This is a genomic window from Nonomuraea sp. NPDC050022 (assembly GCF_044460705.1).
In the GTDB taxonomy this organism is placed as follows: Bacteria; Actinomycetota; Actinomycetes; order Streptosporangiales; family Streptosporangiaceae; genus Nonomuraea.
In genome coordinates, this window is the sequence record NZ_JBITKE010000002.1 from 734,567 (window position 1) to 792,237 (window position 57,671).

Annotated in this window: 47 protein-coding genes (2 of these 47 running past the window's edge); 25 read left to right on the plus strand and 22 right to left on the minus strand. The window is 69.8% G+C overall.

Translation table 11 applies throughout. From position 1 onward, the window contains the following. On the plus strand, window positions 1-192 hold the final stretch of the coding sequence (locus ACIBO2_RS09955; protein WP_358552491.1) for a hypothetical protein. The gene continues 216 nt to the left of window position 1, outside the view; the window shows 192 of its 408 coding nt (coding positions 217-408); the start codon falls outside the window, past its left edge; it ends in the stop codon at window positions 190-192. Here the strand turns inward: ACIBO2_RS09955 and ACIBO2_RS09960 are convergent. Beyond that, complete coding sequence (locus tag ACIBO2_RS09960; protein ID WP_397296309.1) at window positions 125-784, minus strand: glycosyltransferase family 2 protein; 660 nt, start codon at window positions 782-784, stop codon at window positions 125-127. The genes ACIBO2_RS09955 and ACIBO2_RS09960 overlap by 68 nt on opposite strands. 17 nt (window positions 785-801) lie before the next feature. Further along, complete coding sequence (locus ACIBO2_RS09965; protein WP_397296311.1) at window positions 802-1,797, minus strand: NAD-dependent epimerase/dehydratase family protein; 996 nt, start codon at window positions 1,795-1,797, stop codon at window positions 802-804. Window positions 1,798-2,134: 337 nt separating this feature from the next. Between ACIBO2_RS09965 and ACIBO2_RS09970 the strand changes: the two genes are divergently transcribed. The 4 genes from ACIBO2_RS09970 to ACIBO2_RS09985 all read left to right on the plus strand — a co-directional run bounded on the left by ACIBO2_RS09970 (window position 2,135) and on the right by ACIBO2_RS09985 (window position 7,783). After that, window positions 2,135-3,094 (plus strand): AraC family transcriptional regulator, encoded by a 960-nt coding sequence (locus tag ACIBO2_RS09970; protein WP_358552487.1) that lies wholly within the window; start codon window positions 2,135-2,137, stop codon window positions 3,092-3,094. A 243-nt stretch (window positions 3,095-3,337) separates the two neighbouring features. Further along, window positions 3,338-6,487 (plus strand): BTAD domain-containing putative transcriptional regulator, encoded by a 3,150-nt coding sequence (locus ACIBO2_RS09975; RefSeq protein WP_358552485.1) that lies wholly within the window; start codon window positions 3,338-3,340, stop codon window positions 6,485-6,487. A 131-nt stretch (window positions 6,488-6,618) separates the two neighbouring features. Beyond that, the gene (locus tag ACIBO2_RS09980) at window positions 6,619-7,308 is read left to right on the plus strand and encodes a type 1 glutamine amidotransferase domain-containing protein (protein ID WP_358552483.1); all 690 of its coding nucleotides are present in this window, start codon (window positions 6,619-6,621) and stop codon (window positions 7,306-7,308) included. Window positions 7,309-7,348: 40 nt separating this feature from the next. Then, a complete protein-coding gene (locus ACIBO2_RS09985; RefSeq protein ID WP_358552481.1) occupies window positions 7,349-7,783 on the plus strand; it encodes a VOC family protein in 435 nt (144 codons plus the stop codon). 36 nt (window positions 7,784-7,819) lie between these two features. Here the strand turns inward: ACIBO2_RS09985 and ACIBO2_RS09990 are convergent, their stop codons facing one another. Then, window positions 7,820-8,101 carry a substrate-binding domain-containing protein gene (locus ACIBO2_RS09990; protein WP_358552479.1) on the minus strand — a complete coding sequence of 94 codons (282 nt, stop codon included), beginning with the start codon at window positions 8,099-8,101 and terminating at the stop codon, window positions 7,820-7,822. 93 nt (window positions 8,102-8,194) lie between these two features. Continuing rightward, window positions 8,195-9,136, minus strand: coding sequence for a LacI family DNA-binding transcriptional regulator (locus tag ACIBO2_RS09995; protein WP_358552477.1), 942 nt, complete (start codon window positions 9,134-9,136; stop codon window positions 8,195-8,197). Between the two features lie 164 nt (window positions 9,137-9,300). On the opposite strand from ACIBO2_RS09995, the gene ACIBO2_RS10000 reads away from it, so the two are divergent. The 6 genes from ACIBO2_RS10000 (at window position 9,301) to ACIBO2_RS10025 (ending at window position 16,499) form a co-directional block, all read left to right on the plus strand. Next, a complete protein-coding gene (locus tag ACIBO2_RS10000; protein WP_357640695.1) occupies window positions 9,301-10,092 on the plus strand; it encodes an ABC transporter permease in 792 nt (263 codons plus the stop codon). Beyond that, the gene (locus ACIBO2_RS10005; protein WP_358552473.1) at window positions 10,089-10,880 is read left to right on the plus strand and encodes an ABC transporter permease; all 792 of its coding nucleotides are present in this window, start codon (window positions 10,089-10,091) and stop codon (window positions 10,878-10,880) included. The genes ACIBO2_RS10000 and ACIBO2_RS10005 overlap by 4 nt, the downstream gene beginning before the upstream one ends. Next, window positions 10,877-11,854, plus strand: coding sequence for an ABC transporter ATP-binding protein (locus ACIBO2_RS10010; protein ID WP_358552471.1), 978 nt, complete (start codon window positions 10,877-10,879; stop codon window positions 11,852-11,854). The genes ACIBO2_RS10005 and ACIBO2_RS10010 overlap by 4 nt, the downstream gene beginning before the upstream one ends. Window positions 11,855-11,867: 13 nt before the next feature. Next, window positions 11,868-12,905, plus strand: a complete 1,038-nt coding sequence (locus ACIBO2_RS10015; protein ID WP_397296316.1) for a polyamine ABC transporter substrate-binding protein — start codon at window positions 11,868-11,870, stop codon at window positions 12,903-12,905. After that, entirely contained in the window at window positions 12,902-13,975 is a 1,074-nt protein-coding gene (locus ACIBO2_RS10020; RefSeq protein ID WP_358552467.1) for a hypothetical protein, read from the plus strand. Before ACIBO2_RS10015 ends, ACIBO2_RS10020 begins: the two co-directional genes overlap by 4 nt. A 610-nt stretch (window positions 13,976-14,585) precedes the next feature. Further along, complete coding sequence (locus ACIBO2_RS10025) at window positions 14,586-16,499, plus strand: PIG-L family deacetylase (RefSeq protein ID WP_397296318.1); 1,914 nt, start codon at window positions 14,586-14,588, stop codon at window positions 16,497-16,499. 92 nt (window positions 16,500-16,591) lie between these two features. Here the strand turns inward: ACIBO2_RS10025 and ACIBO2_RS10030 are convergent, their stop codons facing one another. Beyond that, entirely contained in the window at window positions 16,592-18,142 is a 1,551-nt protein-coding gene (locus ACIBO2_RS10030; protein WP_397296320.1) for a carbohydrate-binding protein, read from the minus strand. A gap of 316 nt (window positions 18,143-18,458) precedes the next feature. Here ACIBO2_RS10030 and ACIBO2_RS10035 point away from each other — a divergent pair, with 316 nt between their 5' ends. Then, complete coding sequence (locus tag ACIBO2_RS10035; RefSeq protein ID WP_397296322.1) at window positions 18,459-18,950, plus strand: hypothetical protein; 492 nt, start codon at window positions 18,459-18,461, stop codon at window positions 18,948-18,950. Between the two features lies 1 nt (window position 18,951). On the opposite strand, the gene ACIBO2_RS10040 is transcribed toward ACIBO2_RS10035, so the two are convergent. Continuing rightward, window positions 18,952-19,638, minus strand: coding sequence for an SDR family oxidoreductase (locus tag ACIBO2_RS10040; protein ID WP_358552459.1), 687 nt, complete (start codon window positions 19,636-19,638; stop codon window positions 18,952-18,954). 98 nt (window positions 19,639-19,736) lie between these two features. Here ACIBO2_RS10040 and ACIBO2_RS10045 point away from each other — a divergent pair, with 98 nt between their 5' ends. Further along, the gene (locus tag ACIBO2_RS10045) at window positions 19,737-20,300 is read left to right on the plus strand and encodes a TetR/AcrR family transcriptional regulator (protein WP_397296324.1); all 564 of its coding nucleotides are present in this window, start codon (window positions 19,737-19,739) and stop codon (window positions 20,298-20,300) included. A gap of 666 nt (window positions 20,301-20,966) precedes the next feature. Here the strand turns inward: ACIBO2_RS10045 and ACIBO2_RS10050 are convergent. Further along, on the minus strand, window positions 20,967-21,602 hold the full coding sequence (locus tag ACIBO2_RS10050; protein ID WP_358552455.1) for a TetR/AcrR family transcriptional regulator: 636 nt from the start codon (window positions 21,600-21,602) through the stop codon (window positions 20,967-20,969). Window positions 21,603-21,698: 96 nt separating this feature from the next. On the opposite strand from ACIBO2_RS10050, the gene ACIBO2_RS10055 reads away from it, so the two are divergent. The 3 genes from ACIBO2_RS10055 to ACIBO2_RS10065 are packed head-to-tail and all read left to right on the plus strand — an operon-like array spanning window position 21,699 to window position 22,655. Then, window positions 21,699-22,100: a hypothetical protein gene (locus ACIBO2_RS10055; RefSeq protein ID WP_358552453.1), complete on the plus strand. Its 402-nt coding sequence runs from the start codon at window positions 21,699-21,701 to the stop codon at window positions 22,098-22,100. A 21-nt stretch (window positions 22,101-22,121) separates the two neighbouring features. After that, a complete protein-coding gene (locus ACIBO2_RS10060; protein WP_397296327.1) occupies window positions 22,122-22,289 on the plus strand; it encodes a hypothetical protein in 168 nt (55 codons plus the stop codon). Window positions 22,290-22,316: 27 nt separating this feature from the next. Next, entirely contained in the window at window positions 22,317-22,655 is a 339-nt protein-coding gene (locus ACIBO2_RS10065; protein ID WP_397296329.1) for a hypothetical protein, read from the plus strand. Window positions 22,656-22,667: 12 nt separating this feature from the next. Here the strand turns inward: ACIBO2_RS10065 and ACIBO2_RS10070 are convergent, their stop codons facing one another. Beyond that, window positions 22,668-23,300, minus strand: coding sequence for a TetR family transcriptional regulator (locus ACIBO2_RS10070; protein WP_358552449.1), 633 nt, complete (start codon window positions 23,298-23,300; stop codon window positions 22,668-22,670). Window positions 23,301-23,469: 169 nt separating this feature from the next. Here ACIBO2_RS10070 and ACIBO2_RS10075 point away from each other — a divergent pair, with 169 nt between their 5' ends. From ACIBO2_RS10075 to ACIBO2_RS10090, 4 genes are all read left to right on the plus strand, one after another. After that, entirely contained in the window at window positions 23,470-24,360 is an 891-nt protein-coding gene (locus ACIBO2_RS10075) for an RNA-guided endonuclease TnpB family protein (RefSeq protein ID WP_397296331.1), read from the plus strand. 181 nt (window positions 24,361-24,541) lie between these two features. Beyond that, window positions 24,542-24,727: a hypothetical protein gene (locus ACIBO2_RS10080; RefSeq protein ID WP_358543953.1), complete on the plus strand. Its 186-nt coding sequence runs from the start codon at window positions 24,542-24,544 to the stop codon at window positions 24,725-24,727. Between the two features lie 69 nt (window positions 24,728-24,796). Further along, window positions 24,797-25,117 (plus strand): plasmid stabilization protein, encoded by a 321-nt coding sequence (locus tag ACIBO2_RS10085; protein ID WP_358440160.1) that lies wholly within the window; start codon window positions 24,797-24,799, stop codon window positions 25,115-25,117. Window positions 25,118-25,202: 85 nt separating this feature from the next. After that, complete coding sequence (locus tag ACIBO2_RS10090; RefSeq protein WP_358543956.1) at window positions 25,203-26,669, plus strand: protein kinase; 1,467 nt, start codon at window positions 25,203-25,205, stop codon at window positions 26,667-26,669. A gap of 13 nt (window positions 26,670-26,682) precedes the next feature. Here ACIBO2_RS10090 and ACIBO2_RS10095 read toward each other — a convergent pair whose 3' ends face one another. The 3 genes from ACIBO2_RS10095 to ACIBO2_RS10105 all read right to left on the minus strand — a co-directional run bounded on the left by ACIBO2_RS10095 (window position 26,683) and on the right by ACIBO2_RS10105 (window position 31,287). Then, on the minus strand, window positions 26,683-27,504 hold the full coding sequence (locus ACIBO2_RS10095; RefSeq protein WP_397296334.1) for an SAM-dependent methyltransferase: 822 nt from the start codon (window positions 27,502-27,504) through the stop codon (window positions 26,683-26,685). A 109-nt stretch (window positions 27,505-27,613) separates the two neighbouring features. Continuing rightward, window positions 27,614-28,366, minus strand: a complete 753-nt coding sequence (locus ACIBO2_RS10100; protein WP_357952477.1) for a peptidylprolyl isomerase — start codon at window positions 28,364-28,366, stop codon at window positions 27,614-27,616. Window positions 28,367-28,464: 98 nt separating this feature from the next. After that, window positions 28,465-31,287, minus strand: a complete 2,823-nt coding sequence (locus ACIBO2_RS10105; RefSeq protein ID WP_397296336.1) for a LuxR C-terminal-related transcriptional regulator — start codon at window positions 31,285-31,287, stop codon at window positions 28,465-28,467. A 191-nt stretch (window positions 31,288-31,478) separates the two neighbouring features. Between ACIBO2_RS10105 and ACIBO2_RS10110 the strand changes: the two genes are divergently transcribed. Both ACIBO2_RS10110 and ACIBO2_RS10115 read left to right on the plus strand, forming a co-directional pair. Then, a complete protein-coding gene (locus tag ACIBO2_RS10110; RefSeq protein WP_397296338.1) occupies window positions 31,479-41,048 on the plus strand; it encodes a LamG-like jellyroll fold domain-containing protein in 9,570 nt (3,189 codons plus the stop codon). A gap of 41 nt (window positions 41,049-41,089) precedes the next feature. Next, window positions 41,090-41,404 (plus strand): hypothetical protein, encoded by a 315-nt coding sequence (locus ACIBO2_RS10115; RefSeq protein WP_358543965.1) that lies wholly within the window; start codon window positions 41,090-41,092, stop codon window positions 41,402-41,404. A gap of 7 nt (window positions 41,405-41,411) precedes the next feature. Here ACIBO2_RS10115 and ACIBO2_RS10120 read toward each other — a convergent pair whose 3' ends face one another. Then, window positions 41,412-41,765 carry a VOC family protein gene (locus ACIBO2_RS10120; RefSeq protein ID WP_358543968.1) on the minus strand — a complete coding sequence of 118 codons (354 nt, stop codon included), beginning with the start codon at window positions 41,763-41,765 and terminating at the stop codon, window positions 41,412-41,414. 89 nt (window positions 41,766-41,854) lie between these two features. Here ACIBO2_RS10120 and ACIBO2_RS10125 point away from each other — a divergent pair, with 89 nt between their 5' ends. Together ACIBO2_RS10125 and ACIBO2_RS10130 are read left to right on the plus strand one after the other, a co-directional pair. After that, window positions 41,855-42,274, plus strand: coding sequence for a helix-turn-helix domain-containing protein (locus ACIBO2_RS10125; RefSeq protein ID WP_358543971.1), 420 nt, complete (start codon window positions 41,855-41,857; stop codon window positions 42,272-42,274). Window positions 42,275-42,316: 42 nt separating this feature from the next. Next, complete coding sequence (locus tag ACIBO2_RS10130) at window positions 42,317-43,522, plus strand: MAB_1171c family putative transporter (protein ID WP_397296341.1); 1,206 nt, start codon at window positions 42,317-42,319, stop codon at window positions 43,520-43,522. Here the strand turns inward: ACIBO2_RS10130 and ACIBO2_RS10135 are convergent. The 4 genes from ACIBO2_RS10135 to ACIBO2_RS10150 form a co-directional block, all read right to left on the minus strand. Further along, window positions 43,473-43,826, minus strand: a complete 354-nt coding sequence (locus ACIBO2_RS10135) for a hypothetical protein (protein WP_358543977.1) — start codon at window positions 43,824-43,826, stop codon at window positions 43,473-43,475. The two genes, ACIBO2_RS10130 and ACIBO2_RS10135, sit on opposite strands and share 50 nt — an antisense overlap. A gap of 11 nt (window positions 43,827-43,837) precedes the next feature. Beyond that, a complete protein-coding gene (locus ACIBO2_RS10140; protein WP_397296343.1) occupies window positions 43,838-45,859 on the minus strand; it encodes a TOMM precursor leader peptide-binding protein in 2,022 nt (673 codons plus the stop codon). After that, entirely contained in the window at window positions 45,852-46,715 is an 864-nt protein-coding gene (locus ACIBO2_RS10145) for a YcaO-like family protein (protein WP_397296626.1), read from the minus strand. The genes ACIBO2_RS10140 and ACIBO2_RS10145 overlap by 8 nt, the downstream gene beginning before the upstream one ends. Window positions 46,716-46,900: 185 nt before the next feature. Then, a complete protein-coding gene (locus ACIBO2_RS10150; RefSeq protein ID WP_397296345.1) occupies window positions 46,901-47,143 on the minus strand; it encodes a pentapeptide repeat-containing protein in 243 nt (80 codons plus the stop codon). Window positions 47,144-47,231: 88 nt separating this feature from the next. On the opposite strand from ACIBO2_RS10150, the gene ACIBO2_RS10155 reads away from it, so the two are divergent. Then, window positions 47,232-47,834 carry a hypothetical protein gene (locus ACIBO2_RS10155; RefSeq protein ID WP_397296347.1) on the plus strand — a complete coding sequence of 201 codons (603 nt, stop codon included), beginning with the start codon at window positions 47,232-47,234 and terminating at the stop codon, window positions 47,832-47,834. A gap of 468 nt (window positions 47,835-48,302) precedes the next feature. Here ACIBO2_RS10155 and ACIBO2_RS10160 read toward each other — a convergent pair whose 3' ends face one another. The 6 genes from ACIBO2_RS10160 to ACIBO2_RS10185 form a co-directional block, all read right to left on the minus strand. Next, the gene (locus ACIBO2_RS10160; protein ID WP_358543984.1) at window positions 48,303-49,754 is read right to left on the minus strand and encodes a SagB family peptide dehydrogenase; all 1,452 of its coding nucleotides are present in this window, start codon (window positions 49,752-49,754) and stop codon (window positions 48,303-48,305) included. Then, on the minus strand, window positions 49,751-50,779 hold the full coding sequence (locus tag ACIBO2_RS10165; RefSeq protein ID WP_397296349.1) for a thiopeptide maturation pyridine synthase: 1,029 nt from the start codon (window positions 50,777-50,779) through the stop codon (window positions 49,751-49,753). The genes ACIBO2_RS10160 and ACIBO2_RS10165 overlap by 4 nt, the downstream gene beginning before the upstream one ends. Before the next feature lie 3 nt (window positions 50,780-50,782). Continuing rightward, window positions 50,783-51,790 carry a lantibiotic dehydratase C-terminal domain-containing protein gene (locus ACIBO2_RS10170; RefSeq protein ID WP_397296351.1) on the minus strand — a complete coding sequence of 336 codons (1,008 nt, stop codon included), beginning with the start codon at window positions 51,788-51,790 and terminating at the stop codon, window positions 50,783-50,785. Beyond that, entirely contained in the window at window positions 51,783-54,452 is a 2,670-nt protein-coding gene (locus tag ACIBO2_RS10175; RefSeq protein WP_397296352.1) for a lantibiotic dehydratase, read from the minus strand. The genes ACIBO2_RS10170 and ACIBO2_RS10175 overlap by 8 nt, the downstream gene beginning before the upstream one ends. A gap of 58 nt (window positions 54,453-54,510) precedes the next feature. Next, window positions 54,511-54,699 carry a thiomuracin/GE37468 family thiazolyl RiPP peptide gene (locus ACIBO2_RS10180; protein WP_355448036.1) on the minus strand — a complete coding sequence of 63 codons (189 nt, stop codon included), beginning with the start codon at window positions 54,697-54,699 and terminating at the stop codon, window positions 54,511-54,513. 180 nt (window positions 54,700-54,879) lie between these two features. After that, a protein-coding gene (locus ACIBO2_RS10185; RefSeq protein WP_397296353.1) for a BTAD domain-containing putative transcriptional regulator crosses the window boundary here: on the minus strand, window positions 54,880-57,671 show its 3' portion. 43 nt of this gene lie beyond the right edge of the window; 2,792 of the gene's 2,835 nt are visible here — the last part of the coding sequence; its start codon lies off the right edge, out of view; its stop codon occupies window positions 54,880-54,882.

Below are 57,671 nucleotides of genomic sequence, written 5' to 3' on the forward strand. Positions count from 1 at the left end.
ACGCTCGCGACGCTGCCGACGGTCTTGGCGCTGGGCAGGCGGGCGGACAACCCGTCGATCCTGCCGCACGACTACGCGCTCAACCTGCTGATCGTCCTGGCCGGGACCGGGCTCGTCGCCGCCGTCATCCGTCTCGCAGGACGGCTCGCATATCGGAGATCGCCCGAACGGTCCCGCGAACGGTCCCAGTGACCTTCGACCGCCCGCGACGGGCCAGGTAGCCGATGTCGACCTCGGCGATCCGCCACCCGGCGCCCGCTCCCCGCAGCACCATCTCCAGCGGGTAGCCGAACCTGCGGTCCCGCAGCCCGAGCGCGAGGAGTTCGGCCCGGCGGCAGGCCCGCATCGGCCCCAGGTCGTGCAGGGCCGCACCGGTACGGCGGCGCAGCTTCGCGGCCAGCACCGCGTTGCCCAGCCTGGCGTGCAAGGGCCACGACGCGCCAGGCCGGCGCACCCTCCTGCCGAGCACCAGATCGCTCTGCCCGCCCAGGACCGGGGCGACGACCTCGGGCAGCTGCCGCGGATCGAGAGAAGCGTCGGCGTCCATGAAGCAGACCAGCTCGGACGTGGCGGCCAGCAGCCCCGCGTGGCAGGCCGCCCCGAACCCGCGCCGCGGCTCGCTCACCACCAGCGCGCCCAGCTCCGCGGCGATCTTCGCCGAGGAGTCGGTGGAGCCGTTGTCGGCCACGATCGGGCGGTAGCCCGGCGGCATCCGTTCGAGCACCCAGGCGAGGGCGGCTTCCTCGTTCAGGCAGGGCAGCACTACATCGATGGTCGTTGTCATGGCGTCCCCAGAGCGGGTCATGGCGTCCCCAGAGCGGCGGTGGCGAACTCCTTCATGCCGGTCTCGAAGCCGATCTCGGCCTCGAACCCGAGCTCGGCGCGGGCCCGGCCGGGCGCGGCGACGATGTGCCGGACGTCGCCCAGCCGGTACTCGCCGGTGACGACGGGCTCGGGCCCACCGCGCTCCGCCGCCAGGGCGGCGGCCATCTGCCCGACGGAGTGCGGGACGCCGCTGGCGATGTTGTACGCGACCAGGCCACCCGCGACCGGCTCGGCCTCGGCGGCCGCCAGGTTCGCCCGCGCCACGTCGCGCACGTGCACGAAGTCGCGCATCTGACAGCCGTCCTCGAACACCCGGGGCGCCCGTCCGGCTTCCAGCGCCGACCTGAAGATGGCGGCGACACCCGCGTAGGGCGTGTCGCGCGGCATCCGCGGCCCGTACACGTTGTGGTATCTCAGCGCCACCGCGCTCCCGCCGGTCTCCCTCGCCCAGTTCGCGGCCAGGTGTTCCTGGGCCAGCTTGGTCGTGGCGTAGGCGTTGCGCGGGTCCATCGGCGCGTCCTCCCCGATCACGGCCGAGCGCACCGCCTCGCCGCAGACAGGGCAGGACGGGTCGAACCGCCCCCGCTCCAGGTCGGCCGCCGAGCGCGGGCCAGGCCTGACCCGGCCGTGTTCGGCGCAGTCGTAGGCGCCTTCGCCGTAGACCACCATCGAGGAGGCCATCACCAGCCGCCCGACGTGATGTGTGGCCATCGCGGCCAGCAGCACGGCGGTGCCGTACACGTTGACCGAGGCGTAGTCCGGCAGGTCGGCCACGTTCACGCCGAGCCCGACCTTCGCCGCCTGATGCACCACCAGATCCACCTCGGGCAGCAGTCGGTCCAGGGTGTCCCGGTCGCGAAGATCGGCCCCGTCGCGCAGATCGAGTCCCGACACCTCATGCCCCGCGGCCTCGAACGACTCGACGACATGACTTCCAATGAAACCGGCCGAACCGGTGACCATCACCTTCACCTCACCGACAGTAATGATCGGACCCGGCCGGCCGAAGGAGGCGAGGGCTGACGTTCGCAACCTGTAAGAACCTTGAGGAGAAAGCCGATCGTGGCGTTACCGAGGAGAAGGAGCGCACGGACGGGCGTCGGCGATGAAACCCAGGTTCCTTGGGATGTGGAAAATTACCTGGTCATCCCCACCGGGACTCCGGCAAGCTCCACGCGGGCTCCACGCGGGCACCGCCATCCGCGTCTCCCGCTTTCGCCATGCGTTGCGCTGACCTGACAACACGTGCTGGAGTCGGGATCGGGACGCAAGATGTGCTTTCCACATTCGTGCCGCAGGAAGGTTCACCATGACGACCTCGGAGATCGAGCACCGCGAGAGTTCGGCGGACCTCATCTCGGTGCTGGACGCGCGCACGCCCAAGACCGGCGGCAACGACGGCGGCTGGCCCGGTCTGACTCTTTACCGCTTCACCGAGCCGGTGGCTCCCGCCTGGGAGGAGATCCAGTCACTGTCGCTCGGGATCGTTTCGCAGGGCAGCAAGGCGGTGATCGTGGATGGCAGTCGCTACGTCTATGACCCGCTCCATTACCTTGTGCTCGGCGGCAACCTGCACTTCCAGGCCGAGATCCTGCAGGCCAGCCCCCGCGAGCCGTTCCTGTCCTTCGTGCTGGAGATCGACCCGGCGCTGGTGCGAAAGGTCTCCACCGGCATGCTCGGCCGACGTTCCAGCGCGTTCGGCGCGGCTTCGGAACAGGGCGAGGCCGACCGGTGCGTCGTCTCCCCCCTCGATCCGGAGCTCATGGCGGCGGTCCTGCGGTTTCTGCGCTCGCTCGACAGCGGCGCCGATCGACGGGTGCTGGCGCCGATGTGCGTGGAGGAGATGGTCTATCGCGTGTTACGCCGCGAGCAGTTCTCCCGGATGCTGCACCTCGCGGCCAGGCAAGCCTCGCGCACCCCGATCTCCGCCGCGCTCACGTTCGCCCGAGCGCACTACGCGGAGCCGTTGACGGTCAATGACCTGGCCAAGCAGGTGGCCTTGAGCCCGTCCGCGTTCTCGGCCTTGTTCCGCGAGGCCACCGGCCGCACGCCGTATCGGTTTCTCAAGGACTATCGGCTCGACCGGGCGCGCGAGCTGCTTGTCGACCGCCGGATGACGGTCTCCGAAGTGTCCCGCCACGTGGGCTACGCGAGCGTTTCGCACTTCATCAAGGAATTCCGCAACCGCTTCGGCGATACACCGGCGGCCTACGTCGACGCGCACAACCTGGAGGCAGAGCTGCGCAGGATGCGCTCAGACGTTGAGTAGCGCCGGATCCCCGCCCGCGGCGGCGCGGACCGGCCGCACTGACTGCCTAGAGTCACGGATTTCCTATACGGGTTCAGCGTCATAAACTCATCCCGCGCAGGGTGGGTACGTGCGACCGTGGCCCGCACAGTCGGCGATCCGTCATATCAATCCAGGGGGTTGGCAGGCGTGGCTGTGCCAGTTCGTCCGGGGGGCGGCGAGGCCGGGCCGGCCTCCGGGGTGCGTCTGCAGATTCTCGGTCCGTTGCGACTTTGGCGTGATGGTGTCGAGCTGGATTCCGGCCCCCGGCAGCAGGCCTACCTGCTCGCGCTGCTCCTGGCCCGTGAGGGCCGGCTGATCAGCACGAGCGAGCTGGTCGAGCTGATCTGGGACGGCGGCGATCCCGCCAGTGCCGTCAACGTCATCCACAAGTATGTCGGCGCGCTGCGGCGATTACTCGAGCCCGCGCTCCCGATCCGCGGGACCGGCTCGTACCTGCGGCGGAAGGGTAACGGGTATCTGTTCGTCGCCGGGACCGGCATGCTGGACCTGGTCGTCTTCCGGCAGCGCGTCCAGGCCGCCGGCGCGGCACTCGCGGAGCAGCGGCACGAGGCGGCGCTGGACTCATACGTGGCGGCGTTGGAGCTCTGGCAGGGCTCCGCGGGCGAGGGGCTGGCCTACGGACCGGCCGCCATGTCGATCTTCGCGGGGCTGGATGACGAGTTCTTCGCCGCGTGCTGGGCGGCCGCCGAGCTCGCGATGTCGCTGGGCCGCCCGGAGCGCGTGCTGCCCCACGTGCAACTGGCCGCCTCGATGGCGCCGCTGCACGAGCCCGTGCAGGCGAGCCTCATCTCCACCCTGGGCGCCGCCGGACAACAGGCTCAGGCGCTGGCGGTATACCGGACGGTCCGTACGCGTCTGGTCGAGGAGCTCGGCATCGATCCCGGCCCGGCGTTGCGGGCCGCGCACCGGCGGGTGCTGAGCGAGACTTCGACGATGGCCGATGGGCAGCTGCCGTTGACAACGGGGCACACGGCCGCGGCAGCCGAGACACAGCCCGCTGGTGGCCTGGTCGGCCGGGCCGAGGAACTCGCGGTGCTCCGGCAGGCGGCGGAGTCGGCGATGGCCGGAGGCAGGGGGCTCGTCGTCGTCGATGGCGAGCCGGGGGTGGGCAAGACCCGCCTGCTGGAGGAGATCGCCGCCGAGGCGGATCGGCGTGGCGCGCTCGTCGTCTGGGGCCGGTGCCTGGAGGGCGAGGGAACGCCGTCGATGTGGCCGTGGGTGCAGGTGGTCGGCACGGTCCTGGAGGCGCTGCCCACGGCGGCGCGGGCGAAGTGGCTCTCCGGCGCGCTCGGCCGGCTCGTCGACCCGCGCGAGCACGGCATCGACGCGCCGACGTTGTCGGAAGGCGGTGCCCAGTTCCGCCTGTTCGAACGGGTCGTGGCCGCCATCGGCGAGCTCTCGGCGCGGCGGCCGGTGCTGCTCGTCATCGACGACCTGCAGTGGGCCGACGTCGCCTCGCTGCATCTGTTCAGCCATCTGGCGGCCCGGCTGCCGGGTGGCGCCGTGATCATCGGGGCGCTCCGCGACCGCGCGCCCGTGCCCGGCACGGAGCTGTCGCGGATGCTCGCCGCGGCGAGCCGGGTGTCCGGCCAGCGCCGCGTCCACCTCGGCCCGCTCAACCTGGCCGAGGTGACCGAGATCGTCCGTGGCGAGATCGGCCACCTTCCCGGCCCGGACGCCGCCAGCGGCATCCACGCCCGTACCGCCGGCAACCCGTTCTTCGTCCGGGAACTGTCCCGGCTGCTCGCCGACGGCGGCGTGCTGACCGCGGACGCTGTGGCCCGGGCAGGAGTGCCGTCCACCGTGCGTGACGTCGTACGCGACCGGATGGCCGATCTCGACGACGATGCCCGGGGCCTGCTCCAGGTCGCCGCGCTCATCGGCCGGGACGTCGACCTCCGCCTGCTCACCCGCACCGCCGGCCTCGACATCCCGACCTGCCTGGACCGCCTCGAACCGCTGGAGGCGCTCGGCCTGCTCGGGCCGGCCCTCGATGACCCGTACTCGTTGCGTTTCGCGCACGACCTGGTCCGCGAGTCGGTCGCCGGGACCACGCCGCGGCGGCGCACGCCCCGGCTGCACCTGAGCGTCGCGGACGCGCTGGAGGGCATCGGCTCCGAGGGCGAGGCCGTCGCCGAGCGCCTGGCCTACCACCTGTGGGCGGCCGGCCCGCTGGCGGACCCGGCCCGGACCGCGGGGGCCCTGGTGCGCGCGGGCCGCCGCGCGGCGGCCAAGTCCGCGTTCGAGGCCGCCGAGCGGCAGCTGCGGATGGCCGCGCAGGTCGCGCGGACGGCGGGCCTGGCCGAACTGGAGTTGTCCGCGCTGTCGCAGCTCACCGCGGTCGTCGGGATGCGTTCGATGTACGGAGCCGCGGCACTCGAACTGCTGGAACGCGCCGAGCACCTGGCCCGTGACCTCGGCCGGGAACTGGAGGCCACCGACTTCCTCTTCTCCCGCTGGGTCGTGCACGCTCAGGGCATCCAGCTCGACCGCAGCGGCACGCTGGCGCGCCAGTTGCTCGATCACGGCCAGGCGTCCAGCGACCCGATCGTGTACGCGTACGGCCTGGAAGCCTGGGGCCTTCACCAGTGGGACGTGGGCAACATCGGGGAGGCTTTCCACTTCCTCAACAAATCCCACCAGATCATGCTGAACGGCCTCGCCAGGCGCGAGGAGAACCCGGTCCGGCACGACCTGCAGCTGTTGATGGCCGGAATGCTCGCGGAGATTACCGCGCTCCACGGTGACGTCGAAACAGGGCGGGCGCTGCTCGACACGCTGGAGACCGAGACGGGCGAGGCCACTTACGCGGTCACGATCTGGTCCGCCATCGCCGTGCGGATGGCCGCGATCATCGGCGACCCGGCCGAGGCGTCGCGCGCGGCGGAGCGGGGGATCGCCGTGGACCCCGAGTTCTCCTTCGTCTTCCTCGGCACCTACCAGCGGCTGGCCCGGTGCTGGGCGCAGGCCATGACCGGCGAGGACCCGGCCGGCGCCGCGGCGGCGGCCGAGCGGATCATCGACGCGCACCTCGTCGACCCGCCGCTCTCGTGCGTCGCCACGTGGTACGGGCTGCTCGGCGAGATGCGGCTCGCCGCCGGGATGCCGGCCGAGGCCGCCGCGGCGCTGGACCGGGCCGACTACTACCTCGACGCCTACGGCCAGCGCTACTCGGAAGGGCTGATCCTGCTGCTGCGAGCGCGGCTGCTGCGGGCACTCGGCGAGCCCGTCGCGGTCGTCCGGGCCGCCGCCGAGAAGGCCCGGGCGTTGTCCGCCGAACGTGGGGCCCACCTGTTCGCCCGCCGCGCCGAGAAGTTCCTGGCGGACCTCGGCGCTGATCGCGCCCAGTGATGAGTCCAGTGCGTCTTCACTTGTCATCAACAAGGGTGCGCGCGCGGGTTCCACTTGCCGTCCAGTAGCCGTCAAGCACGTACCTCGTATGTTTCGGGCGTAGCCGACGAACAACACGAGGAGCGGGAACCGTGAAGGTTTTGATCGTGCTGACCTCGCATGACCAGCTGGGTGACACCGGGCGCAAGACCGGGTTCTGGCTGGAGGAGCTTGCCGCGCCGTACTACCACTTCAAGGACGCCGGATGGGAGATCACGCTGGCCTCACCGAAGGGCGGGCGAGCGCCTTTGGACCCGAAGAGCAACGAGGAACAGTTCAAGACCGACCAGACCCGCCGGTTCGAGGCCGACGCCGACGCCGAGGCCCAGCTGGACCAGACGGTGCGGCTGGAGTCGGTGTCAGCCGACGACTTCGACACGGTCTTCTACCCGGGCGGGCATGGCCCGCTATGGGACCTGGCCGAGGACGAGGCGTCGATCAGGCTGATCGAACGGATCGTCGACACCGGCAAGCCTCTGTCGATGGTGTGCCACGCGCCGGGCGCGCTGCGTCACGCCAAGAAGCCGGACGGCACCCCGCTGGTGGCCGGCCGCAGGCTGACCGGCTTCACCGACAGCGAGGAAGAAGCCATGGGCCTGACCAAGGTCGTGCCCTTCCTGGTGGAGGACGAGCTCATCGCCAAGGGCGCCGACTTCTCCAAGGCCGGCGACTTCGAGTCGTACGTGGTGACCGACGGACTGCTCATCACCGGACAGAACCCCGCCTCCTCCGGACCCGCCGCACTCGAGCTGATCGCACTGGTCGGCAAGAGCGCGGCCTAGCCCTCCTTTCAACTCATGACTCACGGATGAGGAACCACAGATGAGCGATGCCACCGCACCCCCCTTCGCCGGCCTGGCCCATTTCGCCTTCACCGTCAGGGATCTCGAGGCCAGCGTGGCGTGGTACCAGAAGGTCTTCCAGGCCGAACTCGTGAACGGCAAGCTTCCCCACTACGGCCGCGAGTGGACCGGATACGCGGAGCTCGTCATCGAGCCCCGCACCGGTCTGGCCATCGGCCTGCACCACAACGTGGCCAACCAGGGCGAGGAGTTCGACGAGGTCCGCACCGGCCTCGACCACATCTCCCTGAAAGTGGACGGCCGCGAAGGACTGCTCGCCTGGTCGGACTGGCTCGACAGGCTCGGCGTCGCGCACTCCGGCATCCAGAGCGTGAAGGAGCCCTTCGTCTACTCGGTAGTCATCTTCCGGGACATCGACAACATTCAGCTCGAGGTCATGGCCGTCGACGTCTGACGCGGTCCTCCCCCAGGCGGCTCGGCTGAGACCCGGTCAGCCGCCTGCCGGTGGAGCGGTGCTCTGCCGGATCGTGAGGGTGGTGGCCAGTTCGAGGCCGACCCGCGGTGTCTCCTCTCCGCGGCCCAAGGCGAGGGCGAGTTCGGTGGCGGCCGCGGCCATCTCGGTCAGTGGCTGGTGAACGGTGGTCAGCGGAGGATCGACCAGGGCGGCGACGGGCAGGTCATCGAAGCCCACCACGCTCAGGTCCGCCGGGATCCGCAGCCCCAGCGCCCGCACGGCCTGGTAGACGCCGAGCGCCAGCACCGCGAACCGCATCCGCCGTATCCCCCTCTGTCGCCGCTGACGTTCGGGAGTATTTTGGACCGGCGATGCAATTGGATTGCAGCGGACTGGATATCGGGCAACGCCCTAGCTGATCGGGACCGTGAGGCGGCGTCTGGTGGGCGGTGGCTCCTTGCGCTCGCCGAGAAGGGTCATGAGCTGGTCCATGGCCACCTCGCCGAGTTTCTCGCCGTCCACGTCGATCGCGGGGACGTCGTCCAGGCCGAGGCTCTCGACGATCATGCGCTCCGAGCTGACCACGACATCACGGATTCCCCGGCTGATCAGGGCGAACATAAGACCGAGGCCGATCGAGGTGGCGTAGGGGACCACGGCGGTGGCGCGGGCGGCCACCACGGCCTCCGCCGTCCCCACTCCGGCGGCGAACGTCGAGGGGTACGGGCCGAGCATGGTCAGCGTCGCGCCGCTCGACTCGGTCGCGGCGCGGACGGCGGCCTGGCGCTGGCGATCCTGCCAGGAGCCCGACGGGCCGCCGATGTAGACGATGCGCTCGTGACCCTTCTCGACGAACCAGGAGACGAGCGCGCCAAAGGCGCTGGCCGTGTCGGCGACCGCCGAGGTCATGCCCTCGATCTCGCGGTCGATGAGCACGGTCGGCTTGAACGACGCGGCGGCGCGGACGATCTCGTCCGAACCTCGGGGCGCGGTGAGCAGGAAGCCGTCGACCTGGTGCGCGAGCTGCTCGATCGCGGCGATCTGGGCCTTGTGCTCCAGAGAGTGCACCGAGATGGTCAGCTGCATCCCCGAGTCGGCCGCGCGCGCCTGGGCCCCGCCGATGATCGGGGTGAAGAAGGTATTGTCGAGCGTGGGCACCACTACGGCGACCACCCCGGTCCGCCCGCGGGCCAGCTGGGTGGCCGCCCGGTTGGGGACGAAGCCGAGCTGCTCGGCGGCCGCGCGGACGCGGGCCACCGTCTCCGGGGCGGCCTGGTCCGGCCGGCCCAGCGCGCGGGAGGCCGTCGCCTTCGAAACCCCGGCCAGCGCGGCGACGTCCGCGAGTGTCGGCACTCATCCTCCTAGATTCGTTACCTGAATTTCACACAGGGGTTTGTGCGCGAGGCCGCTCATAACTTATGGTCAGGCTCCTGGAACCGGTTCCGCAACCGGTTCCAAGCAAGCGTACGCCACTGAGAAAGGACGCCGACATCTCCCGCACATCGGCCTTTCTACTGGTGCCTGGTCTCGTCCTTCTCGTCGCAGGCTTCCTCATCCCCTCCGCCGCGATGCTCTTCGCGCCGCCGGACGTGGCGACCAGCGAGATCTTCGCGCGCCTGGGCGAGATGCTCACGGATCCCTACGACCTTGAGGTGATCGGGCGCACGGTCGGGTTGGCGCTGGCTGTCACGATCATCTGCGTCGTCCTCGGCTTCCCCATCGCTTACTGGCTCGCCCGCTCGCCGTCACGCTGGAGCGGAGTCTTCCTGGCTGTGGCGATCTTCCCATTGATGCTGAGCAATGTGGTGCGGACCTTCGGCTGGCTGGTGATCCTCGGCTCCAAGGGGGCACTCGGCCAGCTGCTCGTCCAGCTCGGCATCGTCGAGGTGGCGCCGCAGCTGCTCTACACCAAGCTGGCGATCATCCTCGGCCTCACGCAGCTGTTCCTGCCGCTGGCGATCATCTCCTGCTACTCGGCCGTCGCCCAGGTCGATCCCGGCCTGGACGACGCCTCGCGCGGGCTCGGCGGGAGCAGGATCCGTACGATGTGGAGCGTCGTCATCCCGCTGACCATGCCGGGCATCGTGGTGGCCGCCACCCTGGTGTTCGCGGGGTCCGTCACGGCCTACACCACGCCCTATCTGCTCGGCGGGTCCAGCCAGCGGATGCTCTCGACGCAGCTGTTCAACTACGCGAGCACCACGGTCGACTGGGCCTCCGCCTCGGCGACGGCGCTCATCATGACGGTGCTGGTCTTCCTGGTCTCCGGGCTGTCCTCGCTGATCGGGCGGAAGGGGGCCACCTCATGAAGCGGCCCATCACCGCGGCGCTCGCGGTCATCGGCTACGTCATCATGATCGTGCCGATCATCTTCGTGGTCGCCACCGCCTTCACGGCGGGCAGCACCCTGAGGTTCCCGCCCGACGGGATCTCGCTGCGCTGGTTCGACGAGGCACTCGGCTACGAGCCGTTCATCGGGGCCGCGATCTCCAGCCTGGAGCTCGCCGTACTCGCCACCGCGCTCGCGCTGCTGGTCGGCGTGCCTGTCACGCTCGCCGTCCACCGGGGGAAGCTTCCTGGCAAGGGGCTGGTCGAGGGGTTGTTCCTGTCGCCGCTCATCGTCCCCGAGCTGGTCGTCGGGCTCGCGCTGTTCCAGCAGCTGATGGTCGGCCTGGACCTGGACAACTTCAGCACCCTGCTGGTCGGGCACACGGCGCTGATGCTGCCTTATGCCGTACGCGTGACCGGCGCCTCCCTCGCGCTGGCCGACCCGGGGCTGGAGGAGGCCGCCCGCGGGCTCGGCGCCTCGCCGCTGCGCGCGTTCTTCAACGTGACGCTGCCCATCCTGCGGCCGGGAATCTTCTCCGCCGGGTTGCTCAGCGTGGTCACCTCCTTCAACAACGTGCCGCTGTCGCTCCTGCTGCAGGGACGCGACTTCCGTACGTTGCCGGTGACGATGCTCGACTACGTCCAGCAGTCCTACGACCCGATGGTCGCCGCCGCTTCCACCCTCGTCCTGGCCGCCACCGTCGTCATCGCGGTGATCGCCGAGCGCACGGTCGGATTCGCCAAGATCTTCGGAGGGATCAACCAATGACCGCCGCCGCCGAGTTGATCGCAGTCACCCAGAGGTTCGGCTCCTTCACCGCCGTCGATGCCATCGACCTCACCGTGCCGTCAGGGCAGCTGACGACGCTGCTGGGCCCGAGCGGCTGCGGCAAGACCACCACGCTGAGGATGATCGCGGGCTACTCGGCGCCGACGTCGGGGACGATCCGCATCGACGGGGTCGACAGCACGCGGACGCCGCCGGAGAAGCGGAATCTGGGGATGGTCTTCCAGTCGTACGCGCTGTTCCCGCACATGACGGTGGCCGACAACGTCGGCTACGGGCTCAAGCTGCGCAAGGTGCCCGCCACCGAAAGGCGGTCACGGGTCATGGAGACGCTCGAGCTCGTCGGGCTCGCGCACCTGGCCGACCGCAAGCCGAAGAAGCTCTCCGGCGGTCAGCAGCAGCGCGTGGCACTGGCCAGAGCGATCGCGATCAGGCCCAAGCTCCTGCTGCTCGACGAGCCGCTGTCCAACCTCGACGCCCGCCTGCGCGTCCAGATGCGGGCCGAGATCCGGCGCATCCAGGCGGAGACCAAGCTGACCGTCATCCTCGTCACCCATGACCAGGACGAGGCGCTGGAGATGTCCGACGAGATGGTCATCATGAACGAGGGCCGGATCGTGCAGCAGGGCTCTCCGCAACAGATCTTCCCCCGTCCGGCCGACCGCTTCGTCGCCGAGTTCCTCGGCTACGAGAACTTCCTCACCTCGGCCGACGGCACCCCGCTGACCATCCGGCCCGAGCATCTGCGCCTCGCCGAGCAAGGTCAGGGCCTTGACGCCAAGGTGGTCGACGTGGCCTTCCGCGGCGTCGACCTGCTGGTCTCGCTCGACGTGGTCGACCCGTCGGGCGCGAGCGTCAGGTTGCTCGCCGACGTACGCAGCGGCACGCCCCTGACTCCCGGATCGAGCGTCTCGGTCATCGCGCCGGACGACCATCTGGTCTCCCTCCCCCGCTGAAAGAAGGAACTCCATGCCAACGCGCCGTGCCGTACTGGCCGCTGCCCTGACGCTGCTCGCCGCGGCCGGATGCTCCGGCTCCGCCGAAAAGCAGAACACCATCGTCGTCAGCACCTTCCCCTTCGGGGTGAAGGAGTTCGAGCAGGCGGTCGTCGCCCCATTCACCAAGCAGACGGGGATCAAGGTCGAGCTGGACACCGGGTCCAACTCCGACCGGCTGTCGAAGCTGCGGCTGGCCAAGGGCAAGCCGGAGGCGGACGTGGTGCTGATCTCCGACTACTTCGCCGCGCTCGGGCAGAAGGACGGCCTCTTCCAGAAGGTGGACGTGCCCAACATCAAGGAGCTCGCGCCGTTCGCGACCGAGGGCACCTTCGAGGGACCGGCCTACACCCACCAGCTCAACGGGATCATCTACAACACCGGAAAGCTGAGCCAGAAGCAGGCCGCCGACTGGGCGCTGTTCGCGGACGCGGCCAACAAGGGCAAGGTCGCTCTACCCGATATTTCGGTGACCGCCGGACAACTCATGATTTCGGGGGTGGGTGAGTCGTACGGCAAGGGCCCCTACGACATCGACACCTCGTTGAAGACCCTGGCCGGCTGGGCGCCGAACGTCCTGCAGTTCTACACCTCCTCGACCGAGGTCACGAACCTGCTGACCCAAGGCGAGATCGTCGCCGCCGACGCGCTGAGCGGCTTCGCCACCAAGCTGGTCACCTCGGGCGAGCCGATCGCCTGGACCGCTCCCGCCAAGGGCCGCTACATGGCCACCAACCGGGCGATGATCCCCAAGGGCGCGCAGAACCAGCAGGGCGCGGCGAAGTTCATCGACTACATGCTGTCGGCCGAGGCGCAGAGCGCCATGGCGAAGGCCGCCGGTGACCTGCCCACGAACCCGAAGGCCGAGATCCCGGCCGACGTCGCCAAGGTGACGGGCGAGGCGGCGAAGGACCCCGTGGCCGCCGGGTTCAAGACCCTCGACCCCGCCCAGCTCGTCGACACCCGCACCACCTGGGTCGACCGCTTCACCCGCGAGGTGGCCGGCAAGTGAACCTCGACCTGATGCCCAAGGTCGATCTGCACTGCCACCTCATCGGCACCGTGCGCGCCTCGACCTTCGCCGAACTGGCCAGGCGCGAGGGGCTCGACCTGCCCGACACGCCCGAGCGAATCTACGCGGACGTGAACTCGCTCCCGCCGGACCCGGCGCTCTACCTGAACACCCGGATCCCGGTTCCGCAGGACAGGAGCGCGGACGAGCCCGCGGTCTCCTACTCGCTGTTCCAGGTCTCCTCGTGGGTTCTCCAGCTCCTGCGCGACCCCGACGATCTCACCAGGATCACCTATGAGGCGTTCGAGGACGCCCACCGGACCAGCGCGACCAGGCATCTCGAAGTCTCCTTCGACGCCCTGACCGAACACCAGGAGAAGCTCGGCTACGCCACGGTCGTCGAGGCGTACGCCGAGGGCATCAGGATGGCCGAACGCGACTTCGGCATGTCGGGCCGGCTCATCGCGGCCGTAGACCGGAGCACGTCGGGCGAGGAGGCGCTCTCCTGGATCCGTACGGTGGTGGACAACCCCCACGACTACGTGGCCGGGATCGGGCTGGACAACCTGGAGACCGTCGGCCCGCCCGAGCGGTTCGAGGCCGCCTTCCGGCTCGCCGGTGCGGCCGGGCTCCGCCGTACCGCTCACTCCTCCGAGCACGCGCCCGTCGCCGTCAACACGGTCACCTGCCTCGACCTGCTCGGGTGCGACCGGATCGACCACGGCTATTTCGTCCTCGAGGACGACGAGGTCGTCGCCAGGGTCAGGGACGAGCAGGTCCCGTTCACGGTCATCTCGACCACCTCGCGGCGCTCGTGGCGGCCGTGGCGGCGGGCGTCGATCGCGGCGATGCTGGAGGCCGGGCTCAACGTCATTCCGGCTTCCGACGACCCGGGGATGTTCCCGACGTCGCTGGCTCAGGAGTATCGGATCCTGTCCGATCAGCTTGGCGTACCGGATGAGCGGTTGCGGGCGATGGCGCTGGCCGGGGTGGAGGCGTGCTGGCTGCCGGAGCCGGAGAAGGACGCGCTGCGCAGGCGCTTCGAGAGCGAGCTCGCGAACCTGGAGTGATCGGACCGTTCATTGGCGACATACGCCTTTCCTTTGGTGGAGGTCGTGGGAGCGATCTCCACTCTGGCGGCGTCGGCAGTCGCCCTTGTCCGCATTCGTGATGATCTCTGCCTGCGGACCGTAGCGGCACCGGGTAATACTCCAAGCTGACCGAGATCAGCGCCGAAGGCGGAATCCGGGAACTCGGCCTGAGAACCGGCACGACCTCGCACGACACCGCGGCACCGATCCGACTCCTCCATTGAGCCCGGCAGGGCATTTCGTCGAATTCTGACCGGCCGTCAAATTTAAATGAACAGCGACAAGGCTTGAAATCCTTCGCCAAATTCCTTTCCTCATGGATTTTATAATGAATTTATATCGGCGGCTCGGTCGATCGCAAAAGTGAGCGCCAGGCGCGCCCATTCGTTCACATCGAAGGCGGTCGGAGCGCCAGGTCCGCAACCACCCCAGCGCGTCCTTCCAGGCCAGAGCCACTTTCCCGAGAAATTCGCAGCGCGTTACGCAGTTGTTATCAAGCTTCCCCTTGCCCTCGGCTCGATAACTATTCACTATTCGACCCTGGACCCTAGAACCTTTTGTTCGGTACGGCCTGCGTGGGGGGAACAACATGCGCGGAGGCAGAACCACCTCGTTCTGGGTGCGGCTGTTAGCCGTGCTCGCGACGCTCGTCGTGTTGGTGCCGATGGGCGGGGTGGCCGTCGCCACGCCCACCATCGCACCCGGCGCGTTCATGCAGATCGTGGCGCATGAGGACGACGACATCCTGTTCATGAACCCCGACATCGACGACTCGATCCAGTCGGGGGCGGCGAACGTGACGGTCTTCATCACCGCGGGGCAGGTCACCGGAGACGGTGATACCGACGAGCAGCGGGCCCGCAATCGGCAGCGCGGCATGCTGGACGCCTACGCCCGGATGGCGGAAGCGCCGGATGTGGATCCGGCCGCCCAGGAGGAGTGGACCGGGGTGGCCTGGACGATCGCGGATCGGCAGGTCGAGCGATACACGCTCACGAGCCATCCGCAGATCCAGCTGGTGTTCATGAACATGCGGGACAACGAGATCGGCTGGTTCAACGTCGTGGACGACTTCGTCGATCACACGATCATCCCTGAGAACGGCCTGGTGAGCGAGTCGTACACGTACGAGCGCGCTGACGTGATCGCCGTACTCGCGGGGTTGATGAACCACTACCAGCCCAACGTGCTCCGCGCCCAGGACCCCATCGTCGACAGCCGCTACGACCCGGGCCACGGCGACCACGTGGCCGCGGGACGGCTGGCCGGGGACGCCGCCGAGGCGTCGGGCTTACCGATTCTGCTGGTGAACTACCGCGACTACAACATCGCCGACGCCCCCATGAACCTGACGACCGCGATCAGCGCCCGCAAGAGCTCGATCATCGATCACTACATCCAGTACGACCACGCGTTCGACCCGAACGTGTGGCCGACGCGGATGTACTACCGCTGGGCCAGGGGAACCCATTGGGCGGGCCGGAACGCTGACGGCAGACCCCAGATCTTCGTGGTCCGAAACGGTGTGGTGACCACCTACGGGCAGACCCCGGCCGGAGCGTGGGACGGCCCGTACACGCTGGCCGGCGCGGGCGGCGCTTTGGCGCCCGCGATCAGCGTGGGCAAGCAGGCCGACGGCCGCTTGGCGATTTTCGCCAGGCGCATGACCGACCACCACATCGTCACCATGTCCCAGACCGCGGCCAACGGCGCCTGGACAGGGAGCTGGACCGACCTTGGCAATCCCCACACGAACTGGGAAGTCCAGGAACAGATCGGCCTGCCCGTTGTCGCCTCCAACGCCAACGGCCGCATGCAGATGTTCGTCAAGAACGGCAATGGCGGGGTCAGCAGCCGCGTCCAGACCGCGGCCAACGGCGGCTGGGGCACGTGGCAGAACCAGGGCGGCACCGACGTGCAGGACGGCCTCAGCGCCATCACCACGCCACTGGGCCGCATCGAACTGTTCGCCAGTTCCAGGACTCGGCTGCTGCGCTGGTATCAGTCCACCCCCAACGGCACTTTCACCCGCGACACCACCGTCCCGTCGATGACCCCGGCCAGCCCACCCTCGGTCGCTCTGTCCCAGGACGGGCGCCTCCACGTGGCCTACCGCCGCGCCGGCACCGCCGCGATGGTCGTCAGCTACCAGCTCGTGGCCGGCCTCGCCTGGAGCACCACGCCTGCCGTGATCGGGGGACACGCGGGGGTCGGTGAGCCCGCACTCGTCACCACGCCGGCCGGCCTGGACTCGCGGATCCTGATGTTCGAGCGCAACGCCACGACCGGGGTCAGCATGACCAAGCAGTTGATCGCGAACGGCAGCGGTTACGACACGTGGGCCGACCTCAGCGGGACCATCGTCGATTACCCGGCGGCCACCCTTGACGCGAACGGGGCCGCCGTGATGTTCGCCGTGGGGACCGACGGCGTCGTCCATGCCCGCAGGCAATCGGCTCCGGGAGCCGACAGTCCGTTCGGGGGCTGGGAAGCTCTGCCCTGAGCAGGTGCTTACCACCGCACGATCCGCTGACGTCGCGTGGGTCGCAGCCCATGGATCATGGGCTGCGACCGGATGGGTCATGGCGTCACCGGCTAGCCGAAGGTGACCACGAGACGGCCGTCCGCGGCGAAGGACCAGTGCAGGGCACCCGAGTAGGAGGAGCATCGGGACCCGTTCGAACCGGACCAGAACTGGTTGGAGCTGTCGGCGTTACCCACGATCCTGTCGTTGGTCCCGCTGCCGCTGCGGCACGAGACATTGTTGCGGAACACCGAGGTGCCGGCGTCGAAGGAGTAGTTGCGCTCGGTGTTGTCGATGCTGACGTTGTCCGAGATCGACATCGTGCCGGGGTTGCGGTTGTAGGTGAACCCGTGCTTGCCGTTGCGGTAGGCGATGCTGCGCCGGATCACGTGATTGACCGCGATGTCCTCGCCACCGAGCTTGTAGCCGTTGCGGTCACCGTTGCCGGCCTGGCTGCCGTCGCTGAGAGTGCCGTTGTTGTAGGAGAGGGAGTCCTCGATGGTGACCGGGCCGATGGCTCCGGTGTCCGTCTTGGTGTAGAGGTCCCAGCCGTCGTCGATGTTGTTGTGAGACACCGCGTAGCGGAAGACGTTGCCGGGACCGGAGGTGAGCTTCGCGGCGAAGCCGTCGGCGTCCTCGCCGTCGGAGTCGGCGTTGTCGTGCGACTCCGAGCTCAGGACGAGGTTGTTGGCCGGCCACTGACTCTGGGGGGTGTCAGAGGCGATCCGCGAGATCTGCAGCCCCGAGTCACGGTTGAAGCGCGTCACCGTACGCTCGATGATGTTGTTGCTGCCGCCGACGAAGATCCCGTTGTCACCGGCCCGCTCGACGACGAGGCCGTAGAGGTGCCAGTACGACCCGTTCAGGGCAAGCCCGCGGTTGGCCGAGTCCTCGCTCATGGCCGAGAAGTTCAGCACCGGGGTCTCCCCTGGATAGGCGGACAGTTTCTTGCGGGCGCTCGAGGTGCCGTTGTTACCCGCCGCGATGGTCAGCGTCTGCGAGAGGCTGTACGTCCCGCCGCGCGCGTAGATCACCCCGCCCGCCGTGACGCGGGTGATCGCCGAGGCGAGCGTCGTCGGGGCCGACTCCGTTCCGGGCGCGCTCGCGCTGCCGTTCGGCGAGGCGTACAGCGTGCCGGTGGGTGGCGGCGTGCTTCCCGTCGTGACCTCGAGGTAGTCGATGTTCGCCAGGCCGGTGCTGCCCGTGGGGTTGAGCCGGATGGTGTTGCTGCCCGAGGCCAGGTTGACGGTCAGCGTCTTGGTGGTCCAGGCGTCCCATGTACCCGTGCCCTCGAACGACACCGACTGCACGGTCGTACCGTTGATGATCAGGCTGGTGGGGCGGCTGGTGGTGGTGCCGTTGGCGAACCGCACCCCGAGCGTCGCCGTACCCGCCGCCGAGGCGTTCACCGTGAACTGGGCGTAGGCGTTCGCGGCGTTGGTGCCGTTGCAGAAGCCGCTGCCGGAGTAGCCCGCCCAGTTGGAGTCGATCGTCCCGGTGCAGACCGCCGGCGAGGTCTCGGCCTCGTACCGGGTGGTCGCGGCATTCGCGATGGCTGGTGACAGTGCGACGAGCACGCCGGCCAGCAGGCCGGCGCACGCCATGACGGCTTTTAGGCGCATCCTTCGTCTCCAAGCTTGGTAAGCGCTTTCCGGTGAATGAGCGAAGCAAAGCACGCACCGCTGAGCCTGGAAAGGTCTCACGTACGCGGACGCCCCGGCGGCCTCAACCCGGAGACGGCACGTCAACCGAGGTCACGGGCGGTGGAAAGCATGGGGAGAGCCTCATCCTCATACCGCGCGGCGGTGAAAGTTTCAGCGACGACGACAGATCGTCGGCACGGCGGAGCGACGCGCTGGGCGTGAGAGACTACGCCGACCTTGACGTCGAGTTGTGGAGTTCTGTTTCGTGCGGTCACGAGTCATTGCCTGTGTTCCGGTGCTGTTGCTCTTCCTGAGCGCCTGCGGGGAGAAAGCCGAGCCGGAGACGGCACCGTCCGCCACCCTGGCACCGTCCTCTGCCCCGGCACCGTCCTCCGCCCTGGCGACGCCCACCACACCGGCACCGGAATCCCCCAAGACGAAAGCACCGGAGACGGCGCCGCCGACGGCTCGGCCCTCGCCCTCGCCCTCACCCTCGCCCTCGCGGAAGCTCGCCGGGCCCGGGACCGTGTGCGGTGAGCTTCAGCCGCCCGGCGGCGGGCCCATGGCCGCGGTCGCCGTGTCCGCGGGGCGGGCCGATTGCCGTACGGCACTGAAGGTCTTCCGGACCTACTACCAGCCGGACACCCCCAAGCAGGGCAGCGCCGGGGTGGCGACCGTCGGTGGGTGGCGGTGCGCCAGCAACTCGGCCGCTCAGGCGAACATGAGCGGGCGGCTCTCCTCGTGCCAGAAGGCCGCCGCCAGGATCGTGGCGGACGTCATCCCGTAAGTCAGGCTGGGTTCAGCGTGGTGGACAGGCTCTGCTTGATGTTCCGGGTGACGTCGTCGGCGAGGATTTCGGGCAGGCCGTTCTCGATGCCGTACAGGACCTGGGCCGCGACGTCGGCGGGGTCGGCCTTCTGGTCGGCGGGAACGCCGGCGGCCATGTCGGTGTCCATGTACCCGACGTGCAGCGCCGAGACGGTGATGCCGCGCGGCGCCAGTTCCTCGCGGACCGCGTTGGTCTGCGCCCACGCGGCGGCCTTGGCCGCCGCGTAGGCACCGGTGCCGGCCGGGTGCCACCAGGACAGCACGGACAGGACGTTGACCACGGCGCCGCCGCCGTTGCCCTCGATGACCGGGGCGAAGGTCCGCGTCACGGCGAGCGGACCGAAGTAGTTCGTCTCCATCTCCAGCCGCACCGCTTCGAGGTCGCTGGCGATCAGCGGGGTGCCGGTGGAGATCCCGGCGTTGTTCACCAGCAGGGTCGCGTCCGAGGCGAGGCGGGCCGCGGCCCGGATGGACTCCTCGTCGGTCACGTCCAGGCGCAGCGGGATGGCGCCGGCCACGTCCACGCTCTCCGGCCGGCGCGCCGCCGCGTACACCTTCGCGCCGCGCTCCAGAAGCTGGACGGCCAGATGGCGGCCCAGTCCTCGGTTGGCGCCCGTGACCACGGCGACCGCGTTCTTCAGTTCCATGTCCGCTCCCAGCGTTGCGAGTCCATTTAGATTACGTTTGTAATCTAAGCTGGAGCATAGGATAGATGACAGCCGACATCCAAATGAGGAGGTGGCCGATGGGCCGCGTGTCACAGGCGCAGGCGCAGGAGAACCGCAGGCGGATCGTGGAAACCGCCTCTCAGCTGTTCCGCGAGCAGGGCACACACGTCAGCGTCGCCGACCTCATGAAGGCGGCCGGCCTGACTCATGGCGGCTTCTACAAGCAGTTCGCCTCCAAGGAGGCGCTCATCGACGAGGCCACCAGGCATGCTTTCGCCGAACTCGCCCAACACCACACCACCGCGCTCGAACAGCGCACCGGACAATCCGACACCGCCGCCCAGCAGGCGCTGATCGACGCCTATCTCTCCGTCGAGCACCGTGACAATCCCTCGGACGGTTGCCCCGTCGCCGCGCTGGCCGGCGACATGGCGCGCGAACCCGGCAACCACGAGGCCCACCGCGTCTACACCCAGGGAGTCAGCGACTTCGCCGACGCGCTCGCGACCCCCGACCAGGACGGCATCATCCGGCTGTGCACCATGCTCGGCGCACTCGTCCTGGCCCGCGCCACCAAGGACTCCCCCCTGTCCGAGGAGATCCTCGCCGCCGCGCGCACCGCCCTGACAGCCACACCGTGATCAGGCGCTGGGCAGTCATTCCAGTGCGAGTCGTACGGAGCCGCCTGCCGGATCGGCGTGCGCCGCGAGGGTGAAGGGTGCGCGGAAGACCCGGCCCGGGGCGGCGGGCCATGGCAGGCGGGTACAGCCGAGGAGGTGCCCGTCCTGGGTCGCGACGATCCGGGGAAACGTCCGGAAGGCCTCGGACCACAGCAGGAGCGTCTTCGGTTCCCTGTGTTTACCTAGGTAAAGCGGACATCGGCGTAGTCTCGTCGCACCCAACCGGGGCCGGGAAGCGATCCGGTGGAAGCCGAAGCCGCGTCCGTCCGGCAAGCCGGGCGGACCGTGGTTGAGAACCGCGTTGCCAGGGCCTGACTGCGCACCTCTGGAGGAAGTGCGCCTCTTGGGCCACCGCCCCGCCGGACGCTGTCCCGTTGATGCGGACACCCACGGGGGCGGGGACCGAGCGCCAGTCAGGCACCTGGCTGTGACAGAAAATTACCGCACGATTACCATCCGTCGCACCCGAGCGAGCCGAAGAAATCCAACAACTGACCCGCCGCACCTACACCGCCGATGGGCGCTGCGTCGAGTTCGCCCGCGACGTGTACCGCGCGGACCGGGCGTCGTTCAAGGTCGAGGCCCGGATCCCCATACCGGTCGAAGACGCCTGACCGCTGCTCGCCTTCAGCCCTGGCCTGAGAGCCAGGGCGGCGACGCCGCATCGGTGGCGGACGCGCGCAGGCGTCTCTGGATGGCGCTCCTGGCCCGCCGGTAGGCGACGGGATCGTCGTGCAACAGTGAGACGGCGTTGGCGGTCTCCATGAACGCGATCAGTTCGAAGGCGAGCTGATCGGGTTCGGTGTCCGCGGTGAGCTCTCCGAGCCCGCGCGCGTCGCCGACGGCGCTCGCGACCAGGAGGTTCCACTCGCGGCCCGCCGCGGCGACGGTGTCCCGTACGCGGCCGGGGCGGGCGTCGAACTCGGCGGTGACCGTGAAGAAGAAGCACCCTCCGGGGAAGACCCGCCGCTCCGAGTAGCTCAGCCAGCGCTCGCACAACTGCCACAACCGCCCCAGGCCCGGCGGCACCGTCAGGGCGGGGTGGACGACCTCGCCGAGGTAGACACCCGTCGCGGCCCGGATCGTGGCGAGCTGGAGCTCTTCCTTGGAGCCGAAGTAGCCGAAGAGCCCGCTCTTGCTCACGCCGAGGTCGGCGGCAAGTCGCCCGATCGACAGGCCCTCCAGCCCGTCCTTGGAGGCGATGTCCGCCGCTCGGCGCAGGATCGCGTTCCGTGTCCCCTCGTCTCGTGGCCGGCCCGCCATTGCCGCTCCTTTCGCGCACGAACGTTCGGTCAATTATGTCGCACCGTGATACCGTCCCATCCAAGCACGAACGTTCGTGCTGAAAAAGGAGGTGTCATGAGCATGCTGAGAAGCCGTTGGACCTCGGGGCCGGCCGTGGACATCGCCGGGCCCGTGCTGGTCGCGGTTACCGCGTACCAGGCCGACAAGGCGCGCGACCTGCCCGGTATCTACCGGTCCGGGATCGCGCTGCGCCGAGCCTGGCCCCAGCTGGAGGGCGCGGTCGGGATGTGGCTGTGGACGCGACCGCTGGAGCTCAGGTGCGGCTCGGTGTCGATCTGGCAGGACGAGCAGGCCCTGCGGCGGTTCGTGGGCTGGCCGGAGCACGTCGCGATCGTGCGGCGCTACCGCGGCCGGGGACGGCTGACGTCCACCACCTGGAACGCCGCCGGCTTCGAGCCTGCGGCGATCTGGGCCGAGGTACGGCCGCACCTGCGGCACAGAGCACCTGCCCAATAACCGTTCCGTCCGGGAGTCCCCGTGCTGAGATCTTTGCTCTATTCCGGTCCTCCGCTGGAGGTCCTGCATGAGCAGTACGCCAAGAATGACCGCATCGATGCCACCGCCCCTGTCCGGGCGGTCACCCGGGTGATCGTCGACAGGGGCCCAGAGGTCGTGTGGAGCGTGCTGGCCGACCCGGAGGGCTAGTCGCGGATCGATCCGGCCATCGGCGACGTGCGCCTGACGGCCGGGGTCGCCGTGGACGCGGCCTTCACCTGGCGCAACGGCAAGGCGGCGATCGCCTCCAGGTTCGCCGTGGCCGTCCCCGGCCGGCAGCTGACCTGGACCGGGCTGTCCTTCGGCGCCAAGGCCGTGCACCGGCACGTGTTGACCCCGCTCGAGGACGGCTCCACCGAACTGATGGTCGCCGAGTCCATGGCCGGGCCGCTGCTGGGGCTGTTCATGAACGGCCGCAAGCTCCAGGCCGCGCTGGACGAGTGGGCCGCCGGTATCAAACGGGTCGCCGAGGCGCGTAGCCGCGGCCCTCGGCTCGCCCCGGTCGACCCACAGTGAAATCCAGCTCGGCTACCGGCGGGCATCATCCGGCGCGGGGCCGCGCAGCAGGGTCATGAGCTGGTCGTGCGCGATGCGGCGGTAGTCCTCCGACAACGGGTCGACGCCGAGGATCGCCTCGACGTGGTCGGGCAGCGCGAGGGGCGCGAAGGTCAGCGCGTACGCGAGCAGCATCACGAACTCCGGTGTCGGCGCGTCGCTGATCTCCCCGTCGCGCTGCCGCCGGCGCAGTCGCTCGATGCCGTCGCGCAGCTGCTCGCGCTGGGCATCGGACATGCCGCCGCCCTCGCCGGGATCGTCGCCGAGTGCCTGCCAGAGCACCATGCGCGCCCATTGGGGCCGTTCGAGCGTGGTGTCGAGGACGGCGGCGAAGGAGTCGGCGAAGGAGGACTCCGGCGGCGGCAGCCCGGCCCCGGTCTCGGTCCACCGTCTGCGCAGCTCCGTCAGCAGGCCCTGCTTGCCACCGAAGTGGTAGCTGATGAGCTGCTGGTTGACCCCGGCCCTGGCCGCGATGGCCGCCGTACGGGCTCCCGAGTAGCCCTTGGCCCCGAACTCCTCCAGCGCCGCCCGCAGGATCCGCTCCCGGGTCCGCTCCGCGGCGGTCCCTCGCTCGTCCTCGGTCACCGCACGTCGCCGCGTTGTCATGGCCGCCATCCTAGCGATTCAATCATTCAATTGACAAAATTCATCTAAATGAGTGAGTCTTTGTCCCATGCCACAACGGGCCCGCGCGAACGAAAGGATCACCCGATGAGCAAGGCCATCGTCTTCAACACCTACGGCGGCACCGACATCCAGGAACTCGTGGACACCGATGGAGCGGACGGCGGCGGCCTGCGAGGCGGTCGAGTCGGGACACGTACGCGGCAAGGTGGTCCTCACCTTCCGCGCTGATGCCGCCCAGCCGTTCGACGACCGCTGCCTGTCCTGGCAGATCGACGCACGGACGGTGTCGATCTGGTCGGTGGCCGGCAGGCTGAAGAATTTGAGGTTCACCGCGTCCGCCGAACAGCTCAAGACCCTGTCGGCACACCGCAAGGGCGAGTCCGATCTGCTCTACCGGGACGGCATGTGGTTCCTGATCGCCACCTGCGATCTCCCCGACCGGCCCGTGCGCGTCCCGGACGGATTTGTGGGTGTGGATCTGGGCATCGTCAACATCGCCGCCACCAGCGACGGCATCCGCCGCTCGGGCAAGGCCTTGAACGCGGTCAGGCACCGCCACCGGGAGTTGCGCCGCCGGTTGCAGGCCAAGGGCACCAAGTCCGCCAAGCGGTTGCTCAAGCTGCGCCGCCGCAAAGAAGCGCGGTTCGCCGCCGACACCAATCATGTCATCGCCAAGCAGATCGTGACCGAGGCAGAACGCACCGGCCAAGGCATCGCCCTGGAAGACCTCCAGGGCATCCGGGACCGGGTACGGCTTCGCAAGCCCCAGCGGGTCACACTGCATTCCTGGAGCTTCCACCAACTGGGAGCATTCATCGGCTACAAGGCGGCCCGGGCCGGGATCGCCGTCATCCACGTCGACCCGGCCTTCACCTCCCAGCAATGCTCCTCATGCGGGCATGTGGACCGCAAGAACCGGCTCGATCAAGCCTGTTTCTCGTGTACGTCGTGCGGCTTCGCTGAGCACGCAGACGTCAACGCAGCCCGCAACATCGCCGCACGCGGTGAGACGGGCTGGGCGGTGAGTCACGCTGCCTGACGCGGACCGGACCGTCGAAGCCATCGACGGCGAGGAGCTGCAAGCTCAGTCGTTTACGGCCGAGAAGCTGACCGAATTCGACTACGCGGGAATCGAACGCGAACCCAGCCGTCATGTGCGGCCGTCCAGGGTGGCGGTCTCGCCCGTGGTCATGGAGTGCCGTTCGCACACGACCCTGCACATGGGCAATTCCACCCTGGTCTTCGGACGGGTGTTCCTCGCGTCAGTGCACGAGGACTACATCGTCAACGGCCGGCCCGACGCCGGGCGGCTGCGCCCGCTGACCAAGCTCGGCGGCGACGAGTGGGGGACGCTGGGCACGATCCTGCACCTGAGCCGCATCCCTTATGAAGAACCGGCGATGTGACGCGGCTGTTTCGTGGTTCTCGTCTGGGTAGGGGCCCGTAAGGTCTGACGGTTCTCATGAGGAGGAGAAATGCCTCGCGGATCGAGCCCGAAGCGGGAACGGCAATACGAGCACATCAAGGACAGCGCCAAGAAGCGGGGAGAAAGCACCAAGCGTGCGACCGAAATCGCCGCCCGTACCGTGAACAAGGAGCGGGCCAGGGCCGGTGAGTCCCGGACCGCGAGCCGTACATCCACCAAGGACATCTCGTCGAGCCGCCGGGGCGGGCTGCGCTCCCATTCCGGCGCGGGCGGCCGTACCAGGGATCAGCTGTACGCCGAAGCCAAGAGCCGCAACATCAAGGGCCGCTCGAAGATGAGCAAGGCACAGCTGGAAAAGGCCCTCGGCTGACCGGGTCGTACGGACGGCCGGGACCCCAGGGGTCCCTGCGACACAAGAGGCAAAATTATAGAATATATGTCCGTATAATCGCGTGATGACCATCGTCGCGAGCCGCTACCGACTCCTGGCACCGCTCGGTCAGGGTGGCATGGGCACGGTCTGGCGGGCCGTGGACGAGTTGCTCCGGCAGGAGGTCGCGGTCAAGGAGGTGCGCCTGCCGGCGGAGCTCGACCACGCGGCCCGAGCCGAGCTCACCGAGCGCACGCTGCGCGAGGCCAGGGCGGCGGCGCGGCTGCGCTCGCACCCCTCGATCGTCACCGTGCACGACGTGGTCATGGACGGAGGGCGGCCATGGATCGTGATGGAGCTGATCCACGGCCGCTCCCTCGATCAGATCGTGCGTACGGACGGCCCGCTGTCGCCGCGCCAAGCCGCCTGGGTGGGCCGGCACGTGCTCGACGCGCTCGGTGCCGCGCACGCGATGGGCGTGCTGCACCGCGACGTCAAGCCCGGCAACGTGCTGCTGACCGACGACGGCCGCGTACTGCTGACCGACTTCGGCATCGCCACGGTCGCCGGGGACGCCGCGCTGACCCAGACCGGCCTGCTCAACGGCTCGCCCGGCTACATCGCCCCAGAGCGGTTACGTGGCGAGGACGACGGTCCCGCCGCCGACTTATGGTCACTCGGCGCCACGCTCTACACGGCGGTGGAGGGCGGTCCCGGGTTCTCCGGCCCCAACGCGGCCGCGGTCATGGCCGCCGTGCTGATGCGCGATCCCGCCCCCGCCAGGTTGGCGGGTCCGCTCGCGCCCCTGCTCGCGGCCTTGCTGGAGAAGGATCCCCAGCGCCGGTGCACGGCCGAGCAGACGGCCCACTGGCTCCACGACATCGCCCAAGGCGACACCCCGTCCACGATCCCCGCACGCCGCGAAGCCCCCGTGAAGCGCCGCCGTACCCTCGTCGTGGCGGGCGCGCTGGCGGTGGCGGTGTGTGGCATGGCCGCCACGGCGATCTGGCTCAATCTGCCGCCCGCGACTCCTGACGCGAGCGCCGATCCATCACCGAAATCCCCGAAGTCCGCGAAGCCGTCCCCGACGAAGAGCGTCGTGAAGCTGTTCGGCCAGGTGCCCGACGCCTGCAAGCTCCTGACCAACGTGCGGGCGCGCACGCTGCTCGGGGGCACGGCGCGACGCCAGGTCCTGTCCACCTCGCAGTGCCAGTGGCAGGGCGCCGGCAACGCCAGCGTGATGGTGACGACGTACCGTACCCCGACCGTCAAGAGTTGCGGGCTCAACCTCGATGGCATGGTCACCCGCGGGAAGGACGAGCGCGCCCGCCACCCCGACACCAAGCTGCGCTCGACGCGGGTCGTCGGCGACAGGACGGCCGCATACACCCGCCGCGACCCGGATGTGGCCGCGGGCTTCCACAACACCCAGGTGTCGTTCTGCCTGGCCAACCTGCTGGCGTACGTCAACTACCTGGGTCCACGGCCCGGCTACGGGACCGCCGACCAGGCGGCCAAGCACGTCGCCGCGGCGCTGAAGGCCCGCCGCTGAGTACCGGTCGCGGTCAGGGGACCCGGCCGACGCCGCCCAGGATGCCGCCCTTCTCCAGCCCGGGGACGATGAACGGATCGTCGTTGCGCCAGTCCTGCACCGGCACGACGCCGGGTTCGAGCAGCTCCAGCCCGTCGAAATAGCTGCGCACCATGTCGCGGTCGCGCCAGTGCAGCGCGCCGGAGGTCGTCCGCCGGTAGACGTCCTCGGTCTCGATCCGCCGGTCGCGGGTGCTCTGGCCCTGCTCCACGTACGCGTGGGAGATGATCAGGTGGCTCCCCCGAACCAGCGGCTCGCGCAGGGTCTGGACGATGCCGGCCACCTCGTCGTCACCGCTGAAGAAGTGGAACAGCGCGACGGCCAGGACCGCCACGGGCTGGCTGAAGTCGAGGTGCTGGGCGGCGGCGGCCAGCAGCCCCTTGGGGTCGTGCGCGTCGCCGTCAATGATCACCGTGTCGGGGTTGTCGGCCAGCAGCGCGCGGGCGTGGACCAGCACGATCGGGTCGTTGTCCGAGTAGACGACCTTGGCGTCGGGGATGATCCGGTGCGCGACCTGGTGCACGTTGTCCTGAGTGGGCAGACCGGTGCCGATGTCGAGGAACTGCCGGACACCGGCCCTGGCGACCGTCTCCACGGCGCGGATCAGGAAACCACGGTTCGCCCTGGCCATCTCCCGTACGTCCGCGCCGCCCGCGCGGCTCAGTTCGAGGACCCGCTCGGCCGCCTCGCGGTCAGCCGGGAAGTTGTCCTTCCCGCCGAGGAAATAGTCATACATTCGGGCGACGGTCGGGACGGTCGGATCCATCTTCCCCGTAGGCCGCTCAGGCTCGGTCACGCCACACCCTTCGTCATCTATGACGGCATCTTAGGGGGAATCTGTAGATATGTGAGCAGGACTCGTCAGGTGCCCGATATTCAAGACGATCTATCTGCGGCACACCCGGCTATCTGCGGCACACCCGGGCGTCTCGGATGTCGGCCGGGAGTACGGGCTTGCCGTCCACCGGAGGCGTGGGACCGTCCGGCTCCGGCTGGATGCCGCCGGCGGCGATGCGGTCGAGGACGGCGAGCCCGGCGGCGTCGACCGTGCCGAAGATCGTGTAGTTGGGCGCCAGCCCGGAATCACCGTAGACCAGGAAGAACTGGCTGCCGTTCGTGTTCGGGCCGGCGTTGGCCATGGCCAGCACCCCGCGCGCGTACGTCTTGCGCACCCCGGTCGAATCGCCCGGCCATGGCGGCAGGTCCGTGGGCAGCTCGTCCTTGTACTTGTAGCCTGGCCCGCCCTCACCGGTGAAACTGGGGTCGCCGCACTGCAACACCTTCAGCCGGTCGTACGCGGTGAGCCGGTGGCACGACGTGGCGTCATAGAACCGGTGCTGGATCAGGTGCACGAAGCTCTGCACGGTGCACGGCGCCTTGGCCGGGTCGAGGGCGAGCCCGATGTCGCCGTGGTTGGTCCGGAGCACCGCGGAGACCGGACGCGTGGGCGTGCGGCGCGGGTCCGGCGGCAGCGGCACGTCACGCACGGCCGGGTCATCGGGGGTTTCGGTGTACTGGCACGGCCCCTTGGTCGTTCGGGGCGGCTTGTCCAAGGCCGCCGCCGAGGCCGGCAGCGCACCGATCGCGATCAGCGAGCCTGTCGTGACCGCGGATAACGCGGCGCGGGCCGCGAGTCGTACCAATGCTCTGCCGGACATCTGTCCTCCACTGCGTGATGATCGCTGGGTTTCCTGAGGTCTAATCGATCTGACCAGCGCAGTCAAGGGTTCGGTACGAGCCTGTCCGCCCTGGGGCGTCACTCGGCGGCCGGCGTGATCGTCCCGATGCCGGTGACGGCTTGCCGTACCAGATCCGCCAGCTCGGTCCTGGAGGTGATGCCCAGCTTGGGAAAGGCGCGGTAGAGGTGGAAACCGACGGTCCGCGGGCTGAGGAAGAGCTGGGCGGCGATCTCCCGGTTGGACGATCCCTGCGCGGCGAGGAACACCACCTGCCGTTCCTGCGGCGTCAGCCCGCGCAGCGCTTCCGGCAACGGCCCCGCGGGGCTCGACTCCCCCGACGCGCTCAGCTCGGCCGCGGCGCGCTCCGCCCAGGGGGTCGCGCCCAGCTGCTCGAACGCGGCGCGCGCGGCCCGCAGATGAGAGCGGGCTTCGGACCTGCGCCGGATACGGCGGAGCCACTGCCCGTAGGCGAGCTCGGTCCTGGCCCGCTGGAAGGCGGTCAGGGACGGGCCGTGCAGGTCGAGCGCGCCGAGGAAGAGCGGCTCCGCCTCACCGTCCGGCGCGGTCAGCGCCCGGCAGCGCAGCGCCACCGCGCCCACCCAGCGCTGGCGCGTGTCCCCCGCCCACCGCTCCAGCAGGGCGAGCGGCTCGACGGTGGCGCCGGGCAGATCGGCCTGTACGGCCGCGTCCACCAGATCGGCCGCGCAGTGGACCGCGATCACCGGGTGGTGCGCGGGGCCCGCGACCACGCGCTCGAGGTGCGCCACAGCGGCGCCCGCCCGGCCCAGCCCCAGCTCCAGCAGGCCCAGCGCCCAGGTGGCCAGCGCCGCGCTGGCGGGCGCGTCGTGGTCGGCGCAGTAGTCCAGGCTCGATTCGGCGTAGGCCCGGCAGCGCTTCTCATCGCCGCTCAACGCGGCGATCAGCGCGACCAAGCCGCTCAGGTGCCCGACTCGGTGGGTCTGGCCGAGGTCACCGGCCAGCTTCAGTCCCTCGGTGGCCAGTCTGAGCGCTTCGGCGCTGCGGCCGCTCAGCATGAGGGCCTGGGCCTGGAGTTGCAGGGCGTACGGCAGGAGGCCCATCAGGTCCTGGTGGCGGCAGTCGGCCACCAGCGTGGAGGTCAGGCGCAGCGCCGAGCCCGCGTCGGCGGCCATCAGGCCCAACGAGGTGGCGGTGATGGCTTGCTGGGTCGCCAGGGCGGGCGTGTGCTCGACCAGCTCGCCGATGACGGCGAAGCCGCTGAACGGGTCACCGGCCATGATCTTCGCCAGCGTGGGCAGCGACCGGGCCAGCGGAGCGGACCAGGTGGGCTGGGCTCCTGATCGCACGACCTGCGAAGAAGCTGGTGACGAGGCTCGCGCGGAAGCTCGCGAAGAAGCCCGCGCGGAGGCTGGTGAAGACGCTTGCGTGGAAGTTCGCGCAGAACCTCGTGACGAAGCTTGCGAAGTCGCCGGCGCCGACCAGACGGCGGCGGCGATCTCGGCCGCGAGCCCCTCGTCGCCGCTGTAGCCGAACAGGCGGATCGCGTCGGCGATCATGACGATGGCCATGGCGTGGTCGTCGTCGCCGATCCTGGCCGCCGCGTCCAGCAGCATCCGCGCGGCCTTGGTCGGCGAGCCGATCTCGGACTCCACGGTGGCCAGCACGCGGGCGGCGGAGGCCAGCGTCGAGGGTTCGGCGCTCAGCTTGGTCGCGCACGTCGCCAGGTCCGCCGCGCGGCGCAGCTGACCGGCGTCGCTCGCGGCGACCGCGGCGGCGGCATAGCGCCGGGCGCGGGGCTCGGGGTCGGTGGTCAGCTCGGCGGCGCGCTCCAGCGCCGACGACGTCCCGATGCCCTCCAGCTCACGCGCGATCTCCTCATCCGGCCCCAGCACGGCGGCGGCGAGATGCCAGACCCGCCGCTCGGCCGACGTCTCAGTCAGGGCTCGGTGTGCGGCGATGCGGGCCGAGACCGGCGCGGACTGGTAGGCGGCGACCAGGATCAGCAGGTGGCGAGGGGTCAGCCTGTCCGGCCGCACCTCCACCAGCCGGGCGGTCTCGGCGGGCTCCAGATCAGTCGGAGTCGCTCCGGTGGCGGCGAGCAGTTCGGGCAGGGCGGCCGCGGGGTCGGCGGCGGCCAGCAGGAGGAGGAAGCGAGTGCGCTCAGGCAGGGCCCGTAAGCACGCGCCGTACAACTGATCGGCCCGCCGCGACCGTCCGGCCCAGCCGGTGTGCAGGCCCAGTGGCGACAGCCTGCCCTCGACCTGCGCGGGGCTGATCCCCGCGGCCAGCTCGCGCAGGGCCAGCGGATTGCCGCGGGCGTCCTCGACGATCCGCTCTCGCACCTGCGGGACGATGCCCGGCCGGCACTCGGCGACGATGTCCAGCGCCGCCTGCCTGTCGACACCGGGCAGGTCCAGCTCGTCTATCCCCTGGAGCGCGGGCACCTCGCCCTCGGCGGCCACCAGGATCACCACGCGCGCGGCGGCGAGGCGGCGGACGCAGAAGGACAGGACCGCCAGGCTCTCCCGGTCCAGCCAGTGCGCGTCGTCGATCAGGCAGAGCACCGGCCGCTTGCCCGCCAGGTGGCGCAGGAGGTTCCAGACAGGCAGGTACGGCGAGGCGGGTTCGCCGCACGATTGCGGCTCGCCCAGCTGGTCGAGGACGTCGCGCTGCTGGGCGGGCAGTTGTTTCCAGCGTGGGCGGGTGGTCGCCAGCAGCATGTGCAGCCCGCCGTACGGGAGGTGCGACTCCTCGGGGCTGCCGGAGGCGCGCAGCACGATTTGATCACTCGCGAGCTCGGCCGCGAAGGCGAGCAACGCGCTCTTGCCCGCCCCGGCTTCCCCGCGCACCATCAGCGCGCCGCTCTCACCAGCGAGAAGTCGCGTGATTCTGGCCTGCTCCGCGATGCGCCCGTGCAGCACCAGGCGAGAGTACCGGACTCGGAGTTGATCTCATACCTAACCGGGAACATTCCGACACCCTCGAACCAGGTCATCCGTACAGATGTGGTGCGGATAGGCGGCTACTACGGTCGCCGCCGGAGGTCGGCATGAGGAATCGTTGGGCCACTCGTCTTTGCTCGGCACTGACAGTGACCACCCTTGTCATCAGCATGGCAGGTCAGGGAGCCCACGCGGCTTCGAAGGAGCCGACGCTCCCCGAGCAGCGTCTGGGCTCGGCGGCGAACCGCGCGCACCAGGTGGCGGCGGAGTCGACCCGGGCGCAGACCGAGCCGCCGGAGAAGAAGGCCGCCAAGCTGCCCAAGGGGGTCGTGCCCCGGGAGGCCCAGCAGCCGCCCAAGCTGGTCTCCCATCTGTCGAACAAACCGCAGCTGGTGGGCAAGGCGACCGGCAAGCCGGGCAACGGGGAAGTGCACGGGTTCGACGCCAAGCAGAGCCGGGTGGCTCCCAAGCTGGGCGACGCGACGTCGAGGGTCTTCCAGAACCCCGATCAGACCTACACCGTGCGTACGTACTCCAGGCCAGTGAGGTACCGGACGGCCACCGGTGAGTGGGCCGACATCGACCTCAACCTGACCGGCGCCAACGGACGCTGGCGTCCGGCGGCCAACGACGTCGCGGCCGAGCTGGCCGACGACGCCGCCGACCCCAGGCTCCAGTCGCTCACCTTGGACAACGAGCACAGCCTGTCCTTCGCCCTCCAGGGGGCAAAAAGCACAAAAGCCAATATTTCGGGAAATATCGCGAAGTACGGTGAGGTGCTGCCGGAGACGGACCTCAAGGTCGAGGCCGCCTGGAACGGGATCAAGGAGTCGCTCGTCCTGACCTCGCGCCAGGCCCCGACGGGACCCTGGGACTTCCCCTTCCAGGCCAAGGGCCTGACACCGCGAAGCACGCCGCAGGGCGTGGAGTTCGTCGACGAGCGGAGCGCGGTGCGCATCACCGTCCCCGCCGGGTTCATGAGCGACGCCAAGGGCGCCCGCTCCGACGCGGTGCGCTACACCCTCGTCGGCGACGTCCTGCGGGTCAGCGCCGACCAGAAGTGGCTGCACGCCAAGGACCGCGCGTTCCCGGTGGTCATCGACCCCTCCTCCTACGTACGCACCACCAGCGGCGCCTCCTCCGACACCTACGTCGACAACCACTCCGGCGCCAATCACTCCGGCAGCGACCAGCTCCTGGTCGGCTCCCAGGACGGCACCAAGCGCAACAACGCCTACATCAACTTCAACCTCGCCTCGCAGATCCCCCACGCGTACGTGACCGGCGCCGCGCTCTTCCTCTACAACACCCTGTCGAACTCCTGCGCGGCCAACCCCGTCACGGTGAAGCAGATCACCAGCAGCTGGAACGTCGGCACGATCTCCTCCTATCCCGGCGTGAGTCTCGGCGACACCTGGGGGTCGGCCAGCTTCAGCGGCGGCGTGACCTGCGGCGGAGCCGGCTGGGCGTGGATCGGGATCAACAGCGCGGGCCTGTCGGCCCTGTCGGACTGGTCCAACGGCGCGGGCAACAACGGCCTGGCGCTGACCGCCGACAGCTTCAAGGAGTTCGCCAGCGCCAACTCGGCCAACCCGCCGTACCTGCAGGTGGACTACAGCCCCTGGCGGGCGCTGTACGCGATCGACTCCGGTGCCACGATCGACCCGCCGGTGACGGCCAACAGCTTCGGCAGGCTCCCCGTCACGGTGATCAACAACGGGATGAACTCCTGGTCTCCCGGCTCGGTGAAGCTGGGCTACAAGGTGTACACCCTTGGCGGCAGCTTCGTGGGCAGCTCCACCGCCGCCGCCACTCTGCCCGCCACGATCGGCAACAACGGCTCGGCGAAGGTGAGCGCCACGATCGACCCGCTCAACCCGGGCTCGTACCAGGTCTGCTGGGACATGGTGGCGAACGGGCAGTTCTTCTCCGACTGGGGCGTCCCCGTCTGGTGCGTGAGCCTGAGCGTGGTCAACGTGCCGCCCCAGATCGACTCGATGTGGCCGGGCAGCGGGTACGTGGAGTCCACCCTGATGCCGGAGTTCACGGTCACCGGCCATGACCAGGACGAGTGGCCCGGCGGAGAGTTGAACTTCATCTTCAACATCTGCCTGGTCTCGGCCCCCAGCACGTGCCCGGCGACCGGCCTGATCAAGGGCGACTCCAACACCGGCGAGCAGACCGCGAACTGGACGGTGCCGCAGGGCAAGCTCAAATGGAGCGAGCAGTACATGTGGCAGGCCCTGGTCACCGACGGCAAGACCTCCAGCCCGGCCACCGGGTGGAGCACCTTCCGCACGGTCGTGCCGCAGCCCCTGGTCTCCTCGCACGTCTCCGACAGCGCGGGCACGGCCGCCGTCAAGGGCATCGATCCGCTGACCGGCCAGTACGCGGCCACCACCACGGACGCGAGCCTGACCACCGCCGGTCCCGCCCTGGCGATCACCCGCTCCTACAGCAGCCTGAACTCCCGCTCGGGGCTGTTCGGCGTGGGCTGGACCACCGCCTACGACATGAAGATCGTCACCGACAGCGACCTGACGGGCAACGTCGTGGTCACCTACCCGGACGGGCGGCAGGCGCGCTTCGGCCGCAACTCCGACGGCACGTTCGCGCCGCCCGAGGGCCGGTCGGTGAGCCTGGTGAAGGCCGATACGGCGTGGTTCCTGCGCGACAAGTCCGGCGGCGCGTACGTGTTCGACACGAACGGCCGGTTGACCGCGATCTACGACGACGACCAGCACGGCGAGTTCCTCACCTACAACGGCGACGGCACCCTGGCCAAGGTCGTGAACAAGGTCAGCGGCCGCGGCCTCTACTTCACCTGGAACAGCGGGGTGGTGACCTCGGTCGCCACCGATCCCGCCCAGGGAGCGCCCGCGTGGACGTACGGCTACGGCTACGGCCTGCTCGCCCAGGTCTGCCCGCCGGGCACGACGACGGCCTGCACGAAGTACACCTACAAAATGGTGTCCCACCACCGCACGGCCGTCGTGGACGCCGCCCCCGCGATGTACTACCGGCTCCACCAGAGCACGACCAACGAGACCCAGATGTTCGTCGGCCAGGACGACGCGCAGGCGGTCAACCTGACCTACGGCGCGGCGGGCGCCCCGGCCGGGACCACGGACGGCTCGGCGACGTTCAACGGCACGAGCTCCTACGTGCGCATGCCGTACAACATCACCGACGACACCACCTACGCGGCGGTCGGGATGTGGTTCAAGACCACGAAGGCCGGCGTGCTGTACGGCGCGCAGATGAACACGCTGGAGGACTCCCGGGGCCCGCTCCCCTGGGGCTTCCTGCCGATGCTCTACGTCGGGACCGACGGGAAGCTGCACGGCCAGATGGCCGACGACGGCAGCTGCGGCTCGATGACGTCGACCGCGGCGGTGAGCGACGGGGCCTGGCACCATGTGGTGCTGACCGCGAGCGGCACCTGGCAGGGCATGTACCTGGACGGCGCGATCGTGGGCAGCCGCTTCAACCAGGTCAAGGCGACCCATCTGCCGTACGCCAGCATCGGGGCGGGCTACGTGAACACCTCGGGCTGGTGCCCCGCCGCGCCCACGGACACGCGCGGCCACTTCACCGGCCAGATCGACGACCCCGCCTTCTACACCCACCCGCTCGGCCCCACGTCCGTCGCCGCCCAGTACGCGGCCGGGCAGTACACCGGCGCGCTGGAGACGGTCAAGCTGCCTTCGGGCAAGCTGCAGGCCACCCTCGCCTACGACACCCAGGGCGACCGCGTCGCCTCGACGACCGACGCCAACGGCGGGCAGTGGAAGGTCTACCCCGCCCAGACGCAGGGCAGCACGGAGTACTACCCGAACGCGGTCCTGAGCGCCCGGCCGCGCGAGTACTACCGCCTCGCCGAATTCTCCGGCACCCAGGCGGCCAGCGCGGCCTACGGCGACGGGCGCGACACCGACGCGACCTACCACAACGTCACCCTGGGTCAGAGCCCACCCATCGTCCTGGCCACCGGCGGCGACAGGGCCGCCGGGTTCAACGGCTCCAGCTCCTACCTGGAGCTGCCCGAGGGCGAGATCAAGGGCGGCGGCGACCTGTCGGCGGAGCTGTGGTTCAAAACCGCCAAGCCCGGCGTCCTGCTCGCCTACCAGGCCCAGGCCATCACCGACCCGGCCGGGCCGCAGGCGAACTACACGCCCGCGCTGTACGTCGGGACGGACGGCAAGCTGCGCGGCCAGTTCTGGGACGGCGCCGCGGTCGCGCCCATCACCACAAGCGCGGCCGTGACCGACGCGAGCTGGCACCACGCCGTCCTGACGGCCTCCGGTGACACCCAGTGGCTCTGGCTGGACGGCGCGGTGGTCGGGACCAGGTCCAAGGGCCCGGTGTCCACGATCGCGCAGAACCATGTCTACGTCGGCGCCGGTTTCATCGCGGGCAACTGGCCCGCCAAGCCCTCGGACACCCTGGGCCACTTCAACGGCACCATCGACGAGGTGGCGATCTACTGGAACAGCCTGCACACCGACGCGATCCAGGCGCACTACAAGGACGTCGCGACCTTCGGCATCCCCGCCACCACCGTGCTCGCCGCCGACCCGCGCGGCAAGGCGATGGTCTACAGCTACGACCCCCAGCACGGCGGCCGGCCGACCTCGCTGTACGACGCCTCGGGCGGCACCACACGCTACGGCTACGACCTCAACGGCAACCTGGCCACGGTGAGCGACCCGGACGGGCACACCACGCAGCTGTACAACGACGACCGCGGCAACCCGGTCATGAAGGTGACCTGCCGCGGACCGCGCTCCTGCCAGACCTCCTACTTCACCTACTACCTGGACGCCGGCGACCCGCTGAACCCCCGCAACGACAAGCTCACCGGCGCGTACGACGCCCGCGCCACCGCCGGGAACGACGCGGCGCACCGCACCAGCTACACGTACGACATCTCGGGCGACCCGCTCAGCGTCACCACACCTCCCGTGGCCGGAGCCACCAACGGCGGCACCACCAAGTACGCCTACACCGATGGCGACGAGGCCGCCACCGACGGCGGCACCGTCCCGGACGGGCTGCTCGCCTCCACGACCACCCCCGGCGGCAAGACCACCCGCTACAGCTACCGTCAGAACGGCGACCTCGCCCAGGTGGTGGACGCCGCGGGGCTCACCACGAAGTACGACTACGACAGCGCCGGCCGCCCCATCTCCGAGACGAAGATCTCCGACACCTTCCCGAACGGCGTCAGCACCTCCATGGGCTACGACGCCCTGAACCACCTCACCGCCACCGTCGGCCCCGCGACCACGGACGTGATCAACGGCGTCAAGCACCTGCCGTGGGTCATCTACACCTACGACGTCGACGGCAACGTCTCCAAGGCCGAGCGGACGGACCCCACCGGCAAGGACGTCACCCGCACCACGAACTACACCTACGACGCCGCCGCCCGCGTCTCGTCCGTCAAGGACCCCGAGGGCAAGACCACCACCTACGGCTATGACGTCTATGGCAACCTCACCAGCACCGTGGACGCCACCGGCGCCGACTTCCGGCACACCTACGGCCCGACCGGTCTGCCGCTGACCACGAGCCTGGCCAACTGGGTGGGCAACCCGCTGGACAACGACGCCCCCAAGGAACTGGTCCTCGAATCCCGCGCCTACGACCCGGCCGGGCGCCTGGCCACGGTCACCGACGCCATGGGCCGGACCACCCGCTACCGCTACTACGACGACAACCTGCTCGAATCGGTCTGGGCCGAGGGCTTCCACAACGCCGACGGGACCACCCGGGACATCCCGCTCCAGCAGAACACCTACGACAGCGCGGGCAACCTCATCAAGCGGGTCACCGGCAACGGCAAGAGCACGACCGCCTTCACCGTGGACGCCGCCAACCGGGTCACCGAGGCGCTGCTGGACCCCGCCGGCATCAAGCGCAGGACCACGTACGGCTACGACGCCGACGGCGGCGTGGTCTCCCTGGTCCAGGCGCAGGACAGCGGCTACACCTGGACCGCGTTCGACCTCGACGAGCTGGGCCGGCCCCTGTCCCAGAAGGTCTGGGACGGCGGGAAATGGCTCACGACGTCCTGGACCAGGGACCAGCGGGGCCTGCCGAAGACGATGACCGACCCCCGTGGCGCGGTGACCGACTACACCTACGACGAGGCGGGCCGGCTCACCACGACCAAGGCGCCGACGGTGGCCATCGAGCACGGGGGCGGCACGCCGTACAACGTCAGGCCGACGACGCGGTCCGGCTACAACAGCTTCGGCGACGTCGTGACGAGCGAGGACGCCGAGGGTTACCGGACCACGATCACCTACGACGGCATGAGCCGGCCGCGCGTCCTCACCCTGCCCTCCTACCGGCAGCTCGGCGCCGGTGCCACGGTGACGGCGGGCTCCACCACGACGTACGACGCGCTGGGCCGCGTGACCCGCGTCGAGGACGCGCTCGGCCACGGCGACACCCACACCTATGACCAGCTGGGCAACCTGGTCGCCACCACCGACGCGGCGGGCAACCAGTCGCGCTCGGGCTTCGACGTGGCCGGCGAATGGCTCTGGACACGGGACCAGGCGGGCCGGGTGACCGGGGCGACGTACGACGACCTCGGCCGCCGGATCTCCAGCACCATCGTCGACCGCACACCGGCCTCGGCCGGGTACACCACGGCCTACGAGTACGACGACGCGGGGAACCTGACCTACGTCACCACACCGTCGGGCGCGCGCACCCAGTACGGCTACAACGCGGCGGGCGAGGTCGTGGTCGACGTCGACCCGCTGGCCCAGGCCCACTGGTACACCCGCGACCACGCCGGCCGGGCGACCAAGGTCGCCAACCCGGACGGCACCAGCAGCACGCTCACCTTCGACGGCGCCGGCCGGGCGACCGCGACGGCCGACTTCGACGCGGCGGGCAAGCAGCTGCGGTCCACGACGATCGGCTACGACGACGCGAGCAACCCGGTCACCGTCAGCAGGCCCGGCGGCGGAGTCACCACCTACGACTACGACGCGCTGAACCGGCTGACCGGCCAGCACGAGAAGACCACGGCGACGCACACCATCAACACGACCTTCGGCTACGACGCGGTCGGCAACCGCACCCGCTTCACCGACGGCAACGGCAACGCGACCTCCTACGCCTTCAACCCGTGGAACCTCCCGGTGGCGATGTTCGTCCCGCCGACCACCGCCTACACCACGCCCGCCGACCGCCAGACGATCACCGACTACGACGCGGCCGCCCGCCCCGTCCAGGTCACCAAGCCGGGCGGGGTCACCATCGCCCGCACCTTCGACACGCAGAACCGGCTCACCGCGGAGACCGGCGCGGGCGCCGAGACCGCCACGACCGCCCACAGCTTCGGCTACGACACCGTGGGCCGGCTGACCTCGGCCGGGGGTAACACCTTCGGCTACGACGATCGCGATCATCTCGTCAGCACGGCGGGGCCGTCCGGCACGGCGTCCTTCACCTATGACGCCGACGGCCGCATGAAGACCCGTACCGACAAGGCGGGCACGGCCGCCTACGACTACGACGCGGGCAGCCGCCTCACCACGGTCCGCGACCCGCTCACCGGCGGCACCTCGATCTACTCCTACGACACGATGGACCAGCTCAAGGGCGTGGACTACGGCGGCGCCAAGCGCTCCTTCGACTACGACGCGCTGCACCGGCCCACCTCCGACACGCTCAAGACCACGGCGGGCGCGGCGCTGGCCGGCATCACCTACGGCTACGACGACGCCGACCGGCTCACCACCAAGACCACGACCGGTACTGCGGGCGCCGCCGCCAACACCTACGGCTACGACCTGGCGGGCCGGCTGACGTCATGGAACTCGGCCGCCTACGAGTACGACGACGCGGGCAACCGCACCAAGGCAGGGACGGCCGCCTCCGTCTACGACGCGCGCAACCAGCTCGTCTCCGACGGATCGGCCGGCTACGCCTACTCGGCGCGCGGCACCCTGAAGTCCAGGACGCCGAGCGGGGGGAGCGCGAGCGCGACGAGCTACGACGCGTTCGACCGGATGATCACCGACGGCGCCTCGACCTACGCCTATGACGGGCTGGACCGGCTCGCGTCCACCGCGGGCCGCACGTTCAGCTACTCCGGCCTGGGCAACACCCCGGCCGCGGCGGGTGCCGAGCTCTACGGCAGGGACCCGGCGGGCGACATCGTCTCCGTCGCGGGCCTGTACGCCTACACCGACCGGCACGGCGACCTCACCGCCACCTTCACCGGCGCGGGTTTGCTGACCGATTCGGCAGCCTATGACCCGTACGGGAAGGTCGTCGCGAACTCGGGCACCAAGCGGGACGTCGGCTACCAGGGCGGCTGGACCGACCCGGCCACCGGCAAGGTCAACATGGCCGCCCGCTGGTACGACCCCGGAACCGGCGCGTTCCCCAGTCGGGACACGCTCGATGTGAACCCGATGCCGTCGATGAAGGGCAACCGCTTCACCTACGCGGACGGCGACCCCCTCAACCAGGTGGACCCGACCGGTCACTTCGGCTGCCCCGCCTTCGTGTGCGGCACCGCCAAGCAGGCGATCAAGGTCGTCTATCGGGACATCGCCAGGCCTGCCTGGAGCGCGGCCGACTACGTCCTCACCGGTGGCGGGGAACTCGGCGCGCTCGGGCGCGGTTCACGGTTCTGCGGTCCCGCCTGGCTCGGCTGTCTCGCGGCGGTGGCCATCGGCGCCGGCGCCGGCTACCTGGCCGGGAAGTGGTGGCAGAACAACTGGTGGAAGGGCTGGCCGGACGGCGGCGGGCCGTACATCCAGTACCCGGACGGCGGCGACTCGCCCGGCAAGGGCAAGTCCAAGGACGGGCCCGGCGATGACGGGCCCGGCGACTCGCCCCACAAAGGCACCAACGGCCCGCCCAAGGCGGATCCGCCGCCGCCTCCGCCGCCCACGCCCCAGGAGCTGGCCGACATCGCCGCGAAGACGCGCGCGGCCAAGCCCGGCCCGGTCGACCACGACCAGCTGCCCGGTCCGGCGGGCATCTCGCTCGCCGACGCGCTCGACAAGGGACTCAATCACCGAGTCGACAACGCCATCGACAAGATCCTGGACAAGGTCGGCGTGGCCTTCACGCCGGTCGAGGCCAGGGCCGGCGACGGGCAGCCCAACGGCGGCCTCGACCCAGCCCCGCACGTCGTCGGCCAGTGCTCGGGGGTGTTCGGCGCGGACGCGATGCAGGACTGCCGCGTCGATCCGGGCCCGGGCGTCCCGCCGGACCCGTCGGTGCAGCTGGCTCCCTGCCGTGGCGTGACGGGCGCCGGCGCCGCCTGCTCCTCCTCCGAGGAGACGACGGCGCTGGGGAACGCGGGGTCCGGCGCCGGCTTCGGCGGTGACTTCGTGAAGCTGGCACGCAGGGGTGCTGAAAGGCCGCACTGGAGCGCCAAGCTCCCGATGAGCATGGATACGGTCCGGCGGGTGGCCCAGGACTGGGACATCCGGATCGACGACCTGAAGATCAGGATCGACAAGAGCATTGATGGGCTGGCCGGGGTGACCTATCCCAATCAGCAGGTCCTGCTGCGGCGAGCGGCCTTCCGCAGCGAGGAACTGCTGGCCCGCACCCTCGCCCATGAGCGGTACCACGTGGAGGATCTGCGCCTGGGCGGCAGCTACCCGACGTCCAACGAAGAGGCGGTCCCCTGGGAAGACCGGGCCTATGCCTTCGAGGACGAGTGGTGGGCCAACCATCCACGTAACCAGTAAGGGACCATAGGTGAAACGGCTCGAGCACCGAGGTGGCCCCAGTGTCGAACACTCATGACCAGGCGCTCCGATGGGAGAGCTGGCTGCACGCTTATGAGCAGGCACGGGACGAGCTGCCCGGACCGATCACCAGGCGTTGCCCGAACTGTGGACGGGCCTGCCTGCGCCTGGTGTATCGGCTCCGGATCCCCCACCTGCTCATCGGTGACGCCCACTTCTGGTGTGACCACTGCCTGCAGGGGCCGTACCTCGGCCGTGTGGAGATCCCCGAAGCCGCCGCGGCGGCTTCGGGGGAGCAGGAGTATCAGCGGGTGAGACCCACCATCCCGAATTACGAGCTCATTCCCCCTGCGTGAGCCACTGTCAGCTGGGCTGCCACAGCTCGATCCGATTGCCCTCAGGATCGGTGACCCAGCCGAACCGGCCGACACCCTCCATGTCCTGAGTCTCCTTGGCCACGTCCGCGCCCTTGTCGCGCAGTTGCGCGAGCATCGCGTCCAGGTCGCGGACCCGGAAATTGAGCATCGTCCGCTGGGCGCGAGAGCCGAAGTATTCGGTCTCGGACTCGAAAGTCGCGAACACCGTCTCCCCGGTCTGCTGACGCCACAGGCCGTTCTCGTCGGCGTCCAGGCCCAGACAATCGCGATACCACGCGCCCAAGGCCACCGGGTCGGCGGCCCGCAGGAAATATCCGCCGATTCCAAGCACACGTTCCATGCCGTTATCTTGCCAGGACTCGCCCGTCAACCTCTGTGTAGGATGACGGCAAAGTCGCTAAACTCTGGCTGTTAAGGATCGGCACTCCGATGAGCGTTGATGAGACTCCCCGGACGCTGGCCGACAAGCTGAACCGGTTGTTCCAGACGGTTCGCCGCCAAGGTGACGCCGAATACAGCAACGTCGCGGTCGCGGAGGCCATCAGCAAGGGCCAGGACGTACAGATCTCGCACACCTACATCTGGCAGTTGCGCACGGGCCGGCGGGTCAATCCCACGATCATGCACCTGACGGCGCTGGCCACGTTCTTCGGGGTGCCGGTCGCCTACTTCCTGGACGACGCGGAGACCGCCAAGATCGACAAGGATCTGGAGCTGCTGGCCGGCATGCGAAAGGCGGGTGTCACGCACATCGCCCTGCGCAGCGCCGAGCTGACCCAGGGCAGCCGCGCCGCCATCACCGAAATGGTCAATCAGCTCTGGAAGCTGGAGAATCCCTCCGATGAATGATCTCTTGGCCGCCGATCTTCGGTGTCTCGGGGCGCGCCCATCTTGATCGGCCTGGCCGTCGCCGGCTGGATCGCGGTGGGCATCAAGCTGTTCCACCTCCGCGCCAAACCCGGCTGCCGGTCGACGCGTTGGCTGTGTGCCGCGCTGCTGGCGCTCTCGGTGTCGATCTGCTTGCAGGACCAGACCGTCCACGAGGTGATCGACGGCCACACGACGCTCAACACCGCGGGCACCCTTTCCAACTGCCTGACCTTGATCGCCGCGACATCCGGGCAGTGCGCGTTTCTCCACATGGTCTATCCGGCGGAGCAGGCCATGCGGAGCGCCCGGCTACGCCTGCGGCTGCTGATCGGCGTCCTGGCACTGATCGGCGTTCTGCACGCGACGACCCCGTCCAATTACGCGGCGGCCCTGGCCAGCCAGCGGCTGGCCGAGCAGATCCCGGTGATCTCGGCCGCCGCCTACGTCTATGTCGCCTATCTGGCGTTGACCGTCACCGAGATCGCGCGCGCCACGCACTACCGCGCGAGCGCCGCGAGAGGTTTCTCCCTCCGCAACGGCCTGCGGCTGCTGTTGCTCGGTCTCGCCTGCACCATCGCCTACGCCGGGCTGCGGTTCGCCGCCATGTCCGCCCACCTGCTCGGATGGCACGTGCCGTGGCTGTACGGCAACCTGATCGGCGATGTGTTCCGCCTGGCGATCCTTTTCGTCGTGGCCGGCATCCTGCTGCCCGTCACGGGCCCGCGATTGGGCCTGGATCATCTCGCGCGGTGGTGGTCGCTCGACCGCTCCTATCGCAAGCTCTTCCCGCTCTGGAAATTGCTGTACGACCAATTCCCGGCCATCGCCCTCGATCCACCGGGGACCCGGCACGTCGATTTCCGGGAGCCGGAGCAGGCCCTGTACCGGCGGATCGTGGAAATCTGGGACGGCCGCCTGCTGCTCCTCCCCTACTTCGACCCGCGCGTCGCCGAAACGCGCCGGGCGCAGGCTACGGGCCTGTCCGATGACGCGCGCGGAATCGCCGTCGAGGCCGCGCTGATCACCTCCGCCCTGCGCCGCAGCAGGCTCGGCGAGCGGCCGGACCCGCGCGGACCGGCGATCCCCGACAACAGCCCGGCCCACCCTGACGCCGAACTCGACTGGCTGATCCGGTTGGCGGCGGCAGTCAGGGCCGACGAACGGCGAGCAAACCCGCTCAGCCTGCGGCCAAGTGGTCTCCTTCCAGCGCGGCGCCGAGCCCTGTGAGGCTCTCGTACACACTGACGCCTTCCGCGATGGCTTCGAGCTGGAAGACGCTCACCGACGTGGGCGGGTAGCCGATGAGCTCGATGACGCGGCTCACCCGGGCGGGCCCGTCCATCGCCTCGGCGGAGTCCCAGAGGTAGACCGCCCCCCAGGTCTGGCGGGCGGGATTGGAGAACCACGCCTTCAGCCGCATCCCCTCCAGCGTGGCGTAGGCGTCGACGGCGTAGTCCCGCAGGTAGTCGCGCAGGCTCTCCACGGTCTCCGTGGACCTGCTGAGATCCCAGGCGACGATCGATACGAACATGGCCGGCCCTTCTACGGGAAAGCGTGGGGGTACGGGTTGACGTCCTGTGGCTCCAAGGGCCGATCCCGGTATCCGAGCCGGTACGGCACCTCGTACAACCTCGGCAGACCGTCGACCCGCCGGTAGTCGTGGCCGAAGGTGACCGGCAGGGTGCCGGGGATGACGACCTTCACGCAGGCCAGGTCGGACACCTCGTGCTCAGGGGTCGTCTGATCCACCACGATGACGTCGGCACCGGTGACGAGGTAGCGGTCGACCAGCTCGATCAGGTCGTCCCGGAGATCGGCGTTGCGGAGTCGCGCCGGCGACGGAAGATCGTCGATGTGCCGCCGGTGCGGCGTCTCGGTGAGGAAGCGCAGCCGGTCGTACGTCCGGTGGTCGCCGTACAACAGGCGATGGTCCTCCATCTCCTTCACCAGCGACGAGTCGTCCACCATCCGGCCGGCCTCGTCCATGTGGTCGGGATAGCGCTTGATGAGGTCGGCGAGGAGCGGGCCGAGCTCGTTGAGCGCGTTCTCGATCGCGCGTTCCGGGACCGGGTGAGCGCCCGCCGAGCAGGCGGCCTTCGGGCGTTTCTCGTCGTCGCCGGGATCGACGGCCATCGCCCAGACGCAGGGGATGCCCTGTTCGAGGGTGGTGTCGAAGAGCATCACCTGATAGCCGCTCTCGGCCTCGATGGCTTCGATGATCAGGGGGATCATCGAGTCGCGGGCGAAGGTCACGTCGATCCGCGGGACCGGCATGCGCGCGTACCACGTCATCATGAAGGCGTCGCGCTCGGCCACTTCGAGGATCCCGTGGAAGACGGCCTCCTCCAGGCTGCCGCCCAGGGCGCAGCCGTTGGAGACCTCCTGGACGAACGGCGGGCGTTCGGCGTCATGGTGGCGGGCCCGGTAGTAGGCGTAGGTCTCGGGGACCAGCGCGGGAGCACTGCGGGCGAAGGAGTACCCCCAGACCCAGCGGCACACCTGCGCCTCGTCGAACGGGCGGTACGGGAAGCCGGGGAGCCGATGCCGCTCCGCCGGATAGAGGCCGAGCGTCCGGGGGTCGATCGCGTCGTGGCGGACCTCGGCGTAACTGGCCGACACCGTGGTGCGCTTTCCCCCGGGCTCCATGCCGCCGTGCCGTTCCAGCGTCTCCAGCATGGCGGTGACCTGGCTGCCCTGGTAGTTACGGGTACGTCCGAAGCCGTACTCGGTGGAGCCCTGGCGCAGGCCCATGGGCGCCGCGGCGACCACGATGCCGCCTTCGGTGCTCTTGAGTACGGATCGGATGAGACCGCTCTCGCCGTCGACGTACCTGGCCTTGAGCGTGTCCACCTCGCCGGTCATCGACCGGAGCCGGTAGACGTCCGGGGCCGGTTTGGGGCGGGACCGGAGGAAGATGTCCGCCCGCGAACGGTCGTCGGGCGGCAGCGTCCCGCAGGTGCCGCAGAGCGGGTCGGGCAGGAACGGGTGCGGCTCGACGGCCAGCGTCTCCAGATCCAGGTAGACGAAGGCGGATCTCGTGCGCGCGGTCTCCCGGTTTCCCGTGCGCGCGGTGACCACGGCCTCCCGGTTGATAGGCCGTGCGACCTCCTCGGTCACCACGGCTTCCCGGCTGACGAGCCGAGCGATCTCCTCGGTGACCAAGGTGGCGGCGAGGTCGGCCGCGAGTCCGGTGAGCCAGGCCGACGGCAGCGCGGACAGGGTGGCCCCCTGCTCTCGCCACACCGTCTCGTGCCCGTCTGGCTGGAGATGGGCCAGCCTCCGCCGGAACTCACCACAGTCCACGCAGCCGGGAAGTCCAGGCTCCTCCAGGGGGCCGAGGACGACTCGCCCCAATTCGGCCCGTACCGGCAACCAGGGCACGCCCGACTCTGCGGCGGAGGCTCTGACCTCGGCGTAGCCGGACAGGTCCCAGCGGTCATGGGCCACGACGGCCGCGACCGCACCGGACGTCAGGAACGGCGAGACGGAGGATCCGCCGCCGGACAGTGCCGCGACGATGCTCTCCCTGAGCAGCCCTTCACCGAGGACGGCGATCTCATGCATGGGTCAGCACCACGTGGACGGTGTACGGCATGATCGAATGAACCTCACGATCGTGGTCGAGGGGCACCGCCACCGGCGAGAGACCGCGTCTGGCCAGCGCGGACACCAGACTCGCCGAGTCGGTACGGGAGGCGTCGGGCAGGCGGCGGATCGCCGAACCGCGCAGCTCGGGCGGTATGCCCGGCGGCGCGGGTGGCGCGTAGGTGGGCTGGGCGTTCTGCCGCGCCTGGTAATGGAGAAGGGCCTGTTCGAGCGCGCCGGTCACGGCTTCGGCCGTCGACGACCCACCGGCGTATCCGACAGGCGTGTCACCCAGGTAACTCATGGCGGCCGGAATCTCCGCCGGCCCGGTGAGGTCGTAGCAGGTGACCACCTCGCCCGTGGCCTGGATCATGGACCTGTACCGTTCACCGCGCGGTGGGAGCGACCCGCTGTCCAGGTCGAACCGGGGCAACGGCGTCGTCCGGTGCTCCAGATCGGCGAGCGCCAGCCGTCCCGCCTGCTCGGCCAGCGCGCCGTCGACGGCCTCCTGCCAGCTGTATCCGGCGGCGATGCCCACAGTGGTTCCTACGGCAATGCCCGCAGTGACTCCGGCAGCGACTCCCCCGGCCATGCCCCCAGTAACTCCCGCAGTCTGGGTCGGCGCCCGGCCGCCAGCCCGGCTCGTGCCGGACAGCACCGGGAAGGCGACGTCGGCGGCGACGGCTAGCGTCCCGCCGTCGGCGAGCCGGTGGCCGAGGACGAACCCGCTGATCCTGCCGGCCCGCAGGTCCGCGAGCAGGGCATCGGGATCGGACTCCGGCGCGGCCAGCGGAGTGCGGCCGTCCGCCGAGAGCAGCCGGCGCGGATCCACCATCAGCGAGGCATAGACGGCGAACGCCTTCAGGGCGGCCTGGTGGCGCGCGGACTCGAAGTCGAGACCCGTGCCGACGACCCTTGAGACGGCGCCCCCTAGCAGTCCGACCGGGTCGGGCACCTCCACCTCGCTGACGTGCAGAGGGATCTGCGCATAATCGCGCTCGGTCGGCTCCCCGAACACACCTAGGAGATCGTCGGCGCACACCACCGCCCGCCGGGAGAACGCCTCCCGACCGAGAACCGCACCGTCGCGGGCCGGGTCATCGGGTCCGGGGAGCACGGGTTCGGAGACCACGGGTTCGAGGAGCGCAGGTTCGAGGAGCGCAGGTTCGAGGAGCGCAGGTTCGAGGAGCGCAGGTTCGAGGAGCGCAGGTTCGAGGAGCGCAGGTTCGGCCGACCGGGCGTAGGGGTGCGGGACGAAGGCATGTGACGTCCGGCGCAGCGTGGAAAGGTCGATCCTGGTCAGCCGAGCACGGCGGTCGTCCAGCAGGCCGTTGGCGGTCCGAAAGGCCATTTGGACCAAGGCGGCGGCGATGGCGGCGGCCCGCGTCCCAGCGACGGCTCCGACAACGGCAAGCGTCTCAGCGGCAGCCCCCGTCCCGGCAACAGCCCCAACAACAGCGAGCGTCTCAGCGGCAGCCCCCGTCCCGGCAACAGCCCCAACAACGGCAAGCGTCTCAGCGGCAGCTCCCGTCCTGGCGACGGCCCCGGCAGCAGCGAGCGTCTCGGCGGGGGCGATGGGCGGGTGTGGCGCGGGCCGGGCCGCCACTCGGCGGCGGCCCGCCGTCCAGCTCGCCACCCGGCGCAGGCCGGCCGTCCAGCTCGCCGTCGATCGCGTGCCGAGGTCCTCGGGGCCGAGCCACACCTCGCCGTCCAGCATGACCGCCTGCGCCAGGGGGATCCCGCGCTCCGCGCAGAGCCGGTCGAGCAGCGGTTCATGCGCCGCGTCGCCGGAGACGTGCAGAACGAGGTCCGCGCTGTCGAGCAGGGGCAGCAACCCCTCCTCGCTGAAGTCGGCGAGGAGGTGCCGCTCGACCTTCTGGTCAGGGGTACGCCGACCGCGCTCGACCCATTCGACGCCCAAGTGCTCCAGGCTCGCCATCTTCACCAGACGTGACCCCGTCCGTACGGCGGCACGCGCCACCCACGGCACGATGTCCCCCGCCCCCAGAACGAGCACCTCTTTATCCCGATATGCCCGAAATATGATGATAGGTGAGTCTCGGAAATGCCCGATGAAAGCCACCTCATGGCGATATTCCGGATATTCCAGGGCGGCCTCCGGACCCACAGCGCCGACGTCTCTCACGACGTCCCGCTCCGGCAGCGCGCCGACGTCTCTCACCACGTCCCGCTCCACCAACGCGGTCAGCAGGCTCTCCACGGCGGCCCGGCGCTCGGGCGGCAACTCCTCCGTCAGCTCGGCCAGCGTGTGCCGCCCGTCGAGGTAGGGCTTCAGCAGATCGAGCAGCGGACCGACGGATCGGCCTTTCAGATGGCTGGATCCCCGGTACGTGAGCAGGTACATCCCCGCCGAATCCGGGGCATGGAACGCATCCGGGCGTAGCAGTAGGCCCACGTTCGTTTACTCCTGTTCCTCGTCGGCGGCCGGTTCCTCGTCAGCGGCCGGGCTCGGCCGGCTCCCGAGCATGAACTCACCCACGCTGGCCTCGACCGCCGGATCTGCTCCCGTGGCCTCGTTGAAGGCCGGCGCGTCACCTCCGCCAAGCCCGGAGGCGGCCAGCCCCATCGCGGTCGCGACCAGGTACATGGTCTGGAAGAGCACCCCGACATGCTTGAGAATCAGGGCGTACGGCATCTCCTCGTACGTCCACATCACCCGCCCGAACCTGGCCGACACCACGATCAGGACCTGCGGCCACGTGGTGGTGGCCGCCGCCCGGCTCGCGGTCGAGAGCAGCCGCCCGACCGCCGGGCCGGGGTCGCGGACGAGGCGCAACCGGTGCTCGTGCGCGTCGTAGTGGTACATGCCTGGCGCCAGGCCCGCGACATTCCGGACGACCGGGTACAACTCCAGCTCGTCGACCCCGCCACCGGCGGGACGGGGCGTGTCGACGTACTCCACGCCCTCCCACACGTTGACCTGGCGTACCCGGGCACATCGGTAGAGCAGTTCCGCGAGCTGATCGACCGTGATCGGGCGGTCGTCGTCGTGCTCGCGGATCGAGCGCCGCTCCTCGATGGCGTCGGTCAGCCCGAGGTCGCGCACGCGGATCTCGTCCAGGTCCGGTACCCGCAGGTCGATCGCGGGTCCCGGATAGGGTTCCCGGCGCGCGGGGAGCGGCGGGAACTGCCCTTGCCCCCATTTGGTACGGCCGAATCCGGCGTCGAAGTAGCCGCCGTTCCCGTTGCGGCTGCGCGAGTGGAACCACAGGTCGTGCGGTCGCCACTGGCGCAGGCGCCACTCCGACTCCGCGTCGCTCCCGGCGGGGATCGCGATGCCGGTCCAGCGCAGATCCCGCAGCAGCCTGGCGATCAGCTCTTCGGGCAGCGGGCCCTTCAATGTGGCGGTCGAGAGCGGCCGCGCCATCTCCGTGAGCATGGCCGCGACTTCCGGGTCATGGATCAGCACCTGCGCCCACGAGGTCGGCGCCTCGGCGAGGATGTCCTCCCCCTCGCGCCGGAATACCGCGAAACCGGACAGCTTCACTTCGTGGTCGATGTCCTTCTCCACAACGTCCTGCTCCACGTCGGGGTCGGGCGCTCGGACGGGCTGCACGGTGTACAGCTGCCTGCCGAGATGGCTCAGCGTGGTCGTCACCCATCCCCCGCTCCGCAGGGCCCCGAGGAATTCCGGGTCGGACGCGCCGATCGCCGTCAGCTCCGACGGCGGGCACGGCCCCTCGGCCAGGCGACGCAGTACGGCCCGACCGCCCGCGCCCACCGGCCCGAACGAGGCCACCCTCCGCCACAGATCATGACGGAACAGGTGCAGCTCGCCGTTCGCGCCTGTCGCGCTGTAGACCCCCGGCCGCAGCCGCAGATGTTCCTCGTACGCCGGAGCCTCGCCGCTCATGATTCACTTCCTTCCAGGTACGCCTCCACGGTGTTGGCGAGCAGATGACACAGCAGAAAGCGCTCGACCGGAGCGAGGCCGAGCCGGGTCATGTGCAGATAAGTGAGGTTGAGCATCAGCCTGTACAAAAGGAACTCGGGCGCCTCCCGGATCTCCGCCCACACCGGATCGGCGTAACCCGCCCGGTGAAAGGGACTCGACTCGGCCAGCTTCGACTCCTGCTCGGCGCTGACGGTCGGCACGACGAACGCGCCCTGTTCGAGGAGCCGCGCCCCCCGCCGTTGATACGGGACGAGTGCGGCCTCCCAGTCCGCCAGCAGCTCGGCGTCCACGTCGTCGCCGCCGAGCACCGCCCGCAGCTGGGCGAGGAGGGTCAGGTGGTGTTCGCGGTAGTAGCCGTCCCACGTCGGCCTCATCCCGCGCGCTTCGGGAAAGGTCGACAGGAACGCCTCGGCGTGGGACCTGAAGGTGAAGTATCCCTGGGAGATGTCGGTGCCCGACAGGCGGTGCGCCGTCGCCACCATCAGCTTGAACGCCAGCTGCCGCCGTCGCGCGCCACCCCCGGCCTCGGTCATCGCGAAGGCGAGGTCGGTGGTGTCGGCGTAGAAATCCGCCACGAGGTCGGCCATGTGCGGACCGCCCAGCACCTCTGTCCGGTCGTCGTACTCGGCGACGCGGAGGGTGTTGTCGGGGAACCACGGCGTCAGAGGGCCGGTTTCCCGTTCCAGCTCGGCCAGCCGCTGATGTGAGGAGAGCTCCTGCTGGGGGTCGAGCGGCAGCGATGAGGGGTGCTCGGCCAGGCACTCGCCGATGATCTTTTCGGCGGCCGGCCGCACCACGTGCGTGAAGGTGTCGTGGTCGGTGCGGAAGTTGAGCCGCAGATGCGGTCCCTGCCGCCAGTGCCGGGTGTAGGAGAGCCCTGCCACCTGCCCGGCCAGCTCACGAAAGAGCGGGCGTACTCCGTGCAGGATCAACGGATCCTTGTCGTGGTCGTAGTAGCGGACGTGAATGCTGTTCCAGCGCACGGACTATCTCCCCTCCCCCGCGAGCACGGCCACCGCGTCCGCGCACAGCAGCCGGACGGCCCCCTCTTCCTGCACGGTCACGCCCAGCCGGTTGCAGACCAGGTGGGCGCAGATGTCGAGAACGGTGAGGACCTGCCGCGTCTTGACCGCGCCCTCCCCCTCCCAGCCTCGGGGCGGCGGCTCGAACCGGCCGGCGCCGGCCTCGGCGGCCAGCGCGTCACGGAGCGTGGACACCGATCGGGCCCAATCCGCCAGGGAGCCCGGCCCGGAGACGTGCTCCAGGTGCGTGGCGAGCCCTCTCATCCGGCGAGCGAGGCCGATGACGCGATCACGCTGGCGCCCTGTCGGTTGCGCGGTCGGTTGGGTGAAGCCAGCCTCAGGCGCGCCACCGGGCCGCGCGGCCGCGGATACGTCGCCGCGCCGGTCCTGGTCGACGCTGACCCACGGCGCCAGCCGGGCCACGTCCCGTTCACCGCAGAACCAGGTGAGCAGGATCATCGCGGCTCCCGCGGTGGTGCGGTCCGCCGGCCGCAGGCCGTCGCGCAGGAGGCCGAGGGCGATGCGGCTGGACTCCGCGAAGTGCCGCTCCACCGCCTCCATCGAGGCCCCGGTGCCGTAGCGGTCGTGTTCGCGCCGGTACGGGATGAACGCCACGGAGTTGTTCGGGAAGAGCCGCTCGGTATGGCCGGGAAGTCCCTCCCACTGCGCCAGGGCCTCGCCTATGCCGGCATAGTCCCGCTGGCTCATGGAGCGATCCGCCGGGTTCTCGGCGAGATACTTCTCGAACCGCTCCGTGATGACCCGTTCCACCTCGGCCCGGTGCGCGGGGTCGGCAGGCAACGCGCGGAAGCGCAGATGCGGCCCCCCGTCCCAGTACCTCAGGAAGAACGTGGCCTCCGCGAGCCCGCTGCCGGCCAGCTCGGCGATCAGCGGACCGGCCGCGTTCGTCAGCAGCGGGTCCAGGTTCTCGTGATAGAAGACGTGGGCGCTGACCCAGTCCGATTCATGCATGCCGGCCGTCCTGGTCAGAGATCTCGATGAGAAATTCGGTGACGCTGGGGTCATCGGGGTCCGGTCCCAGCGCGTCCTCGAAGTCGGGCAGCACCTCGTCGAAGATCACCATCGGCCCCGAACTCGCCAGCATCTTCTCGAAGGCCGCGACCAGGAACCAGTTGGCGAAGTCGACGTAGACGGGCTTGCGGGATTTGTCGAAAATCCACTGTGTCCAGTCCCCCGTCCCTTCGCCCGCGCCCCCGTCCGGGCGGGCGAAGCGGACGAAGGATCGCACCGGGATGTCGTGCTCGTGCAGCCACGACGCCAGGCGCAGCAGATAGGCGGCGTCGGTCTCGCCCTTGGCCCGTTCCGGAAGCGTCTCCTTCGGCACGATCCAGCGGGCGCGCTGGATCACCACGCCGCCGATCTCCACCCGGGGATAGGCCACCAACGACGAGGGGAGGTCCAGATCGGCCGGATCCGCCAGCAGCGGGATGCTGGGATGCACGTAGTGCGTCTCTCCCGAGACCTGGATCAGCAGGCGAGCCGCCGGTGGGAGCAGCAGGTCGGACATCATGCCCAGATGCAGTGCGGACAGATCGGCGCCCAGCCGCTCCGAGACCACCTTGAGCAGGCCGCCGCGCGGATCGAGGACCACCCCGAGGTCTCCCAGCGGGATGCGCTCCTCCGTGGGACGGCTGCTGACCGCGAACGGATAGTCGATCTCGTACGCCACGTGCGGCACCCGTCTGTTCAACGCCGAGGCGGCCACTCCGCCCAGTTCGGCGAGCACCCGGCCGCTCGGCCGGTGCTCCGTGGCCTGGCTCTCGCCCGTCGCCTCCGCCATCAGGGCCAGCACCCGGCTCCGTCCACGGCCGTAACCGGTGTGCGCCGCGTTGAGCACCAGGCCGATCCCGCCGTGACCGGGCACGACCTGCACGTAGCAGGCGAGGGAACGCGGCGGGACCACCCATGACGGCCAGTCGTCCGTCAGCTTCCTGATCAGCTCCGCGGGGACGCTCACGACACCGTCCCGCTCCGGCTGGGCGAGCACCGCCTGACGTGCCTCCCGCTGGATCGCGGCCAGCTCCCGCAGCCGCGGGAGCGGGCTCTCGGACAGAGCGCCGCCCGCCCCCATGGACGGGCCCATCAGCCGGGCGACCTCGCGCGCCGCGTCGCTCGGCTCGGCGGACTCGCCGTCCTGGGCGAGCACCTCCTGGAGCGCTCGGTGCAGGACGAGGAGGGGTACGTTGGCATCCGGGCCGAAGCGCTCGGAAAACCAGGCGCCGAGGGCGATCCGGAATGGCAGCGTCAGGTCGAAGGCGCCCAGCCAGCGCCGTACCACGTCCAGATCCTCCAGAGCCGGGCGCCATGCCGCCGACCCGGCCTCCGCCACCGGATCCGTGAAGACGGCGTTCTCGCGGAAGGTGTGCCGGCCCTGCCCGTCGAGCGCGGCCGGCTCGAAGCCGAGCGGTTCCGCCAGGTCGGTGAGCGCGGTTTCCAGTTCGTGCTGCCGCTTCCAGTGGCCCTCGACGTCGTCCACGACCACGGGCAGCCGCGCCTGCCGACGTACCCGCCGCAACGCCTGGACGACGTCCGCGAACTCGGCTCCCCCATGGTCGGCGACCCATTCGGCCAGGTCGCCCAGCGGATCGGCCGATTGGTCGGCGACGGGGTGCTGCTCCTCCAGGAGCCCGGCCCGCACCAACGCCTGGAGGAACGCCTCGACCGGGGACTCGTCGGCGGCGCCGCCCGCCAGGCGGGAGCGGAGCTCGGCCCGCGTGGATCCCGGGCGGCGCGCCGCCAGGTTCAGGCATGCCTCGACCGCGGCGGTGGCCGGCAGGGTCACGATGGGTTCCTCGGTGGAGCGCCCGATGAAGCTGACGGTTCCGTCCCGGAAGGTCGCGCTCGGGTTGACCCGCAGGGCCAGGTGCCGGGCCAGGCGTGGATCGCGGGTGAGCGTCTCGCCGATCCGCTGGAGGAGGAAGGTGTGGATCTCGAGCACTCCATGAACCTCGGCGGGAGTGAACCGCACGGGTGACTCGCCGTCCGCCCACGTCCCCGTGCCACTGGCCATGAAGGTGCCGTACGGGCTCGTCTTGGCGGCCGCTCTCGCCAGGTACTTCGCCAGCCGGGCCATGGACTGCCTGCGCGGTCGCCGCCGCGGGTCCGCCAGCCACTTGGCCAGTTCGCCGAACAGGGCCGGGCTGGCCTGGGACAGTGCCCGGCGGAAGCCCGGATGACCGGCCACGTCACGCAGGACGAGCTCCTTCTCCCGCAGCTCGGCGGCGAACACGTCGTCGAGCGCGCGTCGCCCCTCATCCAGGCGGTGCCTGGTGACGATCCAGGATTCGATCGCGTCGCCGATCTCGGCGGGGACGAGCGCGGCGACACGCGCGTTCCATTCGGTGTCGCGGGGCAGTCGTCGCTGGTGCAGCGCCCGGCGCAGGCCGACCAGCGCCGGCTTGGCCGTGCCGGGGTCCAGCGCTCCGATCAGGGGATACAGTGCCTGCGCCAACGCCTCGCCGTCGCGCCGTAACGTGGCCGCCTGCCGGGCCAGCTCTTCCGCCCGGCCGTACGCGCTGTCCAGGCGCAGTCGCGACAACGCCGCCACCGGCACACCCGCGACCCGCACCACGACAGACGACTCCACGTGGGCGCCGCTCGTTAAGATCACCATTTCCTCCGGAAGCGCCAGAGCCGGGCCGCCCGCGCCACGCCGACGGCCCGGCCGGGAATCAGCTGCTGCTCGAGCTCGTCGACGACGTCGAGGTGCTGCAGACGCTCGGGCAGAGGACGGACGCGCCGTTCTCCGCCATCCCGTGCCCCGCGGTCAGCGACTCGATGGCGAGGCCGCTGTCGGCGAGGTCGAAAACGTCCATCGGCAGGTTCTTGAGGTCGAAGTCGAGCTTCTGGGAAACGCTCATTCTCTTTTCAGCCTTTCTGTGGAGAAAATCGCAGGACCCATAGCCGCGAATAATCCGCCAGGAAAACATGCGGCTAGTGGCTTCCGACAGAAGGCTAATCCCGACGCACGGAGAACCGCCTTTCGCCGACCTGTCACCGACCTGTCGGCGCGCTGAAACGCTCCTTGGAAAAGGCCGCTCTCACCGGGTGGACGCGAGAACGGCCTCGATGTCGTGGGCTCGCGGGTCCGCCAGCCCGGTCATCAGGTCCAGCGCCGTCCGCAGGATGCCGCGGGCCAGCACGTCGTGTCCGGCCCCGTTGAGCGCGTGGCCGAGATCGGCGAGGGTGATCGCCTCCCAGCGCTGGTTCCTCGTACGGCGGAACAGGTCGATGGACTGGCGGAAGGCGCGGACGGCCTCACGGGTGTCGCCCGTCATGACATAGGCGCGGGCCAGGTGGCGCAGGCACATCGCGTCGGAGGCGTACTCCCTGAGCCGCAGGTTGATCCGGTGCGCCTGCTTGAACGCCTTGACCGCGCATCGGTAATGGCCGGCCACGGTCTGCGCGATTCCGATGTTGTCCAGGGCCAGGGCGATGCCACGGGGATATTCGTTGCGCACGTGCAGATCCAGCGCGCGCATCAAATGCCGCTGGGCCTTTCCGTATTCGCCGGCCTCGCCATATGTCATGCCGAGATTGCACAGCGCCATGGCCTCGCCGTACGGGCTCTTGCTCCGCTTGAAATGAATGAGCGCCTCGCGGAAATGTCGCTCCGCCAGATCGACGTCACCCCTGTCGGAGTAGATGCAGCCCACGGAGTTGAGGGTGTAGGCCTCGCCGATGGGCTCGCTCGCGGCCCGAGCCGCGCGTACCGCCGACTTCAGGCTGTCCAGGCCGTCGGACCACGGGATGCGCGCGTCGTAGAAGCTGGTCATGGCCATGGTCGTACGCCATGAGTAGTGCGCCCACCCGTTCGTCGCCGCCCACGACATCACCGCCCGGAGGGAGTCGTATTCCAGCTCCAGCCAGGCCATCGCCTCGTCGGCGTCGGCGAACGCGAGCGGGCGCCGGCGCGGCCGCATCGGCGCGAGGAAGTCGCGGCGGCGGTAGGGCACCAGGTGCCGGTCGGCGCTGACGGCGGCGAAGAGGTAGTGATCGAGGAAGCGCCGTACGGCGGCCTGCCGCTCGCCGGGCGGCATGTGCAGCCGCGCCTGATCGACGGCGTACAACCGGATCAGGTCATGCAGCTGGTAGCGGCAGGGGCGGCGCTGTTCGAGCAGATGGGCCGCCACGAGCTGGTCCAGGCCCCGCTTGACCTCGGCGGGCGGAAGGTCGACCAGCGCCTCGACCGTCTCCAGCGCGATGTCACTGGCGGGGTGCAGGCCGAGCGCGTGGAACGTGGCGGCCGCCGCCGGGCTGAGCGCTCCGTAGGACCAGGACAGAACGGCGCGCAGGTCGATGTTCGGATCGTTCTCGCCGGTTCCCAGGTTGTCGAGGCGGGCCTTCTCGTCCGCCAGGCCGTCGACGACCTCGGCGAGCGTGGCGGCGCGCTGCGCGCGTTCGGCGATGATGGCCAGCGCGAGGGGCAGATGGTCGCACAGCTCGACCAGCCGGGAGGCCGCCGCGGGCTCGCGGGCGACCCGGGCGGGGCCGACGGCCGCCGCCAGCAGCTCGACGGCCTGGGCTTCCGGCATCGCGCCCAGCGTGACACGGTGCGCGCCGTCACGGATGGACAGAGACCGTAGCTGGTCGCGGCTGGTCACGATGACCAGGCCGCTGGCGCCCGGCAGGAGCGGGCGCACCTGCTCGGCGTTGCGGGCGTTGTCCAGCAGGATGAGCGCGTGCCGGTCGGCGAGGATGGTACGCAGCAACGCGCACCGCTCGTCCACGTCGACGGGGATGGCGTCGCTCTCCACGCCGAGACCGCGCAGCAGGCTCTCCGCCGCGGCGGCGGGGGTCATCGGCTCGCTCGGCCCGTAGCCGCGCAGGTTGAGGTAGAGCTGGGCGTCGGGGTAGTCATGGGCGACTCGGTGGGCCCAGTGCGCGGCCAGCGTCGTCTTGCCGGTCCCGGGAGCGCCGTCGATGGTCACGATGATCGGGGCGTTCGTGCCCGCACCGTTCCGGCCCGATGCCGCCACGCCTGAGGGCAGCCGGTCCAGTGCCGCCACACCTGAGCGCAGCCGGTCCAGTGCCGCCAGTTCCTCCTCCCGGCCGGTGAAGCGGGCGATGCCGTGGGGCAACTGCCGGGGGCTCGGCGTCCTTCGCCGGACGGCCGTGCTGACCGGGTGGTCGTCGGTGTCGCCCAGGAGCACCGTCTGGTGCAGCTGGACCAGCTCTTCGCTCGGGTCCAGGCCGAGCTCCTCGCGCAGCACCGTACGTACGCGCTGGTAGGCGCTCAACGCCTCCGCCCGCCTGCCGCTGCGGTGCAGCGCGGTGATCAGGCGCGTCCACAGCGGCTCGCGGGTCGGGTAACGCTTGGTCAGCTCCGTCAGCTCGGCGATGAGGCGCCCCGGCGGCTCGCTGGCCAGCTCCAGGTCGATCCGGCGCTCGGTGGCGCCGAACCACTCCTCGGTCAGGAGGGGTATCACCTCGTGTTCCAGCCAGGGGCCACTGGCGTTGCCGAAGGGCTGACCGCGCCACAACCGCAGCGACTCGCGTAACAGGGCCATCTCCTCCTGCGCGGAGCCGGCGTCGTCGGCGCGGCGCACGAGGCCGCGGAACCGGTGCAGGTCCACCGCGTCGGGCTCGACCTGGAGCTGGTAGCCGTCCGGCTCGGTCTGGATGAGGTCCGCCCCGATCAGCCGCCGCAGCCTGGTGACATAGGTGTGCACCGCGCCGCGCGGCCAGCCCGGCCCCTCGCCCGGCCACAGCCGCTCGGCGAGCGTGGGCGTCGAGACCGACTGGCCGACCGACAGCAGCAACGACGCGAGGACCGTCCGCAGTTGCCCGACGGGCACCGCCACCGCGCCCTGACCGACCCGCACCTCCCAGG

Excerpts from the sequence above, each read along its gene's own strand:
- ACIBO2_RS09960 (WP_397296309.1), bottom strand. The coding sequence starts at position 784 with ATGACAACGACCATCGATGTAGTGCTGCCCTGCCTGAACGAGGAAGCC.
- ACIBO2_RS09970 (WP_358552487.1), top strand. The coding sequence starts at position 2,135 with ATGACGACCTCGGAGATCGAGCACCGCGAGAGTTCGGCGGACCTCATC.
- ACIBO2_RS09985 (WP_358552481.1), top strand. The coding sequence starts at position 7,349 with ATGAGCGATGCCACCGCACCCCCCTTCGCCGGCCTGGCCCATTTCGCC.
- ACIBO2_RS09990 (WP_358552479.1), bottom strand. The coding sequence starts at position 8,101 with ATGCGGTTCGCGGTGCTGGCGCTCGGCGTCTACCAGGCCGTGCGGGCG.
- ACIBO2_RS10005 (WP_358552473.1), top strand. The coding sequence starts at position 10,089 with ATGAAGCGGCCCATCACCGCGGCGCTCGCGGTCATCGGCTACGTCATC.
- ACIBO2_RS10010 (WP_358552471.1), top strand. The coding sequence starts at position 10,877 with ATGACCGCCGCCGCCGAGTTGATCGCAGTCACCCAGAGGTTCGGCTCC.
- ACIBO2_RS10015 (WP_397296316.1), top strand. The coding sequence starts at position 11,868 with ATGCCAACGCGCCGTGCCGTACTGGCCGCTGCCCTGACGCTGCTCGCC.
- ACIBO2_RS10025 (WP_397296318.1), top strand. The coding sequence starts at position 14,586 with ATGCGCGGAGGCAGAACCACCTCGTTCTGGGTGCGGCTGTTAGCCGTG.
- ACIBO2_RS10030 (WP_397296320.1), bottom strand. The coding sequence starts at position 18,142 with ATGCGCCTAAAAGCCGTCATGGCGTGCGCCGGCCTGCTGGCCGGCGTG.
- ACIBO2_RS10040 (WP_358552459.1), bottom strand. The coding sequence starts at position 19,638 with ATGGAACTGAAGAACGCGGTCGCCGTGGTCACGGGCGCCAACCGAGGA.
- ACIBO2_RS10045 (WP_397296324.1), top strand. The coding sequence starts at position 19,737 with ATGGGCCGCGTGTCACAGGCGCAGGCGCAGGAGAACCGCAGGCGGATC.
- ACIBO2_RS10050 (WP_358552455.1), bottom strand. The coding sequence starts at position 21,602 with ATGGCGGGCCGGCCACGAGACGAGGGGACACGGAACGCGATCCTGCGC.
- ACIBO2_RS10055 (WP_358552453.1), top strand. The coding sequence starts at position 21,699 with ATGAGCATGCTGAGAAGCCGTTGGACCTCGGGGCCGGCCGTGGACATC.
- ACIBO2_RS10070 (WP_358552449.1), bottom strand. The coding sequence starts at position 23,300 with ATGACAACGCGGCGACGTGCGGTGACCGAGGACGAGCGAGGGACCGCC.
- ACIBO2_RS10075 (WP_397296331.1), top strand. The coding sequence starts at position 23,470 with ATGGAGCGGACGGCGGCGGCCTGCGAGGCGGTCGAGTCGGGACACGTA.
- ACIBO2_RS10080 (WP_358543953.1), top strand. The coding sequence starts at position 24,542 with ATGGGCAATTCCACCCTGGTCTTCGGACGGGTGTTCCTCGCGTCAGTG.
- ACIBO2_RS10085 (WP_358440160.1), top strand. The coding sequence starts at position 24,797 with ATGCCTCGCGGATCGAGCCCGAAGCGGGAACGGCAATACGAGCACATC.
- ACIBO2_RS10090 (WP_358543956.1), top strand. The coding sequence starts at position 25,203 with ATGACCATCGTCGCGAGCCGCTACCGACTCCTGGCACCGCTCGGTCAG.
- ACIBO2_RS10100 (WP_357952477.1), bottom strand. The coding sequence starts at position 28,366 with ATGTCCGGCAGAGCATTGGTACGACTCGCGGCCCGCGCCGCGTTATCC.
- ACIBO2_RS10110 (WP_397296338.1), top strand. The coding sequence starts at position 31,479 with ATGGCAGGTCAGGGAGCCCACGCGGCTTCGAAGGAGCCGACGCTCCCC.
- ACIBO2_RS10120 (WP_358543968.1), bottom strand. The coding sequence starts at position 41,765 with ATGGAACGTGTGCTTGGAATCGGCGGATATTTCCTGCGGGCCGCCGAC.
- ACIBO2_RS10125 (WP_358543971.1), top strand. The coding sequence starts at position 41,855 with ATGAGCGTTGATGAGACTCCCCGGACGCTGGCCGACAAGCTGAACCGG.
- ACIBO2_RS10135 (WP_358543977.1), bottom strand. The coding sequence starts at position 43,826 with ATGTTCGTATCGATCGTCGCCTGGGATCTCAGCAGGTCCACGGAGACC.
- ACIBO2_RS10140 (WP_397296343.1), bottom strand. The coding sequence starts at position 45,859 with ATGCATGAGATCGCCGTCCTCGGTGAAGGGCTGCTCAGGGAGAGCATC.
- ACIBO2_RS10145 (WP_397296626.1), bottom strand. The coding sequence starts at position 46,715 with ATGGTGGATCCGCGCCGGCTGCTCTCGGCGGACGGCCGCACTCCGCTG.
- ACIBO2_RS10150 (WP_397296345.1), bottom strand. The coding sequence starts at position 47,143 with ATGCCTTCGTCCCGCACCCCTACGCCCGGTCGGCCGAACCTGCGCTCC.
- ACIBO2_RS10160 (WP_358543984.1), bottom strand. The coding sequence starts at position 49,754 with ATGAGCGGCGAGGCTCCGGCGTACGAGGAACATCTGCGGCTGCGGCCG.
- ACIBO2_RS10170 (WP_397296351.1), bottom strand. The coding sequence starts at position 51,790 with ATGCATGAATCGGACTGGGTCAGCGCCCACGTCTTCTATCACGAGAAC.
- ACIBO2_RS10175 (WP_397296352.1), bottom strand. The coding sequence starts at position 54,452 with ATGGTGATCTTAACGAGCGGCGCCCACGTGGAGTCGTCTGTCGTGGTG.
- ACIBO2_RS10180 (WP_355448036.1), bottom strand. The coding sequence starts at position 54,699 with ATGAGCGTTTCCCAGAAGCTCGACTTCGACCTCAAGAACCTGCCGATG.